Raw genomic sequence first — 57,671 nt, forward strand, 5'->3', positions numbered from 1 at the left:
GTTTTGAATCTCACACCATCTGCTGTCAGTCATCAAATAGCAAAACTAGAAGAAATGATTGGTCAAAGCTTATTTATAAGAGGCGCACGAGGAGTGACCTTAACGCCTTCAGGTGAACGTTATTATCAAGATGTCACCACTATCTTGCATAATTTGATGTTAGCGACTGAACAAGCATCAGATAAAAGCCCAAAAGATAGTTTATATATCCATTCATCACCTAGCTTTGGACTTCTGTGGTTATTGCCAAGATTAGAATCATTTAAAGAACAATATCCTCTCATTCAAGTGAATTTATCTTGCTCTTATGAAAACCTTCATTTTACGCGTGATAAAATTGATATTGATATTCGTCATGGTATTCCAAATTGGACAGGTGTCGAAATTAGAACTTTTCGAAGTGAAAAATTAGAAGTTCTTGCCTCCCCAAAACTACTTGAACGTAGTCCAGTATCTGAGCCTAAAGATCTACTAAAAAAAGAATTAATTTTGTCAAAGTCTACTCTCGTGACATGGCCTCAATGGTTTGCACACCAAGGGCTGAGTATTCCTGAATTTCCTTATACTTTTAGTTTTGATCGCTCATACATGTCGCTTGAAGCTGCAACTCATGGGCTTGGATTCGTTCTTGAAAGCAATTTACTTACCCAAAATTATCTAGATTCAGGAAAACTTGTCAAAGTCTTTCATGATGACTTATCCGTACCCATATCTGCACACCACTTAGTTTATCCACGTACCCATGAGAACATTCTCAAAGTGAACCATTTTTTAAACTGGATTGGTGACGAAATCATTAAAGATAAATAATGATCACTCAGAGCATAGTGCATCCATTTAAATCAAACTAAGACCTATTCGCTTATAATAAAAGGTCTTTCTACGATACCTTGCCACTCTTAAAAAATGATTTCTAGCATGGTTATTCATGCGAGCTATTATAAACCTGCAAAGCACGTTGAATCTAATCCAGTAAATTCGCTCCTTCGCTTAAAGTTAAATGTACGTTATAGACAGATGTTCAATAATTTTGTGTAGAGTTTTTTTCTACACATTAGTTGTAAAGGTAAGTATAAAAGCAATCCATAGGATGCAACATGATAGTAAGGCAACATGCTGTAAAAGTACGGATATTGCTAAATCCTGTGGTTATAAAAATAAATGTACTCAGCTCATCCAACTCATCTAAGCTGACATATCAACAACCCAAAGCCCTACAGTTGACTAATCCACCAATGGACATGTGGTTCTTCAATGCTTTGACTAATTTGTCTCTGACAAGTTTGACCATTAACAATCCATACAGGTCATTCAATATAGTAGTCAAATAAAATGTATTCTGTCCATGGGCTCAGTTTAAGATCATTATCAAGACATTTTAAAAGCCTCTAAATCTTAATCCTGAGCTGTTAATCAGAGCTTTTCCTGCTCCTGAGCATTCATATAAAAAATTCAATCAAACCAAGCAAATTATTTTAGCAAATCATATCAGCACTTTATTTTAGGGCTTATATAGCTTTATTTTTAAAATTTTATATAGAGTAAGTGAGACAAAATCAAAGCAAAAAAAAGACCCTTAAAAATTTAAGGGTCTTTTAAATATTTGGCGGAAGCGGTGAGATTCGAACTCACGGAGGACTCACACCCTCGTCGGTTTTCAAGACCGGTGCATTAAACCGCTCTGCCACGCTTCCAATGGCGGCTATCATATAAATAAAATTGCGACTTGGCAAATCTTTTTCAGTATTTCTTCAATCAAGTGTACAAAATAAAGTCAATTTTTACTGATTTGATGAATATTCAAGCTACTCATAACGAATTGAATTGATATACCAACGTTTTTTCCCTAAAGGTGTTACGACTTCAACATCATCATCCACTTGTTTTGAAAGCAAAGCTCTTGCCATCGGTGAGTCAATTGATACATGTTGTGGATGATGATCATAAATCTCATCTACCCCGACAATACGTATGGTTTTCTGTTCACCATCATCATTTTCAATTTCAACCCATGCCCCAAAATACACTTTGCCTGCTTGCTTTGGAGAAAAATCGATAATACGTAATTCTTCTAGCCGCTTACCCAAATAACGTACTCGACGATCAATTTTTCGAAGTAGCTGTTTATTATACTGGTAATCAGCATTCTCAGAACGGTCACCTAGACTTGCAGCCCATGTTACTTTCTTAGTAATTTCAGGTCGTTCTTCTCGCCAAAGATGTTGTAACTCAGCAACCAACAGATCATGCCCTGAACGGGTAATTAAATTTGATTTCATGATTTAAAACCATTCACAATATATATGCACTTGATACTTATTTTTGAAAAAATGTTTTTATAGTCTACAACCAATACAGTAAAAATGTCAGATTAAAAATCTTGCATTTTAAGGTTTAAAAAAGGGATAAAATCCTTTTTTTCCTATTTAAATTCGCACATAAAATTCAACAGAAAAACGTTTTAAAAGTGGTAAATCTTAACTTAGCTTTGGAACATTTCCTTACAGTTTTTGACAAGCTATTTCAGCTTTAAAATCCACGTAATTATTAAAAAAATATTCCTTTAAAAATCATAATCTTAAATATTTAAAATTGATCATTTTTCATACAAAGTTTGACAGATCTAAAAACCGCCTATATTATGCGCACATGTTTTATGAGTTTATTTTTTTAATTTTGTAGTTTTTCTGCAAAATCTTTCTATCCCACATGTCATTTTTTGAATGACGTTCATGACTGCCCACCCTTATTGAATTTACCAACTATAAAAAGTTTTTAGGTGTTTTTGTGCTTATAACTTTTTAGGGCAATAAATTACTTGTAGCGGAGACAACATGCACAGTAGTTCAACCTCTGGGTCGAGGCTTAGCCTTAACTCATTTTTTCGTGCGCTGCCAATCAAAACATTAGTTTTAACCACTGCATTAATTCCTTTTAGCATTAATGCGAGTAAGAACAATCAATACAATGCTGTAGTTAATTCGAGTAAATTAACTGTAGTTGCAGTTTCCAATCCAAGCATCGTGTTTAAGGATGGAGACTATAAGCATGGCTTCGGCTATGACTTAGCCCATAACTATGCTGAAAGTTTAAATGTTAAACTTGAGTTTAAAACGGTTTCAGACAATGCAACAGCATTGAAAATGGTTGCTCAAGGTAAAGCTAATTTTGCGATTACCACTGCAAATATGCAGACAATTGAAGCAGAACGTTTAACCTCATTTTCAGCAAGCTGTGGTGATTTCAACAGTTTAAAAAGTAATGGTTTAAACCCAGAATTGAATTGGGTATTTAAACAAGCTGAAGACCCATTAACAGCAACAGCAAGTGGTTTCATTTGCCAAAGCAAACAAAATGGTTCAACTCAGCAACTTGCCTCATTTTATAATCGTAATGTTGTCAAGAAGGACGATTGGAACGTGATCCAACGTGACCTAAGTTCTCGTCTACCGATTTATAAAGCCAGCTTTAAGCGCTCTGCGCAGCAATATGGCTTAGATTGGCACCTACTTGCTGCAATTGGTTATCAAGAATCATATTTAAAACCAGACTCTGTTTCTCCCACAGGTGTCCGTGGTTTGATGATGTTGACCAATACTACAGCCAAAGAAATGGGTGTAAGTAATCGTAGTGACCCCGCTCAGAGTATCCAAGGCGGCGCAAGATATTTTGATATGATGTTGAGTCGTTATTCTTATATTCGTAATCCAGATCGTCATTGGTATGCGTTGGTTGCATACAATATGGGTCCTGGTGCGGTTGAAGGTATTCAAAAGCGTATCAAAGCACAAGGTAAAGATCCTAATGACTGGATGAATCTTTATAATTATTTGACACGTAATCAAGCAAGTAATGGTCGTTATAAGCAAGCAGTACAGTATGTCACACGTATTCGGGCTTATTTAGAACACATTAAAACCACACCTCGATTATTAGAAATTTAATCTGTATATTAAATAGATTGGATTTGTAAAAAACAGGCAATAAAAAAGCTTACTCTTGGGTAAGCTTTTTTATTTTAAAAGGATTAAGCAGTTTGCTCTAATACTTTCTTAAATAAATCTTTTTGCTCTTGGCTTGGCTTCGCTGTTTGTAAAGCCATCAATTGAGACATATCACCTTGAACTTTGATTTTGCCTGTCATAAATGCTTGCATAGCAGCAGCCATATCAAATTCTAAGAATACTTTACGAAGCGTTTCAGCATCCATGTTCAATGTTGTTTTCGCATTTGCAGAACTACCTTTGACGATTTTTCCGCCGTCTAAAGCAAGCTCAGTGTTGCCATCTGCATCTGCAACAACCAAATTAATTGCTAAACCTGAAAGTGCTGGTGGTAAGTTTAAATCACCTGCTTCAGCAGTTAATTTTTCAACATTTGCAAACCAATCATCAGTTAAAAATGCAGGCATGTTCATTCCTCAAATTATTTATTCAATTTATTGTGTTATCTATCCAGACAACATCAGGTTGAAGCAGTTTTGCTTGCCCAATGTTATAGCATGATAATTTCAATTTGGGCTAAAGTTTTTTGTACGGACTGTTCATGTTTTATCGGTTTTATCGTTTTATTTTTTTAAATCAGGCACTCATCTCAATATGAATGCCCGATTCGTTCATTTAATTGGCAAAAAAGATCAATCTGCTGCAAAACTAAGATTTACAACATCTAAACGTTTTTTCATTTCTTCCGTATCACATTTCATATCGAATTCACGTTCTTCATCCAATTTTTCGAAATCAAATAAATCACGGTCAGCCAATTGAGATGGTGAAACATTCTGCAATGCACCAAAAATGCTGTGCAAACGTTTTGGATATTGTTTATCCCAACCACGTAGCATGTCGTTTAACATGGCACGTTGTAAGTTTTCCTGAGAACCACATAAGTTACATGGAATAATCGGGAATTTACGAATTTCAGCATATTTGATGATGTCTTTTTCTTCGACATAAGCCAAAGGACGAATCAAAATGTTCTTTTTATCCGAAGACAGTAATTTTGGTGGCATCGCTTTTAAGCTACCACCATGGAATAGATTCAAGAAGAACGTTGCAATGATATCATCGCGATGATGACCCAATGCCACTTTGGTCGCACCAATCTCTTGCGCAAAACCGTAGAGTGAACCACGGCGTAAACGTGAACACACTGCACAATAGGTTTTACCTTCTGGGGTCAAACGCTTGGTGATGCTATAGGTGTCTTTTTCCAAAATATAATAAGGAATATTGTTTTCTTCCAAATATTTCGGTAACACATCTTCAGGAAAACCAGGTTGCTTTTGATCCAAGTTCACTGCGACAACATCAAAGTTGATCGGTGCAATACGTTTAAATTGCAACAAAATATCAAGCAAGGTGTAACTGTCTTTCCCACCAGAAACACAGACCATTACCTTATCGCCTTCCTCAATCATTTTAAAGTCACGAATTGCATGGCCGACTTGACGACGAAGTTTTTTCAAAAGACGATAATAAGCTGAACTTGTTGGAAGCTCTGGTTTAAAATTAAATCCTTGTTCGGACTCAACTGGCGAGTACATAGACGAGATAAACCCATTAAAAAATACTGGGCAATTTTATCTGATTTGAACGTCAACCGCATCTAAAGATTTTTTTATTTTGCATCTATTTTTATCTGTTCATCTTCCTGTCGTATTTCCACATTTAAAATAGACGGCTCAGTTCATTTTTTAGCCGAAGTGCTTATCTTTTGGACTTTTCCACAGTTTTCCACAAAACCTGTGGATAAAATTGTGGATTGTTTGGGGCTTGACAAAGTTTTCTCACGCAATGATGGGCATTCTCTTTAGATTGATCATTTTTTAACCACTAAATTTTATGTATATTTTTCAAATGCTTAATATAGTCAATAAATATATTTTAAAAAAAATATAAAATTTTTTTTGATTAATATGCCAACAAATAGCACTTGCTTTTTTGCAATTGTATTGTTAAAACTCAATTCATTGTTTTTCTTGTTCAATAATTTGTTAAACTCCCAAAAATTGGGGAAATATTTTAATTACTACAAAATGAAAAAATTAATTACGGGTTCGTTAGTGTCAATTTTAGGATGTATGAGCTTCGCTTCATTTACATCGCAAAGTTTTGCAGGCCAAATTTATTTCTACAAAGACCAAAATGGTACAACGCTACTCACCAATCGGAAGAACTCAGATCGCTCACTGCAAAAAGTCAAAGTGACTTATTATAAAGACAGTAATATTCACAGTTATAGCAACTGGGGAAGCACAGAATCCGCAGTACTGCCAAGTTATAGTAAAAGTAAAAACTCATTTGACAGTATTATCCGTCAAGCTGCACAGACACATGGTGTTTCAGAAGGCTTAATCAAAGCAGTGATGCATACTGAGTCCGGTTTTAATACCAATGCACGTTCCCCTGTTGGTGCGCAAGGTTTAATGCAACTTATGCCTGCAACAGCACGTCGCTTCAATGTGTCAAACTCTTATGATCCACAGCAGAATATTTTTGGTGGTGCCAAATATCTCAGTTGGTTAATGAAACGATTTAATGGAAATACCAGTTTAGCTTTAGCTGCTTATAATGCTGGTGAGGGTAATGTGGATAAATACGGTGGTATTCCACCCTTCCGTGAAACCCAAGACTATGTCAAACGTGTGACCAGTCGTTTAAATAATCTATATGCTGGCGGGTTAAATTTAACTGCAAATAATATCGACACTTCAACGGGTGCTGGGCAAATCATTGCACAATCAAATCAACCTGAAACCGTACAACAAATCAGCAACAGTTCACCTATTCAACAGGTTAAATATAGTTCTCGACCGATTATTATTGCCTCTGATGGAACATACACGGATGCACCTGCGGGTTCTTATTCAACAGCGCATGCCAGTGCGACAGCACAAATCACTATTGGCAACTGATAAAATCAGACTTTATTTCCAAAATAGAGTTTGTTTATATCTTAAATAAGTATGTAATTTATGCAATTACATATTTTCAACAAATTGCTAAAAAAATAATGTTTTCTCTAATACCGAGAATCTTTTTTTATCTTGTCTATTTTTTTTTATAAATTTCTTATCCACTATCCATTTCATTTTATTTTCTCATTTTTTATCAGATCGATTTTTATCATTATTCTTGAATTTTAGTCATCTAAACCTCATATTGAATTTCATGATTTATTTTAATACATCATATTATTTATTATTTATAAGAGGATTCTCTCCATGATGCGGATTGGTTTGTTTTTGCTAACCAACCTCGCGGTACTGGTTGTAGCTGGCATTATCCTATCATTATTAGGTGTTGGTAGTTACCACGGCGCTGGCGGTCTTAAATTAGGCAACCTGATGGTCATCTGTTTAGTGTTTGGTATGGTAGGTTCTTTAATCTCCCTCTTTATGTCCAAATGGATGGCGTTAAAAACCACAGGTACTGAATTAATTGACCCGAATGCTCCTCGTAACCAAGCCGAAGTTTGGTTATTACAAGAGGTTGCTCAACTTTCACAACGTGCTGGTATTCAAATGCCAGATGTTGGTATTTTCCCATCTTATCAGTCGAATGCGTTTGCCACAGGTTGGAATAAAAACGATGCGCTTGTATCGGTTTCATCAGGTTTACTGGAACGCATGAACAAAGATGAATTGCGTGCCGTACTTGCGCATGAGATTGGTCACGTTGCCAATGGCGACATGGTCACTTTATCCCTTATTCAAGGTGTAGTGAACGCCTTTGTAATGTTCTTTGCCCGTGTGGTTGGTGATTTTATTGACCGAAACGTCTTTGGCCGTCAAGACGGTGAAGCACCAGGACTTGCTTATTTTGCAATTACCATCGTGCTTGATATCGTTTTCGGTATATTGGCTTCGGCAATCGTGATGTGGTTCTCTCGCTATCGTGAATACCGTGCAGATGAAGCTGGTGCTCAACTTGCAGGTAAAGAAGCCATGATTTCCGCTTTATTGCGTCTACAGGCTGAATCTGAAATGCCAGATCAAATGCCGAAAGAAATGAAAGCTTTTGCTATCGCAGAAGGTAAAGAGCAAGGTTTCAGTTTGGCAGCTTTATTCCAAACTCACCCAAGCATCGAGCAACGTGTTGCCGCTTTACGTCAACTTAATTTACCTTAATCTATACGCTATCGCTAAATTGTAGTGATCGATAGAAAAACAGAGCCTCCAATATGGAGGCTCTGTTTATTTACATCATATTTTAATTTTGCTTGTCCGCTATTTACCGCACAATTTCTATCTACCTATCTTTCTTTAAATACCAATAACTATAACAACTGAAGGAATTAATCTAATTGGATGCAACGAATTAAACTACCATTCGGATCAACTACACAAAACATATCAATTTCTCCGAGATACTGAATTTCAGTTATTTTTGCTTCTGGGAATTGTGCCCAATCTAAGCCTTGCCAATAATGAAACAAATCTGGTAGGACATGGGTCCTTAAGCAAGCACTAAACCATGATTCTTTTGGATTCAGATTGGGGTGGTGAAAAAACTCAACAAGCAAACTGTCTTTGCTTAAGATCATCCATTGTGCAGACTGATAATCACACTGAAAGCCTAAAAATGCATAAAATTTACGAGTATGATCAAAATCAATAGCAGGAAGGTTTGCTGAAATATAATCTTGCATGATCACCTCTGTATTTTAATATCTACATTTTCAAATCAGTTCACTGTTGGAATTTAAGCACGATAGCTTTGATACCAATCCCATATCATATTTACGCCAAACCACATTGCAAGTCCAATCAGGATCAAAACAATCAAGCCTAAAATATCGGGAATATGAATCCAAATCCAAGCAATAACAGGGTTACGCCAAAATGCAGATTGCTGTTGCTTTTGTTCCAGCTTCTCGTGTAAAAATGGGTGAACTACATGATCGTCGCTATAAATCTGATATTCTTCTTGAATATGGTCATGTACAACATCTAAAGCTCTACGACTGGGCCGAATAAAAATATCGAATAAGGTTCCAGCGATGGGTATACATCCCACAACCCCATCAATCACAGCCAATTTTAACACGCCATTGAGTTTTGCTTGAGGCACACCAATCTGTTTAGCTTTATAAACTGCATAACAAGTCAATACAAAGCCTGCAATATCACCAGCGATGGGTATGGTACTGAGTGCAGCATCAGCCCCCACCCCTTGTTTGGTAAATGGAATGCGCACCACCGAATCCATCATATTGGCAAATTTAGCCAAATCTCGTTCAAGTTTAATGACTTCTTGAGTAGATAATTTTTTTTCTGTACCCATAAAGATTTCAATTTTTTTGACATGATTAAGTTAAATTGATCATACCCAATAAATTCAGTATGTTGTGTATAAGTTTAATATTTACAGCAGCAAAATTTTATCTGCGCAATAAAAAACTGAGCACTGTTTTAAAGTACTCAGCTTTTTTCAGAGATACAACCAGATTAATCTAAGAACTTAACCACTGTCCCCGGTTGAACCTTGCGGCCTAAATCATTGGCATCCCAATTGGTCAAACGAATACAACCATGAGAAGCGGTCTTTGAAATTAATGAGGGATTCGGCGTACCATGAATACCAAATGTCGGTTTACTTAAAGCAATCCACATATTGCCAACAGGGCCATTGGGGCCAGGCGGTAATGCCAGCTTTTGACGGTTACTCCCTTGAACAAAGTTTTTCGGGTTATAACCATAGACAGGGTTTGCGGCAACTTTAATGACCTTATGCGTCCCTTTTGGGGATGGTGTACCAGAACCACCAATTGTGGCAGGAAAAGATGCAATCATCTGATTGGCACTATTATACAAATAAAGTTGTCGAGCAGGTTTATGCGCAATAATTAGGGCCACACCCTCAGGCAAATCATTGCGTACGATCGGTACATTGATGGTTTCGCCTACTTTTTTAAAGTTAGCTTTTGGATTGAGTTGTTTAAGAAAGTCTTCATCAATATGAAACTTTTCACCTAACATTTCACTCACACGGGTGTAATACAGACCCGGCATTTTTGCTTGTTGCGCATAATTTCGCGGAATTGCTTTTGCATAAGGCCCTTTAATATCCTCTGCCGTAATTTGATAAGTTCCAAATGCTGCAGTTTTTTGATTTTTTAACAAACTGTCCCACGTCTGTTTATCCAGTTCACCACTAATTGGTAAACTTTTAATCTGTTGATATGCGGCAAGTGCTTTTAAAAAGTTCTTGCCACTTTTACCGTCGATTGGCCCAGGTGAAGCATGTAAATTATTGAGCATCACTTGCGCACGTGCATAAACGGGGAATTGTCCTCTACCAATATTTTCAGACCAATTGGCGGTATTGATACTATTGACTGACCAATCTTGTTTTAAGTCCGCTTTTATCGCTTCTTGACTTTTATCAGCTTTAACATTTTGTTTGGCAAAAATTTGACTTTGAATATTTAAACCCACAAGACACATGATGCAAATCAGGTTTGGCAGAAACTTGCCCATATAAAGCTCTCTATTAACTCAATATTATAATTGATGTACTTATCTAATAAACTATTGTATTACATATACATAGTATACTGATCTCAGACAATAAAAGCGACGTCACACACACCTTGAGTGGATCATTTATATTCTCAAGGCTTTAAACACAATTGTATAAGGTCAATAGCGTGTTTATTCATAAAATGAAAATTATGTATGTTCGAAGTTTATCTTTGTATGACTTTATTATCATTTTTTAAGAAAAATATGCAATAGTACATTTTGACTATTTCATCATTTAAAAACTGTAATTTTAAAATAAATTCAAAATAAGCAATTGAAAATCATTGCCATGTTATACAGTTATAGATTTTCTGCTAAGCATGAGCACCCAATCATGACACCTACATGACCAATCCGAACAAAATATAAGCTTTAGATTTGTTTTTAATCATTTAATTTGAATTATTGATTAGAAATAGCTGTTATCATTTTAAAGTGTTATAGATTATCATCTCATTTATTTGTCAGTAAGAATTGCCTTGAATACGATCACTTTGCTTCAGCCAGATGACTGGCATGCCCACCTGCGTGATGGTCTTGCCTTAAAACGTACAGTTCCAGATCTAGCCAAACAATTTGCCCGTGCGATTTGTATGCCGAACCTCGTTCCACCTGTGAAAACTGTAGATGAAGCGAATGCTTATCGTGAGCGTATTATGGCACATGTACCAGAGGGGATTGATTTTGACCCACGCATGGTGCTGTATTTTACCGACCATACTTCTCCAGATGAAGTTCGCAAAATCAAAGAATCCCAATTTGTCAATGCAATTAAACTCTATCCTGCGGGCGCAACAACTAACTCGGATAATGGTGTCAGTGACATTCGCAAGGTCTATGCAGTCATTGAACAACTTGAAGAACATCAAGTGCCATTACTATTACATGGTGAAGTCACCCATCAACATGTGGATATTTTTGACCGTGAAAAACGCTTTTTAGACGAAGTACTTTCACCGCTACTTAAACAATTTCCGAAATTAAAATTGGTGTTAGAACATATTACCACCAGTGAAGCTGCACATTTTGTGCTTGAACAAGATCGTAATGTTGCTGCGACGATCACACCACAACATTTACTGTTCAATCGTAATGATATGTTGGTCGGTGGTATAAAACCGCACTTTTATTGTTTACCGATTTTAAAGCGTCAAACCCATCAACAAACTTTACTTGAAGTTGCTACAAGCGGCAGCCCTAAGTTTTTCTTAGGTACTGACAGTGCGCCGCATTCTAAAAATGCCAAAGAAAATGCATGTGGTTGTGCAGGTTGCTATAGTGCACCTACAGCAATTGAGCTTTATGCTCAGGCTTTTGATCAAGTCAACAAAATTGAACGTCTAGAAGGTTTTGCCAGTATGTTTGGTGCAGACTTCTATGGTTTGCCTCGCAACACAAATAAGATTACCCTTGTGAAAGAAGATCAGGTAATCCCTGAAAGTTTAGATTATTTGGATGGTGAACACATTATTCCACTTTATGCTGGAAAAACCATCCAATGGAGAAAGGTGTGACAACTGAAACATTACCTGTGATTGGACAACGCTTTCGTGGTTTTTTACCCGTTGTGGTTGACGTTGAAACAGCAGGTTTTAATGCAGATACCGATGCATTGCTTGAAATCGCATGCATCCCAATTGTGTATGATGCTGAAGGAAAATTTGTTCCAGGTGAAGCACATCATGCTCATATCAATCCTTTTGAAGGCGCAAATTTAGATCGTCGCTCTTTGGATTTTATTGGTGTAGATCCATTTAATCCAATGCGTATGGCAATGGCTGAAGATGAGAAAACAGCATTAAAACGTATTTTCAAAGCCGTCAATGAAGTACGTCGTCAGCAACATTGTACCCATGCTGTCTTAGTCGGACACAATGCCCACTTTGATTTGGGCTTTCTAAGAGCAGCAATTGCACGAACTGGCACGAAAAATCAGAACCCTTTTCATAGTTTTTCTGTATTTGATACTGTGACTTTAAGTGCGGTGATGTTTGGTCAAACTGTTTTAGCTAAATCATGTATTCAAGCTGGAATTGAGTTCGATGGTAAAGAGGCACACTCGGCCTTGTACGATACTCAAAAGACGGCTGAACTGTTTTGTTATATTTTGAACAAACTCGCACCTCACTTACTTGACAATTTGGTGGCGGATCAATAAGATATCGCCATCTTCTAAACGACCCTATCGTCTAGAGGCCTAGGACATCGCCCTTTCACGGCGGTAACCGGGGTTCGAATCCCCGTAGGGTCGCCATCTAATTATTCTTATAATTTCTTTCTCTTTTTTTGATCCTCTTGATTCAGTTATTTTATTTCATCCCTCTTCTTTAGACTTTAGAAGTTGATGGGTTATTTTATTTTGTCAATTTTGGCATTTTAATTTAAAATATCTCTTTAAAGTTCAATGACATCAAATATGCAATCACCTGATCAATCGAATCAGCACACTGTCGCTGATGGGCAAACTATTGTCTTAAAAAGATCCATGACCAAACGCCACCTGATCATGTTGTCATTAGGTGGTGCGATTGGTACCGGCTTATTTTTGAGTTCAGGTGAAGTGATAGCACAAGCTGGGCCGATTGGAGCAGTGATAGCCTATATTATTGGGGGTTTAATTGCCTATATGGTCATGCTGTGCTTAGGTGAGCTTGCCGTTAATCAACCTGTGACTGGGTCTTTTGGTGCTTTTGCAGCTAAAAATATTGGACCAGGCACAGGCTACATGGTGTCGTGGATGTACTGGCTTGGCTGGTCTGCTACCTTGGGGACTGAATTTACAGCAGCAGCCATGCTGATGCAGGAATGGTTTCCAACAACCTCAATCTGGTTATGGACCTTGGTCTTTATTGGGGCAGTCCTAATTTCCAACCTAACCTCAACACGCTTTTTTGCAGAGTCAGAGTTTTGGCTGTCTTTTGTTAAAGTCGCAACGGTACTGGTATTTATCTTACTCGGTCTAACCGCAATATTTGGATTAATCCCCTTTCATGGTCATGAAACTGCACCGTTATTCAGTAATCTAACCGCACATGGTTGGTTACCCAATGGTTTATTTCCTATTTTCGCCACCATGCTGATTGTAAATTTTGCCTTTAATGGTACCGAGATGATAGGGATTGCAGCGGGTGAAACTGAAAATCCTGAAAAAAATGTACCTAAAGCAATTCATGCTGCTGTTTGGCGTTTAATGATTTTCTTTGTCGGTACCATCATTGTCATCAGTTCATTATTACCCTATCAAGATGCTGGCTTAACAGCGCATGGTGAAGGGATCAGCAATAGCCCCTTTGTTTCTGTATTTAACTTGATTGGGATTCCTTACGCAGAAGACATCATGCGTTTTGTGATCATCACAGCGTTATTATCCACTGCTAATTCAGGCCTATATGCAGCATCTCGTATGATGTGGGCACTTTCAATTCAAAAACAATTACCTCGAATTTTTTCCAAATTAACCAAATCAGGTACGCCCGTTGTTGCAATATTTGTGACCATGATTGGTGGTTTACCCGGCTTACTGTCAGAACAATTTGGTGCAGATGTCATCTTTAAAAATTTACTCGGGGTGGCTGCATTTACCATGGTTATCGTGTGGATGAGTATTTGTTGGAGTCAGTTTAATTTCCGACGTAAATGGCTTGCTAGCGGTAAAACATTGGCCGATTTAAAATTTAAAACCCCGTGGTATCCTGTCGTGCCGATTCTTGGCTTTATTACCTGTACTGCAACTGGCTTAAGTATGGCGGCAGACCCTGAAATGCTTTCTGGCTTTATTGGCTGCTTAGTGTTTATGGCAGCGTGTTACGCAACTTATTACTGGCTTTATCATCAGAAAAACTAACCATTAGGATAGATAACTGATCAACCCGTATCCGTATGGATTTTTCTGCTATCAAGTCATTAATCATAAATGAAGCTTATGTTTTCCTAGTAACTTTTGAAACTGTTGGTTATCAATTCACTATTGGTACTTTTGAATCATAGATGGTGATCCTAATGTGGGTGACAGAGATGTCGCCCGTTGTGTGCAAGAATGCGGGGGTACCAGAACCTCCCCCTCGCCCAACATAAGCAAAAACAAAGCACTGTTTTGTTTGCAGCGCAAGGTTTGGCAATTCCTAAGAAAAGTCAGGTATCGCCTACGCAAAGGTATTTAAACTTTGAATATAAGGTGTGGTAGTTTAAGGTTTTTTACAATCAAACAATTTGTTTTCTACATTATTGATTTAATTTAAGATATTAATTAAGAGAAATTATATTCTTGTGGCTAAGTTTTTTGACAGGTTGAATGTATTTTAGGCTTTTAATCTGCAACATAATTTTTAAGTGATCCATATATAAATAATGCAGTTTTTTATTTGATCTGGATTCTTCTAAAAACAAAAATAGCTTTATGGTTAAATTAAAAACAAATACCTAATGATTCGCTTATAGATTCATCAGTTAGACGTTTTTTCGCTAAATCCATTTTGACAAAAAAGTCTTTTATCCTTAATATACGCATCACCTCATCACGACCCTATCGTCTAGAGGCCTAGGACATCGCCCTTTCACGGCGGTAACCGGGGTTCGAATCCCCGTAGGGTCGCCATATTTGAGATTGTTTTTATATAAAACTTTCTCGTAAGAAAAGCCTGAGCAATGCGACTCAGGCTTTTTTATATCTATCGTATTTTAAAGCATTTAAAAACTACCGCTCTCTCATATTTAAAAGATTGTTTTTCAGCAATAATCTGGATTTTTAATTTAAAATAACCAGCATAGAGTTATATATAAATAATTGATTTAAAAAACTATTTATTAAAAAAATAAACTCACTACGATTTATAGTATTGCTTATTGAGCATTAGCAGCACTCAATCATTGCACTATTTATGAATTGGGCTAAAATAGCGCGCTTCTTGTTTTATTTCCATCTGAAGCTTATGCAGTCATCACCAAATCAAAATGATGCTCAGGTATCATCTAATTCTTCACCACTCAAACGAGCAATGAGTACTCGTCACTTGGTGATGATTTCGCTTGGTGGTGCAATCGGTACTGGGCTTTTTTTAGGTTCTGGTGAGGTGATCTCACAAACAGGTCCTATTGGTGCCATTATCTCTTATATCCTCGGTGGGGTAATTGCCTATATGGTGATGCTGTGCTTAGGTGAACTTGCTGTTCATATGCCTGAGTCAGGTTCATTTGGTACTTATGCGCAACGATATATTGGTCCAGGTACTGGATACACGGTCACATGGTTATATTGGCTGACATGGTCAGCAACTTTAGGGACTGAGTTCACTGCTGCAGCTTTGCTGATGCAAGAATGGTTTCCACATATCTCCATGTGGCTATGGACGCTGATTTTTGCAGCAATCGTGTTTGGCTTAAATATGAGCTCAACCAAATGGTTTGCCGAATCTGAGTTCTGGCTCTCTTTGGTTAAAGTCATCACGGTAATTGCTTTTATTCTTTTTGGTCTGTTGGCAATTTTTGGTATTTTAAATTATCAGGGACATACTTCAGCACCGTTATTTAGTAATTTAACGGATGAAGGCTGGTTCCCACAAGGCCTATTCCCAATCTTCACCACCATGTTAATCGTTAACTTTGCCTTCTCGGGTACAGAGTTAATTGGTGTTGCTGCAGGTGAAACTGAAGATCCCGCGAAAAATGTGCCTAAAGCAATCAATACTGCTATTTGGCGTTTATTGATTTTCTTTGTAGGTACCATCATTGTCATTAGTGCATTGCTTCCCCACCAAATGGCAGGATTACATGCTGAAGGTGTCAGTAGCAGCCCATTTGTTACCGTATTTGATCATATTGGTATTCCATACGCAGAAGACATTATTCGTTTTGTGATCATTACTGCGTTGTTGTCTGCTGCAAACTCAGGGTTATTTGCTGCATCACGTATGATGTGGTCGCTCTCGGCCAAGAAACAGCTTCCAGCATTATTTTCTAGGGTCAATGCACGCGGTATTCCATATATAGCGGTGATTGTCACCATGTTTGGCGCACTACCTGGCTTACTTTCAGAGCAATTTGCGCCTGAAACTATTTTTAAAAACTTGTTGGGTGTGGCTGCTTTTACCATGGTTGTGGTATGGATGAGTATTTGTCTCAGCCAATTTAATTTTAGACGTCAATGGTACAAACAAGGTCATACCAAAGCTGAGTTGGGCTTTGCTGCACCATTGTTTCCAATTGTGCCGATCTTAGGTTTTATCTTCTGTTTAATTACCTGTATCAGTATGGTGTTTGATCCTGAAATGGTGGTTGGCTTTATTTGTTGTTTAATCTTTATTGCAATTTGCTATATCAGCTACGCATTCTTATATAAAGATCAATCACAATCCTAAACAAGACCTATCAGATCATTTCTAAACAAAAAGTGTAGCCATGGGCTACACTTTTTGTACATTCAAAGATAGTCAAAATCAGTTTAAACTCGTAATTTAATAATTAAACATAACAATCTATAAAAAACCCAATGAAGATTATTTTTATTCATGGCATGAACCAGCAGAATTATAATGCTGCAAGTTTAAAACAACATTGGGTTGATATTTTTCAGCAAGGAATTGATGAACTTAAGTTGCCTATTGCAACAGCGCAATTAGATATTCGTTTAGCTTTTTATGGCGATTTAATCACTAAACACCAATTAAGCAATCGCTTTGACTTAGAAAGCTTTCTACCTAAATCATGGGTAAACTTTCACTTTCATAAACATACAACACCACCACCTAGTACAATTTTAAATGCCTCTCCCGCAATTCCAATATTGCCCTACTTCATGCCTGATCACGACTTAAAATTATCTAAACGCTTGTATTTGGCTTCGCAATTGTTAAAAGATAAAGCACTCAAAGAGTTCTCTTTAATTTTAAATAATTTTCCAAAACTCCATGAAAGTCTGATTCATAAATTCCTCATCGAAACTTATTTATACCTCGCCAATCCTCAGTTTATGGATGAAGTCCATCAACGGATACTTGCCAACTTAGAACCCAATCAACCGTATATTATCGTTGCGCATTCGTTAGGGACTGTGATTGCCTATAATCTTTTACAACAACTGCAAGTAAACTACGAGATACAACGCTTTATTACTTTAGGCTCACCACTCGCCTTTAAAGTGATTCAGTCTAAACTGACTCCACCTATCAAAAGACCAAGGTGTCTAAATGGTGATTGGCAAAATTTCTATTCCCTAGATGATTTCTTAACCGCTTTTCCGTTGATCAATGCTCCTTTTGACTTTCAACCGGCAATTATAAATACCGCTATTTCAACTTTTATTCATACTCCCCATCAAATCGCAGGCTATTTACAACATCCAGCAGTGGTTCAAAATATTTTAGAAGCTATGCTGTATTGCAAGCCTCAATAATGGTATTAATTTTAACCACATTGGTCATATTGTTTTGTTTTTATCCATATAAACGTAATTTCAGTTTTTATTGTAGAAAAAAGTTTGACACGTTCCAGTATTCGCCCTAATATACGCCCACCTCTGAAACGACCCTATCGTCTAGAGGCCTAGGACATCGCCCTTTCACGGCGGTAACCGGGGTTCGAATCCCCGTAGGGTCGCCATTAATTTAGTGGTTTTGTTTCAAGAGTCAGCCTCAATTTATTGACCCTATCGTCTAGAGGCCTAGGACATCGCCCTTTCACGGCGGTAACCGGGGTTCGAATCCCCGTAGGGTCGCCACATTCAAGAAAGTATCTATATACCTCTTCTTATAAGAAACCTGAGCATCATGATTCAGGTTTTTTTATGTCTACTATATTTCCAATCAATTCAAACCAGCAACCGAGTCAACCGTTTTCAGTTTCTTTGAATTAAAAATTGCACTTGGCGCAATCACTGTTTCTTGCAATGGAATATGCTGTCCATATCGTTGGTGCATGAGCGCTTTAACACTTCGATCTGTGAGATCAAAACTTTGTAATTTTTCCAAGGGTGCCAGTTCTAGCCCTAAAGCGTATTGATAAGCTTTCCATACAATTTCTGAACAATAAATTGCATCATCATTCCACTCAAAATAAACATCATAGGGCTTATTTAAATAAGTCTCAGCTTGTTTGATTAACTTGTGTTGTTGCTCTGCTGTCAACTCAGTTTGATAACGTTTTACAATATAAGCTTTATTTACACCTCGATTGATCCATTGCCGCAGAGGTGTATATTTCACAGGTTGAATGGCTTCTAAAACCCAAGCTTGCTCGTGTTTAATCACGATCATTCCCATATGACTATATGGTGAATGTGTGGCTTTTTGAATTACCAGACTTTGTGCTGATTTAGAAGTATGAAATATAATATCCCCTGTCTGATATTGTGTTGCATATACAGAGGTAGAACAAAATAACAAGGCCAACAGGAATAACTTGAATTGTTTTTTTAACATCTTTTCAAATCTTAATTTTGATCTTCTTTATCTTGGGTTTAATCTAACAGAGTAATAAAGAATTGCCTAAACTTTGCAATAAAAAAGGAGCAAAATAAACTTTCATTTTGCTCTTTCACTTTTCAATTCAAATAAAAAATATCAGCTGTTTGTGATTTTGCTTTTGACTTAATATGTCATCAAAACCCGATCATTCATCATTTAAAGCACATTCAAAACTACTTGGGGTTTGACCACATCGAACCTTTTTCAAAATTTTCATCATTGTTGGGTCATAGAAGCCTTCTTTTGTCATCTGAATACGGGCTTCACGCATAATCTTAATATAGCCCGGTTTATCCGCTTCACGAATATCAAACCAATATTTATCTGGAACTTCTCGCTCCAGTTTATCAACAAATTGAAATGCTGGGCTGAGCTGTTTAGAAATCATTTCCCGTGCAATTGGCCCCATACCTGCAGGGAACTTATTCCGATGCATAATTAACGTGCCTGTCACCTGTATCAAAGGAAAGCGAATAATGCCACCGACTACATTACCATTTTTATCAGTCATGCCCTTTTTCAATTCTAAAGGCTTAAATAACAAAGCAGGCCCCGCCATAATATCGACTTCTTTATTATTAAACTTTCCACCCACTGTTAATAGGTCAACAGAAACAGGTTGTGCACCGACATTTTGCACCAACTTCTTTTGAGTGCCGTCAAAGTTCATGACCGCTACTTTTTTTCCTGCTGCTTTCGATAAGGTATCAATACGGCGATCATTGACCATGATATATGCCGCACCTAACGGAACAATCCCTACGACTTCATAATCCCTATTCACCATTTTTGCATCGTACTCTGGGCGTGCAAGCAACTGGATCACTGTAGTTAATTGCTTATAGTTTTGCACTGCCCCAATGGCATCAATACTCCCCACAAAAGGGTTAAACTGACGCGCACGAATGTTACTGATTCCAGCTCCATCACAACGTTTACTTCGAAAATCCTCAGTTAATACACGTTCATCGGTATAAACCCTTAAATTAATATCAGTTGAAGCAGTTTTCTTTAATTTTGGATAATTTAAATCAATACGCATCGATAATTTGGTTGGACGGGTAATTTTCATATCTACCCCAAACTCTTTGGCAATTTGGGTAATACGTGGCAATTCACTGATATAACTGGTCGCTTGTTCAAAAGCTTCACTATTGGCACCATCTGGAGAAAATACACACAGCGTGACTGTTTTAGGAATCTGTTGCCAAACTTTTGGATCATTCATTAAGGTTTTAATTTTATTTTTTGAATGTGCAGACAATTCAAGGTCCAATTTTGGAGTTGCTGGAGCTGCATAAGTAATAAATGGTAAAGTGCTCGTCAATGCAAGCATTGAGATAACAAACCGTCGTGACAAAGGATTAAACTTTTTTTTGAGCTTACTGTGCATGATCTTTTCCTGTTTATTTTCGTGGTTATCCATAATCATCACTCACGTGAATTTTTTTATCAGCGTAATTGAAGTGCTTTGATTTGCAATTGACTGAGCAAAATCCTACATTTGTCAGAATAGACACTTTGAAGTTAAAATATGAAATATCGATATTTTAATTGTTTGATATCAAACGATTAGAATATATCTTAAAATCGCCCATTTATCGCAAACTCTGGCGAATAAAAGTAATCGAAATAGAACAATCATATTGCCATTCTTTTTAAAACCGTTTTTTATGATTACTTAATTTTTTATCAATAATATTTTCGGCTCATCAAATCTGTTGCTGGTCAAACTCAATATACATCTTCAAGGAAATGCCAAGCATTGCTTCCCGATTCAACGCTATTGATACTTCATCGCTTTATCGTGACAAATCTCAATTTATGATGCCGTTTATCAATTCATTGTATACTGGCAATAGTTTAGTTTTAGCATTCAAAATATGGATCAAAATTCACAACTGCGTAAATCTTTAAGACAACAACGACAAAAGCTGACCCGTAATCAACAAGCAATGATCGAACGGCAATGCTTTAAACAGATGCTACGCCACCACCATTTTTTGAATGCGCAGAAAATTGGATTATATTTAGACGCTTTTGGTGAAATTCAAACCAAATTACTTATCGAATATTGCTGTGCAATTGGAAAAACCGTGTATTTGCCCATGATCTGTAACATGAATAAAAAACTGGTTTGGGTCAAAATATCAAATCGGCAGTTTCGCAATCGCCGCTTTTCTTTACATCGTCTTGGGATGTTGGAACCCATGGCAAGTCGTGCTAAGCATATTTCAATACTCGATCTAGTGGTCATGCCTTTATTGGCTTGTGATTTAAAAGGGAGCCGTATGGGCATGGGAGGAGGTTTCTATGATCGAACACTTGCATCCGCTATATACCGCCCACATCGACTCGGTTTAGCCCATAATTTCCAGTTACTCACCCATGAGCTTACAAGAAATTCATGGGATCAGTCCCTAGATAGCTTAATTACCCCAGCAAAAACCTATTATTTTCGGCGTTAAAGTGACCAATAAATGTAAATAGGTTTATTTGTTAATCAAATACTTGCGATTTTTTAAACTTTTTATTCGGCAAAGCCCTTGTAATTTTTGAAATACACATCACTATAAAAAACATGGCAACACCGTTGTCACTCATTAGGAGTGCCCATGTCTGAGATTATTATGAATCAAGAAAACTTAGAGCCACAGGTTCCAAGTGTATTACCGCTTTTAGCGTTGCGTGACGTGGTTGTGTACCCACATATGCAAATCGCGCTATTTGTGGGTCGTGAAAAATCGATCAATGCAGTTGATGTGGCTCGTAACAGTGACAATTTAGTATTTGTAGTTGCGCAAAAAGATTCGCTTACAGAAGAAATTGATCACGACAACTTATATCAATATGGTACCGTCGCGAAGATTGTACAAGTTGTGAATCATGAAAATGATGAAAACTGTATCAAGGTACTAATTGAAGGCTTACATCGTTCTAAGCTGGTTGAAATCATCGACAATGATGAATACTTATCGGCTGAACATGCATTAAGCCCAATGACGATATCTGTAGATAAAGATACTCAAGCAACACGTGTAGAAGAATTACGTGCACTGTTTTCACAGTATGCAGAAGCCAAATTGCGTAATGCACGTGAATTGATTGCAGCAGCAAATAAAATCGATGATTTATTACAATTGTTGTTCTTTGTTGCAACCCGTGTACCTTTAAATATCGATGTAAAACAAAAATTCCTAGAGCACGATGAGTTTGAAGCACACTTACAAGAGTTGATGACTTATTTACTGCAACAATCTGAAGAACAACAGATTGAGCAAACATTGCATGACTCTGTAAAACGCCAAATGGAAAAGAATCAACGCGAATACTTCCTCAATGAGAAGATGAAAGTCATTCAGCGTGAACTTTCCGATATGAATGGTGGTGCGGAAGATGATGTTGCTGAAATTGAAAAACGTTTAGCGGAAGCTGATTTACCTGAACATGTGCGTAAAAAAGCTGAAAATGAATTCCGCAAATTAAAAGCAATGCAACCAGCATCAAGTGAAGCTGCTGTTGTACGCAACTATATCGAGGCGATTTTAGATACGCCTTGGAATAAAGCGAGCAAAGTCAGCATTAACTTAGCTAAAGCTCAGGAAATTTTAGATACAGACCATTACGGTTTGGACGAAGTCAAAGAACGTATTGTTGAATACCTCGCTGTTCAATCACGCGTTAAAAAACTTCGTGGTCCAATCCTTTGTTTAGTTGGGCCTCCAGGTGTTGGTAAAACATCACTCGGAGAATCAATTGCCAAAGCAACTGGTCGTGAATTCGTTCGTATGGCACTCGGTGGTGTTCGTGACGAAGCAGAAATTCGTGGTCACCGTCGTACTTATATTGGTGCGATGCCGGGTAAAATTGTACAGTCGTTGACAAAAGTTGGTGTTAAGAACCCACTGTTCTTGCTCGATGAAGTTGACAAAATGGCACAGGATTATCGTGGTGATCCAGCTTCTGCCCTGCTTGAAGTACTTGATCCATCACAGAACAACAAGTTTAACGATCACTACTTAGATCTTGATCTTGACTTGTCCGAAGTGATGTTTATCTGTACTGCAAACAGTATGAATATTCCAGAGGCTTTATTAGACCGTATGGAAGTAATTCGTTTGCCAGGTTATACCGAAGACGAAAAAGTCAATATTGCAGATCGTTACCTTGTTCCAAAGGCAATCAAGAACAATGGCTTACGTGGCAAAGAATTGACAGTTCATGAGGAAGCGATCCGTGACATTGTCCGTCGTTATACCCGTGAAGCTGGTGTACGTAGTCTTGAACGTGAAGTTTCTAAGATTGCACGTAAAGTAGTAAAAGAGTCCGTCAGTAAGAAAGCGAAAAACTTACATATTGATGTCACTGCTGAAAACTTACCTGAATATTTAGGCGTGCATAAGTTTGATTACGGCATGGCTGAAGAAGAAGCTCAAGTAGGTCGTGTAAACGGTTTGGCATGGACTTCTGTTGGCGGTGAGTTACTCACCATTGAAGTAGCGGCAGTAAAAGGTAAAGGTAAATTTATTACTACGGGTTCACTCGGTGATGTAATGAAAGAATCCATTACTGCGGCAATGACTGTGGTTCGTACACGTGCTGATGAATTGGGTATCGAAGCTTCTCGTTTTGAAGAAACCGATGTACACGTTCATTTACCTGAAGGTGCAACACCGAAAGATGGACCATCAGCAGGTTTGGCTTTAACGACTGCTCTTGTTTCGGCATTCACTGGGATTGCAATTCGTCCTGATATTGCAATGACAGGTGAAACCAGTTTAGGTGGCCGAGCAATGCGTATTGGCGGCTTAAAAGAGAAACTTTTAGCAGCACATCGTGGTGGAGTTAAACTGGTATTTATACCACAAGAAAACGTACGTGACTTAGCTGAAATTCCTCAGAACGTGAAAGATGGTCTAGAAATTAAAGCGGTGAAAAGTATCGATGAGATTCTTCCACTTGCTTTAGTTGAGCATCCTACACCATTGGTCAAAGCACCCATCGTTAAAGCAGTGGATGAAGGCAAAAAAGCTGCACGTCATTAATCCAATGATCGAAAAAAAAGAACGCTTCGGCGTTCTTTTTTTTAATGACTCCCCGGATAGTGATCAAAAAATATACTTTCTTACAAAATACAGCTGATCTTAAGTTAAGTTTGTCATAAGCTAATCAGGATAAAGTCTAAAATAGAAGTTAAAGGCTCAATTGCCCTTAGGCTTATGAATACAGCCATGTATGGTCATAAAACAGATAACAGCAAAATAAAAGGACACTTTTATGTCAAATCCAGTGTGTTGGTTCGAAATTTATGTCAATGATATGGCGCGAGCTAAATTATTTTATCAAACTGTAATCGGCACGGAGCTTAGTTTATTAAGTGATCCCAGCAATTCATCAGTAGAAATGTGGGTATTTCCATCAGATATGAACCAATATGGCGCAACTGGCTCATTGGTTAAAATGGAGGGTATATCTGCTGGGGGTAACAGTACCATTATTTATTTTTCCAGTGAAGATTGTGCAATTGAAGAAGCCAGAGTAGAAGCTGCTGGTGGTCAAATTCATCAAACAAAAATGTCGATCGGACCTCATGGTCATATTGTTTTAGCAGTTGATACTGAAGGCAATATATTTGGTATTCACTCAATGAATTAATTGGGTGGGAGTACAAATAGAATGACCAATTTAAAATTGGCAACTTTGCTGGTTGAAAAATACGCTGTCATCCTCATATATAAATTATATAACTATGCGCGCTGTAAGTGTGGTTACTTAACGTCGATTTGGTCTCCAGACAGGTCAACGTTAAAACACAGTCCGACCCATTTTGGACTGTGTTTTTTTATGATTAAATTTGAGTATGCTGACAAAAGCCCATCAATGAAAAAGTATATTTTGTTAATGTACATACAATGCTGATTTATTTTCGATTGCGCTTCCATTGTTGATATTTTTGGCTAATCATCGTAGCCATTAAGTCATAGTTTTCCCATGTATCATCTACAGCATAAGTATCGATCAAACCTTGAGCATTGACTAATATCTCATCATAATCTTTTAAATACTGATGACTCTCATAATAAGCTTGGGTAAATTCAAAACCCTGTGGATTTAAATCTTCTTCCCAAAATTTTTCATCGCACATATTGATCAAAAAATCTCGCCCAGTTATTTGACGTGTACGGACTTGTTCTAATTCATCAACACTTTCTTCTTGGTGAAACTCACCTTCTAATTGATTATTGATAATCCATGCTAAATAAATTCCAATATGCGTCCCACCATTTTCATATGGAAAGCCTGCTTGCTCTGCCGATTCGCCATGCCAATCAATACGATCTATTGCCATTATTTATTTTTCCTTGTGATTATTTATTTAGATCTTTAAGCAGTATAAACACTTATTTTATATTTTTTAATCCAAAAACTATGCAGTTAGAGATAAAAAAGCCCTGAAATTAATTCAGGGCTTTTTTGTAAGCTGATAAGAGAAAAGGAGATCAACCTTGGAAATAACGTAAATCTAAACGGCCTTCATAAACGGTTGCAGTCGGGCCTGTCATCCAAACCACATCGCCTTCTTTCCATTCGATTTGTAATTTACCACCAGCTAACTCAATTTCTACATTATTGGCAAGTAAACCACGACGCATTCCAGAGACTGCGGCTGCACAAGCGCCTGTACCACATGCCATCGTTTCGCCCACACCACGTTCAAACACACGTAAGCGCGCATGCTTTTCATCAACAATTTGCATAAAGCCTGCGTTTACTCGTTGCGGAAAACGCGCATGCGCTTCCACTTGAGGACCAATTTTGGCAACATCTGCAGTTAAAACATCGGGAACGATTGTGACCGCATGTGGATTGCCCATATTGACCACATCAATAGTCAGCGATTCATTATCTTTCAATGCGATGTCATACAATGCATCTGCTTCTTCTGCAAGAAATGGAATCTCATTGGGTAAAAATTTTGGATAGCCCATGTTGACTCGTACCCAACCATTTTCACCCAATTCAGGTTCGACAATACCAGCACTGGTTTGAACCTTAAAACGCTTTTTATTGGTCAACTGACGTTCATAAACAAACCGAGCAAAACAACGTACGCCATTGCCGCATTGCTCTACTTCTGAACCATCTGCATTGAAAATACGATATTTAAAATCAACATTGGGAAAATCTGGTGCTTCAACAATTAACAGTTGATCAAAACCGATCCCGAAATGCCGATCAGCCAAACGGCGAATGGTCATTGCATCAAAAAATGCACGCTGGCTGATTAAATCAACCACCATAAAGTCATTGCCCAGACCATGCATTTTGGTAAATTCTAATAACATTTAAAATGGCTCCTTAAGGCAATAAGCTTTCATTTTCCCAAAGTGATTCAATCGTTTCTCTCTTACGAATCACATACGACTGGTCAGCATCGACCATGACTTCAGCAGCACGACCACGGCTGTTATAATTTGAACTCATGACAAAACCATACGCACCAGCACCTAAAACAGCAAGATTGTCATTTTCCTGAATGGCAAGTTCACGTTCTTTACCGAGGAAATCGCCTGTTTCACAAATGGCACCCACGATATCCCATGTTTTTGCTTCAAGATCTGTACGCGATACCACAGCTTGAATGTCCATCCACGCTTGGTAAAGCGAGGGACGAATCAAGTCATTCATTGCAGCATCAATAATTGCGAAATTACGATGATTGGTTGGTTTTAACAAATCAACTTTCGTCACCAATACCCCAGCATTTGCTGAAATACTGCGACCCGGTTCCATATAGACTTTTAAGCCTAATTTCTCTAAAGCTGGACGCATTGCGTTGGCATATTCTGCAACACTTGGCGGTGTTTCATCTTTATAGGTCACCCCTAAACCGCCACCAATATCGATGTGTTTCAGCTGGATGCCCAATTCTTTTAATTTTGCAATCATCATAATGACGCGGTCAAGCGCATCTACGAAAGGTTGTGTTTCAGTTAATTGCGAACCAATGTGACAATCAATTCCAATCACATCAAGGTTAGGTAAAGACGCTGCATATTGATAGGTTTCAAAAACTGAATCTGATGGAATACCAAATTTATTTTCTTTTAAACCTGTCGAAATATAAGGATGGGTTTTCGCATCTACATCGGGGTTTACCCGTAACGAAATCGGAGCTTTTGTACCTAAAGCTGCCGCAACTTTCTGAATTCGATCAAGCTCAGCATGAGATTCCACATTAAAGCACGCAATCCCCACTTCTAGGGCTTTTTGAATATCTGCTTCTTGTTTGCCTAAACCTGAGAATACGATTTTTGTAGCATCTCCACCTGCGGCAAGGACTCGCGCAAGCTCACCACCTGTGACAATATCAAAGCCTGAGCCTAATTTTGCCAATACATTCAATACCGCAAGATTTGAGTTTGACTTCACCGCAAAACAAATTTGATGATCGATAAAGCTAAATGCCTGATCCATATCCAAATAATGCTTTTCAAAAGTTGCCTTTGAATAAACATAAAGCGGTGTGCCATATTGCTGCGCGAGTTGATCTAAAGAACATTGCTCTGCATGCAATACCCCATGAATGCGGGAGAAACTCATGAATCTATCCTTTCAATGAAAGTGTAATTAGGTTTAGTTTGAAGTAGCTTGAGATGCGGGCACAGACTGATCTGCAACAGCTGTCTGATCTTGCACTTTTGCCTTGCTTTGGGCAGCTTTATTGGCATCTTTTGAATAGAGCAAATATTTGGCACGTTTGTCATAGTCTTGACTGTTTGCCAATTGCAAATTGCCTGATTGACCACAACCCACCAACACAGCACTTGCTAAAACTAAACCGATGCCACAAATTGCAAAACGCATTTGTTCACCTATTTCCAAAATTTTCGTCAGTATACCTTATACCTTGAATCTAAAATATAGACCAAAGCGGAAGCATTAAAGCTTAAAATGAGAATAAAAAAAACGCCAGTAAATTACTGACGTTTTCTTATCAATATCATTGAAATCGTTAATAACTATTTTTTCTTATAAAAACAGAAATAACCAATCGCAAGGATAATGAGCCAGATTGGACTGACCATCAATGATTTCATTGTATCTGGTTCTAATGCAAGAATACCAATCGTACCGACAAAGAAAATGATCACGATATAACAAGTAATCGGTCCACCTGGTAATTTAAACACTGATTTTGCATGAAGTTCTGGGCGTGTTTTGTAATACACCAAGTAACTCCACAAAATAATAATCCATACCAAGATAAACAAGATCGTGGACAGTGTGGTTGCTAAAGTAAATGCTTCGACAGTATTAGGAACGAAGTATTGTAATGCCGCACCACCCAATAGACATACACCAGAGAAATATAAAGCATTCGCTGGAACTGCGCGTTTATTTAACAGACCAAATGCTTTAGGACCTTGATCTTCACGAGAAAGACCAAATAGCATACGACTTGTTGAGAATACACCACTGTTCATTGAAGACATTACAGAAGAAAGAACCACCAAGTTCATAATGATTGCAGCCGCAGCAATTCCCGCTTGACTAAACAAGTTAACAAATGGGCTAACTTTAGGATCAATCATATTCCATGGTGTAACTGACATAACAATCACTAACGCCAATACATAGAAGAAAATAATACGGATTGGGATTGAGTTAACTGCTTTAGGTAAGTTCTTCTCTGGATCTTTGGTTTCTGCTGCGGTGGTACCAACAAGTTCAACACCGACAAAAGCAAATATGGCAATTTGGAAGCCTGCTAAGAAGCCTTCAAAACCTTTCGGGAACATTCCACCATGATCCCAAAGATGAGTAAATGACGCCACTTGACCTGTTGCTGCCGAGGTAAAGCCAGTAAAAATCATCCAGAAACCCACCAAAATTAACACCACAATGGCAATAATTTTGATCAGCGCAAACCAGAATTCCAATTCACCAAACAGTTTTACTGTGACTAGGTTCAATCCTAAAATAAAGAAGATTGCGGCAACACTAATCATGGCCCCTTCAGTCGGGGTAAAGGGCACCCCATTATTGAAGAACTGTAAGTAATAGATAATTGCAGATAAATCTGCGATACCAATAGTGATCCAGCACAGCCAATAAGTCCATCCGACAAAATAGCCTGCCCATGGTCCGATCAAATCTGTAGAAAAATCAATAAATGACTTGTATTGCAAGTTTGAAAGTAACAGTTCACCAAGCGCACGCATGACGAAAAAAACCATCAAACCAATGATCATGTAAATAAATAATATGGATGGTCCTGCAAGACTAATCGTCTTTCCTGAACCCATAAATAAGCCTGTACCAATCGCACCACCAATTGCAATTAATTGTAGATGACGATTCGATAAACTTCTTGCTAGTTCACCTGTTTCCGCAGAAGAACTGAGGTTTTCATTTGACATTGTTATATTCTTCTCTCAGATTTCGTTGTTTAAAAGTAGCTTAAAACAAAAAAAATAAAAAAGCCTTTTTCAATGAATACTTAAAATAACTAAGTTTTTTCATCTTTTAGCTTATTTAATAGTCAAATGACTATCCCTTACCTTTCTTATTTTTACCGTTCCTTCGATTTGCAGTTTACGTGCCAAAATAGTTTTTGGCGAGATGTTGCACAAAAAATTGTATTTCAATAGCGCTATTGGTACATTCAGCAGATCATTCAAAAGGTGAACGCACTCAAAATGGGCAAAGTTAAAACTGTTTATCGTTGTGAACAATGTGGTACAGACCATCCAAAATGGGCAGGTCAATGTTCCGACTGTGGTGAATGGAATTCTCTGACTGAAGTGCGAATAGAACCTGTCGTATCACATCGCGCCAAACCTATGGGCGGTGGATATGCAGGACAAGCAGCCAATGTCACTTTACTCAATCAGATTACAGTGTCTAATGAAACACGTTTAGCTACGGGTATTGGCGAATTTGATCGTGTGCTAGGTGGTGGTTTAGTCACAGGTTCTGTCGTCCTGATTGGGGGTGACCCCGGTATTGGTAAATCTACCATTCTTTTACAAACCGCAACCCATATGGCTGCTGCGAAGAATTCAGCGCTCTATGTCACTGGTGAAGAATCACTTTCACAAGTAGCTTTACGTGCCAATCGTCTTGACTTAGCTACCGATAAATTACAAGTCATGGCAGAAACCTGCGTAGAACGAATTTGTGATACCCTCGCACAATTACGTCCTGCTGTTGCCATCCTTGACTCAATCCAAACCTTATATACTGAAACCTTACAATCTGCTCCCGGCGGTGTTTCGCAAATTCGTGAGTCAGCTGCACTCTTGACTCGGTTTGCAAAAAATAGTGGTACAGCATTATTTCTTGTTGGTCACGTCACCAAAGAAGGTGCATTGGCGGGGCCTCGTGTGCTTGAACATATGGTCGATTGCGTACTGTATTTTGAAGGCCAATCTGACTCCCGCTACCGTATGATTCGTGCTGTCAAAAACCGCTTTGGTGCGGTCAACGAACTTGGTGTATTTGGCATGACCGATAAGGGCTTAAAAGAAGTCGCCAATCCGTCTGCCATCTTTTTAAGTCGTTATGATGAAGCGATTCCCGGTTCAGTGGTGATGATCAGTCGTGAAGGGACACGTCCGTTATTGGTTGAAGTTCAAGCACTGGTTGATGATGCGCATGGACAACCACGTCGGGTTGCACTGGGCTTAGAACAAAACCGTTTAAATATGTTGCTTGCAGTCATGCATCGTCATGGTGGTGTACAGACCTCTGGACAAGACGTTTATGTCAATGTCGTGGGTGGCTTGAAAATTACCGAAACAGGTTCTGATCTTGCGGTACTTTTGGCCTGTGCTTCAAGTTTACGCTCTAAAGCCTTACCACAACAATTGGCTGTATTTGGTGAAGTGGGGTTATCAGGTGAAATACGCCCAGTTCCTAATGGACAAGAGCGCTTAAAAGAAGCCATAAAACATGGTTTTAAATACATCATCGTACCTAGAGGCAATGCACCACAAAAGCCTATTGCAGGTGTACAAATCATTGCAGTAGCTCGACTCCATGAGGCGTTAACAGAGGCCATGCAATTGAGTGATGAGGTCTAATTATCACGTTATAAAATAAGATCAAGCCTTACAAGGAAGTAAGCTTGCGTTGATAGATAGTTTAAATAAAAATTTGTATCTTATCCCTTATTTAAATGAACCCTCACAAATCCAATAAAAAAATAAATATTTGACTAAAACTAAAACAATAGTTGGTTTAATCATTTTTATAACGGATTGAGCGTTCAATATGTATTCAAATAATTAAAAGATAAAAGCTATCTACTGGATGCTTTAAATTATCTTTTAAATCATGAGAATTTTTATCATAAATTGCCTCGCTAAATTTATATATCACAGGACAATTTCACCGATATGATAAAAGCCTTTTTAATTTGATTGTTTTAATTATTTCAATAGATTAGAAAATCTGTATTGAGCTTTAAAAGCCCAGCAATATATTCGTTATGTTTATGTGAATATATGTGTAAATAAATCTTAAAAACATTGAAATTCTCTTAAAAAGACTGCATAAAGAGAACTATGGAAAGCAATACAGTAATATGCTTGCACTCATATTCATCAACATATTTTTTAATATAGGTAGATTCAATGGAAGTTCGACAGCGCGGCTTGATCGCAGGTATTTTAATGGCAACTTTGGCTGTAGCACCTTTAGCTGAAGCAAAACGTGCAGGTGGTGGTAAAAGCCATGGCATGAGCCGTTCTTCGAGTTCAAGTCAGTCTTATTCTCAACCTCGACAAGTTACGCCTGCTCAACAACCAACGCCTGCTCAACCTGGTCAACAAAAATCAGGTTCTGGTGTAGGTAAAATGGTTGCTGCTGGTGTTGCAGGTGCAGCAGTAGGTGCGATTGCGGCAAATGCGATGGCTGATGATCATAATGGTAACGCACAAGCTCAGACCAATGATGCTGAATTAGCGAAACAACAAGCAGCTGCTCAACAAGAAGAGAAACAAAGTGGAATTCCAAGTTGGATTTGGTTAATCCTGATTGCTGGTGCTGCATTCTTCTTATTCCGTAAATTCGGTGCAAAAAAAAAATTAGCCAGCAATAATCCATATGCACCAAATAGCGCAGGTTCAACATCTACGCCATTTGGGCAAAACAATGCGACACGTAGTTCGAATGACTCTACCAATATTTTTGGTCAGTCGGTGAATGGTGGTACTGCAACACAAGCACCTTTTGGTGCAGCGTCAATGCAAAGCGGCAATCAACTTCCAGATGGAACGGAACCTGCTGCTTTCTTACGTGTTGCTCGTCAACGCTTTAACCATATTCAGTCAATGAACTCTGTGAGCAACATTGCTGAAATTCAGCGCTATTTAACAGCTGATCTTTATCAGTCAATGTACAGCGATATCATGGCAAACCAAGATCAAGATGTGGCTGAGTTTTCGAACTTAAATGCATTGGTATTGGATAGTGCAACAGAAAATGGACAATACGTGGTGAGTGTTCGTTTTACAGGAACAGTCAGCGAAGACTTAAATAGTCAACCTGTACCGTTCTCAGAAGTATGGCACTTTGTTAAACCAGCAGGGTCTACTCAAGATTGGTTAGTTGCTGGAATTCAACAAGAAAGTTAATTGAATAGCGTTTTATTGCAATAAAAACAGTGCTTCGGCACTGTTTTTTTGTTTTAAAAATATAGTATTTTCTATCGAATAGATTGAATCAAGACGGAAATAGTTTTGTTGAGATGCAGCCATTCGTTTAAAATCACTTTGTCTTTATAATCAAAGCTAATTAAAAAAATGGGATAAAACAAATGAATAAAATAATCTATAGTCTAATTCTCAGTTGTAGTGCATTTTCAAGCTTTAGCTTTGCCTGTGATCCGGCTTCTTTAGACTGGGAGAAATTCCATAAAACCTATGATTTAAATAAAAATGGTACCTTTGAGCTCAATGAGTTCTTAAAAGTCAAAGACTTTGATCCACTCCCATGGCCAGATGACCGACGCTTTAAAGGTCAAGATAAAAACATTAAGTTATTTAAATTCTTAGATAAAAATAAAGATACAAAGCTCTCAAATGAAGAAGTTGGCGCAATCCATAGCCTATTACCTAATCCCTGTGCCAATTGGCCTCACTAACACTAAATAGTCTTTTGAGCTAAGGAAAACCTTCATTTTCGAAATAAAAAAGCCCTGATTCATCAGGGCTAAATTTTTTGCGATACTTAACGTCGTGGTAAAGGGATAAACTGTGAATCAGCACTTTGAACTTTTCGTTCACCCACTTTAACAGTGAGATTGACAGTTTGTTCACCACGAATGACTTCAACTTGAATATCGGTATTTGGTGCTTGAAGTGCAACATAATTAATTAAATGTGAGGTTGAAGTAATATCTTCATTATTCACTTTAATAATACGATCACCGACTTTAATTCCCGCTTCCGCCGCAGGACCTTTTTTCAATACATCAGCAACTACAACACCAGGCTGACGTGGCTGCAATACATCCGCTTGGGTTGGTGGGACTAAACTAATACCCATCCATCCACGAATCACACGACCATCTTTCAAAATCGAATTTAAAATTTGTTGACAGATTTTCGCAGGAATGGCAAAGCCAATGCCCAATGAACCACCTGACTGAGAGAAAATTGCAGTATTGACGCCAATCAAATTCCCCGCCACATCAATCAATGCACCACCAGAGTTACCTGGATTAATTGCTGCATCTGTTTGAATAAAATCTTCATAAGTATTAATACCAAGATCAGAACGGCCTGTCGCAGAGATAATACCCTGAGTTACAGTTTGCCCTACACCAAATGGGTTTCCAATTGCCAGTACAACATCTCCTACCTCATTCCCACTCAATTTAAATGGTAATACAGGTAATTCTTTCAATTCTATTTTGATCACAGCCAAATCTGTATCAGGATCTGTGCCAATTACAGTTGCTTCAGCACGACGACCATCTTGCAAGGCAACAACAATTTGTTCTGCTTGAGCAATCACATGGTTATTTGTCAAAATATAACCATCTGGACGAACAATTACCCCTGAACCCAAACTATTTTCATTCTGGTTTTGATTTTGTTCAGGAATCTGATTTCCAAAAAATTCTCTAAACGCAGGATCATTGAGTAATGGATGATTTTGTTTTACTTTTTGAGTTGTAAAAATATTGACTACTGCTGGTGCGGCAACTTTGACCGCAGCACTATAGGACACCACACCGCCCGTTCGAGATGTATTGACCAAAGGTTCAACTTTCTCAGCTGGCATTTTCACACCATCAGCAGCAATAGGCGCTTTGGGCTGTTGAAGTTTTTGCCAAACCACAAAACAAATAATAACCAGTATCAGTAAAACCCAAGGGAGCCAAGTAAATGAACGCCGCACGTTTTTATTCCTCTAAGAATTTTTTAATTCGTTGATGCAAAAGCAATTTGTATATTGTAAAGCAATTCAATCAAGAAACATAAAAAACACAAAGAGTTTTGTTCAGCTTTAGTTACAATTTAAAATATGTTTTGATGTTCTTAACACACTTAATTTAATTAAAGGTTATTCATGGCTTTACTCAAAGATATCATCCAATGGTGTGATCAAACCTTAAAATCGCATGAATTTAAAGATTACGCGCCCAATGGATTACAAATCGAAGGACGATCTGAAGTAAAAAAAATCCTGTGTGCAGTCACGGCGTCACAGGATGCAATTGATGCAGCAATTGCACAACAAGCAGACCTTCTCTTGGTTCATCATGGCTACTTCTGGAAAGGCGAACCCTATCCAATCACAGGTATGCGTGGCAAACGAATCAAAGCATTAATCCAAAATGATATTTCACTTGTTGGATACCACCTCCCCTTAGATTCACATCCAACACTAGGGAATAATGCAATGATTGCCAAAATCCTTGGACTGGAAAATATTGAAGCTTTAGACCCAAGCGAACGCAATCCGATTGGTAATATCGGTTATTTAAAAGCTCCAATCTCACCAGAAGATTTTAAACACCTTCTTACTGAAAAATTAGGCTTCAATACCATACATTTAACCGCAGAAAAAACGCTGATCCAAAAAGTTGGATTTTGTACAGGCGGAGCACAGGATTTTATAGGCAAAGCGGCAGCAATGAATTGTGATGCCTATATTTCAGGTGAAGTGAGTGAGCGTACTTTTTATGAAGCAAAAGAATTAGATGTGCATTACTATGCATGTGGTCATCATGCAACTGAAAGGTACGGTGTTCAACAACTTGGTCAAGCGATCGCTGAACAATTCAAGATTGATTATCGCTATTTCGAACTCAACAATCCAATTTAAGTGTTATCCTAAAAATGTAGCTCATTTGTAGACAAATATTGGCTTGCCGATTAGACATTTTTTCATAAAAATGCGATGCATTTTTTACATTTTCTTTATACGTATTAAATCGAAATAAATTGTGTATTGTTATTTAACATCTTGCACAATTGTTGAAAGAATCCATTACAATAAAGCCACTTAATGTTAAAACCCAGCTAAATGCAAGGAATTTAAAACATGACAACCATTACTTTACCTGCTTTACCATACGGCTATGAAGATCTTGCGCCGCACATCAGTAAAGAAACTTTAGAATATCATCATGACAAGCACCACAATACCTATGTTGTAAACTTAAACAACTTAATCAAGGGTACTGATCTTGAAGGTAAAACTTTAGAAGAGATCATTGTGGCTGTAGCTGGCGATGCATCTAAAGCAGGTGTATTCAACAACGCTGCACAAGTTTGGAACCACACATTCTACTGGAACTGTATGGCTAAAAACGGTGGCGGTAAAGCTACTGGCGCTTTAGCTGCTAAAATTGATGAAGCTTTCGGTTCTTACGAAAAATTCGCTGAAGAATTCGCTGCTGCTGCAACAACTCAATTCGGTTCAGGTTGGGCTTGGTTAGTTGCTGATAAAGTGAATGGCGAGCTTTCTATTCTTAAAACTTCAAATGCAGATACTCCACTTGCACATGGCAAAGTAGCGGTACTTACAATTGACGTTTGGGAGCATGCATATTACATCGACTTCCGTAATGCTCGTCCTAAATACATTTCGACTTTCTTAGAAAGCCTTGTAAACTGGGACTATGCAAACGCGAAATATGCGGGCCAAGAAGCTGGTGTTGAAAAATAAGATCTAAGCATTTTATTTTTGGATAAAGGCCATTCTTTTTAGAATGGCCTTTTTATGTGATTCATTTTTTTCAATTCTAATATGATCAATCCTAGTTACACTGTAAAAGCAGATCCAATAAAAATCTTTTATAGTTATGCCATGCTTAGCGCCATTCAGATCCCCTGTTATCTCTATATTACCAATTCGGACGATATCAGCTTCACTTTCATTTTGGTGGTCCTGTTTTGGCTGTTTATCGTGTTGTTTGAACTTATTTCATTGTCTTTGCTGATCAAACATGGACGACCACAGATACGTTTTCATTCCGAGTTTTGTCAAATTCAAATGCATGCAATAAAAATCACCTTCGATTATGCACAAATTTCCGCTTTCAGCATGCGTAAAATACAGCAAGAACATAGAGGCTTTTCTTTTGGTATGTGTTACGAACTTGACTTAATGTTTATTGATCAAATTATGCAACAACATTTTTTGTGGAAAAAAGCCTATAGGGCTAAAAAGATAGTGATTTCATCAAACTTGCGTTTTAAAAATATTCAAATCTTAGAAATCGCGATTATTTTTAGCGCTTTAGTCCGAATGAAACCATCACAACGAATACAAACCCTTCTCCAACTGCAACAAAATTTAATCACTTATGATCATTTAATCTCGAATAAAGAACTAGAAAACTTTAAAAATAATCAATATATATACAAACTCTTTAAATTCGGACAATAAAAAAACATTTAAGCCTTTTTTCTTATCATTTCACTTGACCACTTTGGCTTTCATCCATAAAATGCGCATCAGATTCTCCAATAGCTCAGTCGGTAGAGCGACGGACTGTTAATCCGCAGGTCCCTGGTTCGAGCCCAGGTTGGAGAGCCATCTATTCTTCCATAGCTCAGTCGGTAGAGCGACGGACTGTTAATCCGCAGGTCCCTGGTTCGAGCCCAGGTGGAAGAGCCAGATTCTAAAAAGCCCACTCATCATGCAGTGGGCTTTTTTATATCTTTATTTTCTATAAAGAAAAGATGTAGGGTCAAATCATTTAATTATTCATACAAGTCATTGATTATAAATAAAGCTTATGTTTTTGTATCAAATTTTAGAAAATGTTAGTTATCAATTCATTTTTGTACTTTTGAATCCTAGATGGTTATCCTACCGCGGGGCGACAGGGATGTCGCCGTTGGGCGGAGGTACAGGACGTCCCCCTCGCCCATGAGCAAAAACAAAGCACTGCTTTGTTAGCAGCGCAAGGTTTGGCATCGCCTACGCAAAGGAATTTAAACTTTGAATGTAAGATGTGGTGTTGCAAGCTTTTTATAATTAACAATTTATTTTTTCCATAAAATTGATTTAATTAAAAATATTAATAGAAATTATATTCTTGAGTCTGAGTTTTTTTGACAGGTTGACTATAATTGATTTCACTCTCAATTTCAGAACGCTTAAAACAACTTTAATTTTTATTCAGATTTACTTTTATTCAGAATGATCAAATATTTAGCAAATAATGCTTTTTTATGATGGATTTAACAATTTTTCCTTGACCCATTCCCATTTCATCCCTAAAATGCGTTCCAGATTCTCCAATAGCTCAGTCGGTAGAGCGACGGACTGTTAATCCGCAGGTCCCTGGTTCGAGCCCAGGTTGGAGAGCCAGATTTTAAAAACCCACTCATGATTGAGTGGGTTTTTTCTTGTCTATATGATACCGATCGCTTATGTCTCTCGATTTACATCAAATTTTATTTTTATTGATTGGCAGTATCGCAACCATTGCTTTATTGCTTGCCTGCTTTGGTCAGTATTTATTTCGAAATAAACATTATTATGCAAAACGTGTGATCACCCCTTTTGAACAGAAAATGTTTTTCCGTTTAAATGAAGCCTTTCCACAACATCATGTACTTGCGCAAGTCGCGTTTAGCGCATTAATTGATTGCAATCAATTTAAATTGCGTTCCAAATTCAATCGTAAAGTGACCGATTTTGTTTTACTCGATAAACAGCTTGAAGTAATTGCTATTATTGAACTCGATGATCCCAGTCACCTTGGCAAAGAGCATATCGATGCACAACGTGACGAGATGTTAGAGCAAGCAGGTTATCAGGTATATCGCTATACAGATATTCCCAGTTGTCGTGATTTAAGAAAAGATATTGCTAATTAAACATGATCAGCCAAGCATTTTTAAAGCTTATACCCTTCAGCCATGTCTTATAAAATAATCGATGCAATACATAAGTAAACGATAACACCTGTTGCATCACAAATCGAAGTGACTAAAGGTGCCGAAGCACTTGCTGGATCCAGCTTTAAACGATTTAATATAAATGGCAGACTCATCCCTATTAAGCAGCCCATCAATACTATACCCATCATACTTAAAGCTAAAACCAAGGCGACCATTGCATCCCCTCTAAAGTAGCCAAGAATGGACACAGCAATTGCCATTGTTCCGCCCAAGCATAAACCGACCAAGCTTTCACGCCCAATCAGGTACATCCAATCTTTTAAATGTACATCACCCGTTGCCAATGCCCGCACCATTAACGTGGCCGACTGTGAACCGGCATTCCCACCACTCCCGACCAAAAGCGGCAAAAAGAATACCAGCACAATATTTTTTGCAATAATATCTTCAAAATGGGCAATCCCAAATCCAGACAATAAGCTGCCAAAAACTAAAATCACCAACCAAAATACCCGTTTCTTATATAGGTAATGAATCGGCGCTGTCTTAATACTCATTTTAGGAGAAGATGAGACTGCACTGGATTTTAAAAAATCTTCAGTGGCTTCTTCGGTGACAACATCCATCGCATCATCATAAGTGACAATACCTAAAAGACGCTGTTGCTCATCAACGATAGGCAGCGCAATAAAGTCATAATAATGCAACTTCTCTGCAATACTTTCTTGGTCTTCATTAACATCCCCTACAATCAAATCCGTACTCATAACTTCAGCAATGGTTTGTTCAGGCTCAGCAAGAATAATTTCACGTAAGGACACAACCCCAAGTAACGTACCTTGAGGATTGATCACATAAATCAAATAGACTGTTTCACGATTTGTAGCAATTGCTCTGATCTGCTTGATGGCTTGCGTCATGTTCAAATCAGGTGACAATGTCACATAATCTGAACTCATGATTGCACCAGCAGACTCTTCTGGATATCTGGCTAAATGTTGGATCTGCAGTTGTATTTCAGTGCTTAAATCAGCATAAACAGCTTGCTGTAATGCATAAGGCAAATACTTAAATAAATCTGTACGATCGTCCGAGTGCATCTCAGAAATGATATTGACCAGTATTTTTTTTGGTAAATGCTCAGAAATTTTAAGTTGTTGTTCGAGTGATAAAAACTCAAGAATGTACGCAGCATTGGGCAAATACTCCACCAATGTCAGCTGTTCATTTAAAGATAAGTCTGCCAAAATTTTTGCGATATCAGCGTCATTGATTTGTTCAAATTGTTTTTCGATGATATCAAATTGATGGTTTTGAATGGCTTTTTCTATTTCTGAAACGAGTGCCAAAGAAAATTGCATAGGATGATCCAAATTCCATCAAACTTTTGCCACATGTTGGACTGCAATCCCACGAAAATAAAGATGTTTTTTGTTGTGAAACATGTTTTAACGGTTCTGTATGATTTTAAGCTTGATCAATCCTCATCTAAGAACATTGATCAAGCTAAGGCCATCAATCGACACCATTACTCAGAGGGCGCTTTTGATTTAAAAATTGAGCGAACCAACACATACATAAATGGGATAAACAGTAAAACCAAAACTGTTCCAAAGATCACCCCACCTAACACACTTACACCAATTTCTTGACGGCTGGCAGCACCTGCACCAAATGCAACAACCAATGGAATAATCCCCGCACCAAAGGCTAATGATGTCATTAGAATTGGACGTAACCGCAGCCCTGCACCTTCTAATGCAGCTGCAATAGCTGTTTTACCTTTTTCCTGAGACAGAGCAGCAAACTCAACAATCAAAATCGCATTTTTACAAGACAAACCAATCGTGGTCAACAATGCAATTTGAAAATAAATGTCGTTTGGAAAACCTATCAATTTACTGAAAATAATATTGCCTCCAATCCCCAAAGGAATTGCCGCAATCACAGCAGTTGGAATCGACCAACTTTCATATAAAGCTGCTAGACAAAGAAAAATAAAGCCGATTGAAATCAAATAGAGTAACCATGCTTGGCTACTGGATTTTTGTTCTTCAAATGACAAGCCACTCCACGCAACATCTATTCCCTCTTGTTGACTAATCAAGGTCTGAATATCTTTCATGGCTTGACCTGAACTAGTATGCGCCGCAGCATTGGCTTCCATTTGCAAGGCGGTATAACCTTGGAAACGATTCACTACATCTGGCCCACCTTCCCAGCGCGTTGTTGCGAAATTGCTAAATGGCACCATCTGGTTCTGTGCATTACGCACCGTCCATACCTGTAGGTCTTCTGGCTTGGAACGAAATTCTGCATCGCCTTGCATCATTACTCGTTTAATTCGCCCACGATCAATAAAGTCATTTACATAAGAACCACCCCATGCTGCTGACAAGGTGTTGTTAATCGCGGTTTGACTCAGTCCATTTGCCAATGCCAATTTTTGATTAACATCAACTTTTAACTTAGATTTATCGGGATTGGACTTTTTATCCAGATTCTCAAAGGATCGGAACTGTTTGGCTTGCGCCTGCAATGTATTGAATTGTTGGTCTAAATATTTTCGACCTTGACCATTAATATCCTGAATCCAGAATTCTAAGCTATCACTATCTCCCAAACCATTTACAGAAGCAGGCAAACTCACTGTAATCCGAGCATTGCGATCTTGACTAAAATATTTTGTTGCACGTTCACGAATTGCTTGCGCAGAATTTTGTGTACCTGACCGATCATCCCAATGCTTTAAGGCTACAAAGCCTGTTCCTAAATTTTGTCCTGTACCTGAAAAATTACGCCCATAACGAATCAATACAATATCTACATTTTGTTTTTCATTTTCAAGGAAATATCTTCGAATATTTTCTCCAACCACCTGACTACTTGACATCGGTGCACCATCGGCTAAACGGAACTGTACACTCAACATACCCTGATCTTCACTTGGAATAAAACTAGTAGGTAAAGTCCGATAAATCAGTGAAAACACAGCAATCAAAGCCACAAAAATCGTCAAAACCACCCATTTCAAATTTAAGGTCTTTTGAATCAGTCGAATATAACGTTGTCTTAGATTTTCAAGTTTGCGATTAAACCAAGTGGCCCAACGCATGGGTTTGGGGTTCGGTTTTAAAATAATGGCACACAGTGCAGGGGTTAATATCAATGCAACCAACAGTGACAAGGCCATTGCCGCCACTAAGGTAATGGAGAATTGACGATAAATCACACCTGTTGAACCCGTAAAGAATGCCATCGGGATAAATACAGCCGTCAAGACCACTGTAATTCCAATCAAAGCCCCTGTCATTTCCTGCATAGACTCGATAGATGCCTGTTTTGCAGTTAGACCCTGCTCATGCATCAAACGCTCGACATTTTCCACCACAACAATCGCATCATCGACCAACAGACCAATTGCCAACACTAAGGCAAATAAAGTCAATGTGTTAATACTCATACCGAGCACATTGAGTACCGCAAAAGTACCTAAAATTACAATCGGAACAGTAATAGTAGGAACCAACGTTGCACGCCAGCTTTGTAGGAAAATAAACATGACCAGAACCACCAATACGATGGCTTCTAATAATGTTTTTACCACCTCTTTAATGGATTCTTGCACAAACGGCGTATTATCACGTGGATAAACAATCTTATAACCTTGTGGTAGTTTTTCAGAAATCTTTGCCAACTCGGCTTTGATTAATGCCGATGTTGCTAGTGCATTTGCACCTGAGGATAAAGAAATCCCCATACCTGATGAAGGATAACCATTGATGGTATTAAAAGATTGGTAGTTTTCTGCGCCCAATTCAATACGCGCCACATCTTTTAAATAGATATAGCCTCCATCGGTATTGGATTTGACTATAATATTCTTAAATTCGTCCACAGTTCTTAAACGTGAACCAGCAGTGACTTTTGCATTTAAATATTGGTCAGCAGTTACTGGTAAATCGCCGACACCACCAGCGGCAACCTGTGTATTCTGTGCCTCAATTGCTGTCCGAATATCACTGGGCATCAATTGATATTGTCGAAGCAAATTCGGATTGAGCCAAATTCGCATGGCATATTGTGAGCCAAATACATCAACTTCACCAATCCCTTCAATCCGTGATAATTCTTGTTCTATATGATCAGATAAATAGTCACCTAACTCGATATTGTTACTTTTACCCGTTTCATCATATAAACCCACCACCATAAATGTATCGCCAAGTGATTTATTTACCGTTACACCTTGACGCTGTACATCGTCAGGTAAACGGTTAAGTACGCCATTAATGCTATTTTGTACTTGTACTTGTGCGGTATCTGGGTCAGTTCCATTTTCAAAACTGATACTAATTCTGGCACGACCTGATGAGTCACTACTCGAACTAAAGTACAGTAGATGGTCGATCCCTTTAATTTGTTGTTCTAAAACCTGTGTAACACTCTCTTCAACCGTTTCAGCATCTGCGCCTGTATATGTTGTCGAAACAGTAATTCGTGGTGGAGCAATATCAGGGTATCGCTCTATAGGTAAATTTAAGACTGAAAATACGCCTAAAGCCATAACAATAATTGCGAGTACACAGGCAAAAATAGGACGTTGAATAAAAAATTTAGAGAGCATCAGAGTAGGTTCTGTGTCAAAGGATTGAGGTTAAAGCTGTTCGAACAATTAAATCTGCTTTATATGGATATTCTGTGACTTGAACTAAAAACTCAAGGAAAAATAACAGAAAAGCGAATGATAAGTTTAAATATGAAGAAACTGTGAAGAATTCATTTCTTCGGATCGTAAATCTACAAAAAAGATTTCATCATCTTGATGTCATCACAGTGTCAATTTAACCACATACACTACGCTCAGTTTACTTATAAGAATTTGAGAGAAATATGATTAAAAATACTGGGTTATTGGTAAGTATCATGGCCTTATTAACTGCTTGTAATGATGACGATAAAAATATAGATAACGTCACGCCCGAATACAAGGAACCAAAAATTATTATCGTTGGTCACCGAGGAGCCAGTGCTTTACGTCCTGAACATACCCTTGAAAGTTATCAAAAAGCCATTGATGATGGTGCTGATTTTATTGAACCAGATTTAGTATCGACTAAAGATGGGGTTTTGGTTGCACGTCATGAAAATGAAATTGGCGGTACAACCAATGTCAGTACATTCAGCCAATTTGCAGATAGTAAGAAAACAAAAATCATCGATGGGACATCGTTAACGGGATGGTTTACTGAAGACTTTACTTTAAATGAATTGAATCAACTTAAAGCACGTGAGCGTATCCCAGCGTTACGCCCGAACAATACCCAATACAATGACCAATTTAATATTCCCACCCTTGAGCAGATCATTGAACTGGCTGAAAAGAATTATAAAAAAACTGGTAAGGTGGTTGGGCTCTATATTGAAACCAAGCACCCAACATATTTTCAAAAACTAAATTTAGCCATGGAAGATCCATTGCTTAAAACTTTGGCAAAGTACCAATATAGCCGTGAAATTGCACCGATTTATCTACAGTCATTTGAAGTAAATAATTTAAAGTACTTTAAAGACCAATTGACAGCCCATAAAAGCTTAAAGCATGCCAAAATTATTCAGCTTTATGATGATAAGAAAATCAGTCCAGCAGATTATGTCGTACAAGGGATTAAAACCACCTATGGTGATATGGCCACAGCACAAGGTTTAAAAGAAGTTGCCAAATATGCTGATGGTGTTGGTCCATGGAAACCGTATATTTTTAATGATAGCTATACTGCACCTTCTTCTTTTGTTACAGATGCTCATGCTGTGAACTTAAAAGTCCATCCATATACTTTCCGTCCTGAAAATAATTTCCTTGCCAACAATTTAAAATGTAGTACTGGTGAAGCAGATGCAGCCAAGCGTTGTGAAGCTGGCGCGAATAAAGAATATGAGATGTATTTTAAAGCTGGTGTGGACGGTGTATTTACCGATGATCCTGCGCTGGGTCGTAAAGCTTTGGATGCGTACTTAAAAACCAATCCAAATGCAAAGTAACATCTGATTTATTCAAAAAATTAAGCAAACGATTCAAATGTTTGCTTAATTTTTTCTAAACTTAGTGCTTTTTGTTTAAAATTAATCCCCATTTAAGTTTAAAATAATACACTTTTTAAAAATTTAGCTGCTTTGATGTATGAGTGATTATTCTCCATTTAAGGGTACGACGGGTTTCAAACGCATTCTCAATGCAACTGGCTATTCTTTAGCAGGATTTAAAGCTGCATATCAAAATGAAGCTGCTTTCCGTCAGATTGTTTGGATTAATATTGTTTTAATTCCGATTACATTCTTCGTTGATGTCTCTTCTGTTGAACAAGCAGTGATGATTGCTGTGTGCTTATTGGCAATCATTGTAGAACTGTTTAATTCAGCATTAGAAGCTGTCGTTGATCGAGTTTCTTTAGAACGCCATCCACTGTCTAAAAATGCCAAAGATATGGGAAGTGCTGCGCAGTTTGTAGCTCAAGCAATTATTTTCTTTACTTGGGTGATTATTCTTTTTAGATAAATTATTGTTTTTAAATCAGTTAGAGAGAACATTAACATTCCACCGAGCGTAAAATGTCAATTTATAAAAGCCTAATTTCTCTTTGCTGTGTTAATCAAGTCAAAGCACTGTGATATTTTTAACTTGACGAAATTCCTTATCTCTTAAAATTATTTCTATAAATAATTCATTAAAGTGAAGGTTTTGGAATTGGTGTTTTCTTGTCTATTTTATCAGGCCGATTGAGATTCATTGAACAATTGGTATATCCCCATTTGGTCACTTTACAGCGTTCTAGCATAAATTTTTCAACACAAGAACCCTAATCATCATTATAAGAAATAATTTTAGCGCCACTCGGAACTGTATAACTTCTAGATGGTGGTCCCCATTTTTTCTTCTGTCTCGCCTACCCAAGACTGCATTAAATCATTTCTAGTTTCAAGTCGTTGCCCCATCATACTTAAACATCCAGTTAACACCAGGCTAATTACAATAATGAAAATTAATCTTTTCATTTTACTCCCCCCTCACAATTTTCGTATTGTATTTATATTTACCGAATAGTAGAAAAGGATAATAATAAATCTACAAAAAACAAGAATAAAGTAACTTGCATAAAAAATCCCCGCATAAAAGCGGGGATTTTTTATGATCTGAGATTGAAACGATATTACATCATACCGCCCATGCCACCCATGCCACCCATATCAGGCATAGCAGGTTTGTCTTCTGGGATATCAGTAATCATACATTCAGTTGTTAACATCAAACCAGCAACAGATGCAGCGTGCTCAAGTGCAGAACGCGTTACTTTAGCAGGGTCAAGGATACCCATTTCTAACATATCACCATATTGTGAAGTTGCAGCGTTGTAACCAAAGTTACCTTCACCGCTTTTCACTGCATTGATCACAACAGATGGCTCATCGCCAGCGTTAGACACGATTTGACGAAGTGGCGCTTCAATCGCACGACGAAGGATGTTCACACCTACAGTTTGGTCATCATTTGCACCAACAAGACCGTCAAGTACTTTAGCTGCACGTACCAACGCAACACCACCACCTGCAACAACACCTTCTTCAACCGCAGCACGCGTTGCATGAAGCGCATCATCTACACGGTCTTTCTTCTCTTTCATTTCAACTTCAGTTGCAGCACCAATTTTGATTACAGCAACACCGCCAGCGAGTTTAGCTACGCGCTCTTGAAGTTTTTCTTTATCGTATTCAGATGTTGATTCTTCGATTTGAGCACGAATTTGAGTTACACGTTCAGCAATTTGATTTGCATCACCAGCACCATCAACAATCACAGTATTTTCTTTAGAAATCGTGATTTTATGTGCAGTACCTAAATCTTGAAGCGTTGCTTGTTCTAAAGACATACCCACTTCTTCAGAAATCACAGTAGCACCTGTCAAGATCGCGATATCTTGAAGCATTGCTTTACGACGATCACCAAAACCAGGCGCTTTAACCGCACATACTTTGATGATACCGCGCATGTTGTTTACAACCAGTGTTGCAAGTGCTTCACCCTCAACATCTTCAGCGATGATGAGTAATGGTTTACCTGTTTTTGCAACAGCTTCTAAAACTGTAATCAATTCACGGATATTACCAATTTTCTTATCAACAAGAAGAATGAATGGATTTTCAAGTTCAGCAGTCAAAGTATCTTGTTTGTTTGCAAAGTACGGGCTGATATAACCACGGTCAAACTGCATACCTTCTACAACATCAAGCGCATCTTCAAAGCCTGAACCTTCTTCAACAGTAATCACGCCTTCTTTACCAACGCGTTCCATTGCTTGCGCAATCAACTTACCTACAGTTTCATCAGAGTTTGCCGAAATCGAACCGACTTGTTCAATTGCTTTGGTATCAGAAGCTGGTTTAGCAGTTGCTTTGATATTTTCAACAACAGCTCTAACCGCAAGGTCGATACCACGTTTCAAATCCATTGGGTTCATACCCGCAGTTACAGATTTGATCCCTTCATTTAAGATCGCTTGAGCAAGTACAGTTGCAGTTGTTGTACCATCACCTGCGATATCATTGGTTTTTGAAGAAACTTCACGAACCAATTGCGCGCCCATATTTTCGAATTTATCTTTTAAAGAAATTTCTTTAGCAACAGTTACACCATCTTTAGTGATGTGTGGTGCACCGAAAGAACGATCAATAACAACGTTACGCCCTTTAGGACCTAAAGTTACTTTTACTGCATCTGCAAGTACGTTTACACCGGCGATCATTTTTGAACGCGCTGAATCACCAAATTTTACGTCTTTAGCTGACATACTAAACTCCAGATATCTTTATAAATTTTAAATTTTGACCAATATGTTTTGGATGAAAACTCATTTGAACGGCAGAAGATTAACCTTCCAATACCGCTAAAATATCAGACTCTTTCATCACAAGAAGTTCTTCACCATCAACTTTAACTTTAGTACCTGCGTAAGCACCAAATAATACGTTATCGCCCACTTTCACGTCTAAAGCGCGTACGCCATTATCAGTGATTTTGCCATTACCTACAGCAAGGATTTCACCTTGAGCAGGTTGTTCAGCTGCTGAAGTACTTAAAATTAAACCACCTGCTGTTTTAGTTTCTTTTTCAACACGGCGAATAACAACGTTGTCATGTAAAGGACGAATCTTGCTCATTTCTAACTCCATAGACATTTTAAATGTCATTGATTACTCAGCGAAGATGACTTCTTATTCCTAGGTCATCGACAAAATATTTGTATGTCACATTTGTGGGGATGGAAATAAACGCTTCAAGGGGAAAATGAAAAAAAATTTATTTAATTTGTACGTTTTTTCTTCTTTTGTATCAAATCAGCTCTGATTCAGAATTTTTCAGCTCATTTTTCGCAATAAAATCTTGTAATTGCTCATCAAAAAAATAATGCTCAAACTCACCATTTTGATGAATCACATTAAAACTGTTTGGCATATTTTTATGTAAGCGTCGAGAAACTGCTGTACCCGCATGAACTTCATAAACCGGTTGCTTTAAATTTAGCGCAAAGGCTTGATTCAAATCATAGACCGCAACTAAATGTAAATGACCATGTAATAAAGCATACAGTTGATGTTGTCCCCATTCTTTAATGGCAAACTGCCCTAAAGCAGGACAATCTTTTAAGTGATGATCTTCATTTGAAGTATAAAAAGGTTGGTGACTAACAATTATTTTTAATTTATTTTTCGGTGCATTGACCAACAACTGATTTACATTTTGAATTTGCTCAAATGAGATATGCCCGCGTGTATGATAACGCCGACGAATACTGTTCATGCCAATTAAATAAAAATGCTCTGTAAATAAAGTGCGTTCTAAACTACCAAAGAACAGTTGATATAAGCCAAATGGTCTAAAGGCACGATTCCAGACATGATATAAAGGAATATCATGATTGCCAGGCACCACAAAATAAGGGATTTTTAGCGATTCTAAAAACTGTTTACATGCATAGAACTCTTTAAATTTAGCACGTTGAGTTAAATCACCGCTCACCACAACCACTTCTGGTTTATGCACAGCACAAAACTTTTGAATCGCTCGTATACACTCTGGACGCTCAGTACCAAAATGTAGATCAGACAGATGCAATAACATGCGGCACCATAATTTTTAAAGCATTTTTTTCTACGTGTAAGGTTAATGGGGTCGTCATTGAAACAATTTCTCCATCGACAGCAACGGTCAGTTTAGGCTTTTTTGAATAAACAATGACTTTTTGTGCACCAAAACTATACACATCGGAAGCGTTTTCCAATTTTCCACGAATGGTTTGAAACAAGGTTTTAAATAAAGTGGCTTTATCTCCTTTGGCGATCACCACACCGGCAATCTCACCCACCTCTGCACATTTTGAAATTTTTAAATTCAATTCTTTTAATTGCAGTTGATTATTACCAAAAAAAATCAGTGGTGTTTTTACAGGATACTTTTGTCCATCTACTTCGATCTCTAATTTGAGTTCTTTACGGTCACGAATCAGTACATCCAAACCAGAGGTGTAAGCATTTAAAGGAAAGCGTCCAAACTTACGATTATATTCTTCACGTTTTTTAATAAATAAAGGATATAAACCTAAACTGGCATTATTTAGATAAATTTGATCGTTGATACAGGCCACATGTGATGCACGCGGCTCCCCTGTGGCGATCACATTTGCTGCCTCCAAAATATTCAGGGGAATATGTAGAACACGCGCCACATAATTAAAAGTACCCAAAGGTAGTATTCCCATAGGAATTTTTTGATTTAACATTTGCGAGGCGACTGCATTCAACGTACCATCACCACCTGCAGCGACAATGACACCGCAATCTGAGTACTGTGCATGACGTTGAATGATTTTTTGCATCAGGGTTTTTATATCAGGCTCTGAACTGATATCAAAAACTTGAATTTCAAAACCATGTGAAGTCCAGATGGTCATGAGTTTTTCATAAATATCATCTTTCTGATTGGCATGAAAACCTGACTTTTCATTGTAAATCATTGAAAGAGGCTTGAGTTCTGTGTCCATAAGCTTGATTATTTTGAAGTATTTGCACTAATTTCGTCGATTTTCTAAACAAATAAAAGCACCTTTATGTAAAATTCGAATTATGTCCATTTATTAAATCAATAATTAATTTAGTAAATCTTATAATTTCAACTTATTGTAAACTATTATTATTTACAATTAAAATACCCTACATTCCGTTTTAAAATACTAATAAAAATCAAACAATAATCAATGTTAGACAATAAAAATCAAACACTTAGTAAAAACTCAAGCATTGGTATCTTTTAAGCCTTTAGTCTTATTTTTTTTATGAATATATGTTTTAATACCACCACTTTTTTTCATACTTAAATTTGAATGTAGTATCCCTTCATTCAGATTATTATTTGTACACAAAATTGTACATATTTTAGATAGGCCTCACCATGACCCAAGTGAACGCACCAGAATTCGTTCGTCATCCCAAGCTCATTGCATGGGTTGAAGAAATTGCTAAATTAACTAAACCTGCAAAAATTGAATGGTGTGACGGAAGCGAAGAAGAGAATCAACGTTACATCGACTTGATGATCGCTAACGGCACTATGCAAGCGTTGAACCAAGAAAAACATCCTGGTTCTTATTTAGCGAATTCTGATCCGTCTGACGTAGCGCGTGTTGAAGGTCGTACATACATCTGCTCTGAAAAACAAGAAGATGCTGGTGCGACAAACAACTGGGAAGCTCCTGCTGAGATGCGTACTCGCCTTAACGGTTTGTTTGATGGTGCAATGCAAGGACGTACAATGTACGTGGTTCCATTCTCTATGGGGCCATTAGGTTCTCACATTGCTCACATCGGTATCGAAATTACAGATTCTCCTTATGTTGCTGTAAGTATGCGTAAAATGGCTCGTATGGGTAAAGCTGTTTATGATGTACTGGGTACAGATGGCGATTATGTTCCTTGCGTACATACTGTTGGCGCTCCGTTGGCTGAAGGTCAAAAAGATGTTGCATGGCCTTGTAACCCTGAAAAATATATCGTGCATTATCCAGAAACTCGTGAGATCTGGTCTTACGGTTCAGGATACGGCGGTAACGCATTATTGGGTAAAAAATGCCTTGCTTTACGTATTGCTTCATCTATGGGTCGTCAACAAGGCTGGTTAGCTGAACACATGTTGATCCTTGGTGTGACCAATCCACAAGGTGAGAAACATTACATTGCAGCGGCATTCCCATCTGCATGTGGTAAAACCAACTTCGCGATGTTGATTCCACCAGCGGGTTATGAAGGTTGGAAAATTGAAACTGTAGGTGACGATATTGCTTGGATCAAGCCAGGTGAAGATGGTCGCTTATATGCAATCAACCCTGAAGCTGGTTTCTTTGGTGTAGCACCTGGTACAAACATCAAAACAAATCCAAACTGCATGGCGACACTTCACAAAGATGTCATCTATACAAACGTTGCTGTAACAAATGACGGTGACGTATGGTGGGAAGGTCTAACCAAAGAAGCGCCTGCTAATTTAACCAACTGGAAAGGCCAACCACATGTTGCTGGTGAAAAAGCAGCGCATCCAAATGCTCGCTTCACAGTTGCAGCGGGTCAATGCCCTTCTATTGATGCTGACTGGGAAAATCCAGCTGGCGTACCAATTTCTGCATTCATCTTCGGTGGTCGTCGCGCAGATACAGTACCTTTAATCTCAGAAGCTTTTGACTGGGTTGATGGTGTTTATAAAGCAGCAACAATGGGTTCTGAAACAACTGCAGCTGCAGTAGGTCAACAAGGTGTTGTACGCCGTGACCCATTTGCCATGCTTCCATTTGCTGGCTACAACATGGCTGACTATTTCTCTCATTGGTTAGAAATGGGCGAAGAAGTTGGTGCTAAAGCAAAAGCTGCGGGCAATAAACTTCCAGGTATTTATAACGTAAACTGGTTCCGTCGTGATGCTGAAGGCAACTTTGTTTGGCCTGGTTTTGGTCAAAACATGCGTGTGCTTGAGTGGATCATTGACCGTTGTGAAGGTCGTGCTGAAGCAGTAGAAACACCAATTGGTTTTGTTCCAACCTATGAGCAATTGAACTGGACAGGTTCTGACTTCACTAAAGACCAATTTAATCTTGTGACTTCTCAAGACAAAGATCAGTGGATCAAAGAAATTGAAAGCCACACTGAGTTATTTGATAAACTTGGTGAACGTTTACCAGCTGCACTTAAAACTCGTCAAAATGAGCTTTTAGAAGCTGTTAAGAAATCTGCTTAGTCCTCTGATTAAGTGATACAAAAAGACCGCCATATAGCGGTCTTTTTGTTATTAAAGTGATTCTTTTCACTTTATTGTTTAGATATTCATTACAATTATGTAATAAAAATATAAATGATTACTATTTCCATATACAAAATTCATATTTTCTCTATAATTCAAACATTCATTATTTTATTGATTTTTTTTAATCATGATTGAAAATATTATTTATTCGGCAAAAGTGATTAGAGCCAAATTTGTCTCAGATAGACGCTATCTCACTAAAAGATTTATTGCTAAATTGGGTTATACCCCGAACTTTGATCAGCCTAAAAGTTTCAATGAAAAAGTCACCGCCAGAATGATCTATGAAAGAGTACCCTTACATACAAAATTAGCGGATAAATTTGCAGTACGAGAAATCATTTCAGATAAAATTTGTTGTTCCCATTTCGTTCCACTGATTGGCGTATATAAATGCTTTGAGGAAATTGACTTTAATCAACTTCCCAACAAGTTTGTTTTAAAATGCAATCATGACAGTGGCAGTGCGATTGTCTGTAACGATAAAGCGCAATTTGATATCAAAAAAGCGCAGCACAAACTCAATCACCACCTTAAACAAAATATGTATTTTAGAAAACGAGAATGGCATTACAAAGATATTGTTCCTTTAATTTTGGCCGAACAACATATTGATTTATTTACTGATCAAAACAATAAGTTCACCATTACAACATGTCGTGTTCATTGTTTTGAAGGTCAGCCTCGATATCTCGAAGTCGATGTACAAGATAGCAAAGGTATAGATTATTCAAATATGTATGACACATCTTGGATTCTGCAACCCTTTACCGTTGATCTAAAAAACAATACGCCAAGCTGTTTAGCACGACCGCAAAAATTAAATAAAATGCTTCAATTGTCAGAAGATCTTTGTTTTAAATATGGTTATAGCCGAATTGATTTCTTATTATCTCAAGACGATGTTTTCTTCAGTGAGATTACCTTAACCCCCAATGCAGGTCGTATGGTCATCACCCCAAGTGAGTGGGATGAAAAATTAGGCGCTCTATGGCTAACTGACTAAACCGAGCAAAAAGGCCGACGAGTTCGGTCTTTTTTATGATTTAATCTAATCATTCAATGATCTAAAAATAAGCGTAATGACACCTATTAAAAACATCACCACAGCTCAACCTTATCTAACATTGTTACCTGACCATGAAGTCGTCTTCGCCCCTTCAAGTCTATTTCTAGCACAGCATTTACTTCCGCTTATTTCAATTGATTTATCCGCAATAAATACTGCATGGCAAGGAAAAATTCATTTGCTGAATGCTATTGAACCTTATGAAGGCTATATCGGAAGTGATACCACAGAATTTTCAGATACTTTTGCCAATGAAAATTGGTTCATTATGCAATTAAATCAACAAAATCAATATGAATGGTTAGCAAACAAAAGATATTTTGCTTTAGAAAATCCTGATTGCGAGGCTGATCTAAAAACCCATCACAAAGAAATGAATGAAGATTACTTGCAGCTTAAACAGCGCTTTGCCGAAACTGGAAAAATCATTTCAACTTCACGCATTGAATATCAAAATAATTCTCCAACAACCTTGCTTGACCAATTAGGCGGCGAATGTGGCGGTGGAAACTGGACTTATCCGATTGATCAACATTTTGATTTACGCTACATCAACGCAGACCGTGATGATGAAGAAGTTCATATTTCTGATCGCGATAGCAATCGTTATTATTTTATTGCAGCTGTTGCAGGTTGGGAATATTGTTCACATGGTGCAGATTCGATTTTATTGTATTACCAACCTGAAACCCGACGCGTTTTATATACCTTTGATTGGTCATAACACATCCTCAGCAAAGCAATATACTACCATTTTTGCTTAGGCAACATTTCTCTGTACGCGGCGTTCATGCAATTCAAGCAAATATTCATCCAGTACTTGAATTTCAGTTTCTGTAAATTTTAAATATAACTTGGTACGGCGCTTTAAAATATCCTGACTGGTGATCGCCCACTCATGATCAACCAAATAATCAACCTCTTGGGCATATAAACCATGTCTAAAATCTTGACCAAGTTCATGAACAGATGTCGAATGATTTAAAAATTTCCATGTATAGGTTCCATAGGCATGTGCCCAGCGGCTTGAAGTTTCATGATCAAGCCCTTTGATTTTATTTTGAATTTCTAAAACCAACCCATCAACAGAAATTAAATTCTCAGCACCTGGCAACAAGGATTTTCCAGTCCAAGGTTTTCCAGCTTTAGGGAAAAACTTCTGCAAATGCTCCATTGCAGATTCAGCCAAGCGTCTATAGGTGGTTAACTTCCCACCAAACACAGAAAGTAATGGTGCATCATTTTCATGATCTTGCGATAAAGCCAAAGTGTAATCACGGGTAATTGCGGCTGGATTATCAGACTCATCATCACACAACGGGCGTACCCCTGAGAATGTCTGAATAATATCGGCTTGAGTTAGTTGCACTTTAAAATGATCATTGGATACATCAAGCAGATAATCGATCTCTTGCTGACTAATTTCAACATTATTCGGATCTGCTAAATATTCACGGTCAGTTGTGCCAATCATGGTGTATTGATTGAGATAAGGAATTGCAAACACGATACGTTGATCATCATTTTGCATAATAAAGGCTTTATCACCGTCATAGATTTTCGGCACAATAATATGACTGCCTTGAATTAAACGAATCCCATATTGTGATTTTAACTGAAGCTCTTGCTTAATGAATTGTGCAACCCAAGGTCCTGCAGCATTGACCAAAGCCTTCGCTTGTATGTGATAAATACCCTGTTCATTTTCAAACTGAATAGTCCACAAGCCATGTTCTCGTTGTGCTGAAATACAGCGTGTTTGGGTCACCACAGTGGCATTTTTCTCACGTGCTTGCATTGCATTTAAAATCACTAAGCGTGAATCATCTACAGCACAATCTGAGTATTCAAAACCCCGTTTGAACGCTGTTTTTAGTGGGCTGGTATTAGGGTCAAACTCAACCAAATGTGAACCTGCAAGCTTCTCTCTTTTACCCAAATGATCATATAAAAACAGACCCGTACGAATCAGCCAAGCAGGACGTAAATGAGGCTGATGTGGCATGATAAAACGCATAGGGCGAATGATATGTGGTGCCTTTGCTAGTAAGACTTCTCGCTCCGCTAAAGCCTCTCGGACTAAACGAAATTCTTTATGTTCCAAATAACGCAGACCACCATGAATCAACTTGCTGCTTGCAGACGAAGTATGGCTGGCTAAATCATCTTTTTCACACAAGAACACAGATAAACCACGCCCAGCAGCATCATTGGCAATACCAACACCATTTATTCCACCACCAATTACAGCAATATCATAGTAAGCTTGTTGCTCATTGATTTGTGTCATAAACGCCACCACCTTTGATCATTTGCATATATTCACAATCATTTTTGAAAATATATTTTCATTTGTTTTCATTTAAGAAAATAATAGATAGTTTTTTAATCAATGTCTATCAAAAAATGATCAATTTCACGTTTATCATGTTTTCACTATGGGTTTAAAACTTAGCCTAAACCACAGTTAAAGCTACTTCTGCTGCATGAATTTGTTTTAAATAATTTTCAGTGGGGGTTTTATTGGTAAAAAGCCGATCTATTTCAGAAAGATGGCCTAAGCGCATCATTGCATGGCGACCGAACTTGCTCTCATCTGCTGCTAAAAATACCTGCCGAGCACCTAGAATAATTTCTTGCGAGACTGACACTTCTTGAAAATCGAAATCGAGCATCGTTCCATCTTCATCAATTCCACTGATACCAATCAAGGCATAATCAACTTTAAACTGCTTAAAAAATTCGGAGGTGGCTTGCCCAATCACGCCTCCATCAGGGCGCACTTTCCCACTGGCGATCAGCACTTCAAAATCATCGTTAATACTCAAAATTTTTGCCACATTTAAATTATTGGTAATCACTTTTAAACCGCGATGTTGCAATAAAGCATGGGCAATAGCTTCGGTCGTTGTACCAATATTGATAAACAAAGATGCATGATCTGGAATTGCTTTTGCAACAGCTGTTGCAATGCGCTGTTTTGCAGCTAAATTATGGCTGATCCGTTGACTATATGCTGTATTGGTAACGCTTGAGTCTACTGCAGCACCACCGTGATAACGACGTAATAGTCCGGCATCTGCCAATTGATTGATATCTCGCCGTACAGTTTGCGGGGTAACTGCAAAATGCTGTGCAATCTCATCAATACTGATGTAGCCCCGAGCCTTAACCAATGCTAATGTTTGCTGTTGTCGAATCATTAAGTCCATAGATGTGAAACCTTATTGTTTTATTTTCAAAAATGAACATTTAGCTACTATAAATAGCATGACTACTTACTGTACGACTAGATTAAATTCTTAAATTCATCCAACTCAGCTTACTAAATTGTTTATATTCCATACATTTAGACGCAAATAAATAGGCTTTAACTTTGAGATAAATTCTTATAATTTATAAAATATTTAAAATTAAATGCCTGTTTTAAAAAAATATTCATTTATTTATAGAATTTCTCATCTTGGAACAATAATGAGCTCTCAACACAGCTAAGACCAAAGTCTAATAAGGTCTGCTTTCATTCAAGCGTATAACGACCATTGTAATTATTTGTATCCCCTCGTCATACTTACTTAAATTCTCTCTGTTTGATTTTCTTCTTTGATTTTCATCCAAAATGAAAGTTAAACAGGCTGTATTTTGCATATTCTTTTGGAGAATTGCCTTGTCCAATTCATCTCCTCAAGCTGCCACTTCGCAACTTGATAGAAAAACTCGTTTCAAATCTATACTAGGTGGCTCAGCTGGTAATTTAGTCGAATGGTATGATTGGTATGTATATGCCGCATTTACCCTCTATTTTGCGCCTGTGTTCTTTCCTGAAGGTAATGAAACCGTCAAACTTCTCCAAGCTGCTGCAGTTTTCGCTTTAGGCTTTTTAATGCGTCCGATCGGTGCATGGATCATGGGCATTTATGCTGACCGTAAAGGTCGCAAAGCCGGCTTAACACTTTCTGTTTCATTGATGTGTATTGGCTCATTAATCATTGCTTGTGCGCCATCTTATGATTCAGTTGGGATGTTTGCTCCTGCACTGCTTTTATTTGCGCGTTTATTACAAGGTTTAAGTGTTGGTGGTGAGTATGGCTCAAGTGCCACCTATTTAACTGAAATGGCGGGTAAAAATCATCGTGGCTTTTTCTCAAGTTTCCAATATGTTACTCTGATCTCAGGTCAATTACTTGCACTCTGCGTACTGATTATCCTGCAACATAATCTTTCTGAAGAATCCTTACATGCTTGGGGATGGCGTGTTCCTTTCTTTATTGGTGCATTACTCGCAATTGTTGTGTTCTGGATTCGTCGTGGTCTCGTTGAAACAGAATCATCTAAACAAGCGCAACAACAAGCAAAAAATGGCGGTGAAACATCTGGTGCTTTGGCTTTATTCACCAAGTATCCTAAACAAGCATTTACAGTGATTATGCTAACTGCGGGCGGCACCTTAGCTTTCAATACATTTACGACTTATTTACAAAAATATTTAGTTAACACTTCTGGCTTTGAAAAAACCACCGCAACTGAAATTACCACAGCCGCAATCTTTATTTTTATGTTGATTCAGCCTGCAGTGGGTGCACTTTCTGACAAAATTGGTCGTAAACCGATTATGATCACTTTTGGTGTACTCGGTGTGTTATTTACCGTTCCTATTTTCAATAGTTTAGGCTCGACAACGGATCCTAAAACGGCTTTCTTCTTATGTATGAGTGGTATGGTCATTGTAACTGGATATACAGCCATTAATGCGGTTGTAAAAGCTGAATTATTTCCACCGCATATTCGTGCTTTAGGTGTAGCCTTACCTTATGCACTTGCCAACACTGTGTTTGGTGGT

48 protein-coding genes and 8 tRNA genes (2 of these 56 cut by a window edge) are annotated in these 57,671 nt (G+C 37.9%); 32 read left to right on the top strand and 24 right to left on the bottom strand.

Translation table 11 applies throughout. From position 1 onward, the window contains the following. Positions 1-810, top strand: the 3' portion of a protein-coding gene (locus WFN33_RS08955; protein WP_336952666.1) for a LysR substrate-binding domain-containing protein. Its footprint begins 102 nt before the window's first position; 810 of the gene's 912 nt are visible here — the last part of the coding sequence; the start codon falls outside the window, past its left edge; it ends in the stop codon at positions 808-810. 794 nt (positions 811-1,604) lie between these two features. On the opposite strand, the gene WFN33_RS08960 is transcribed toward WFN33_RS08955, so the two are convergent. Together WFN33_RS08960 and greB are read right to left on the bottom strand one after the other, a co-directional pair. Further along, positions 1,605-1,694, bottom strand: a tRNA-Ser gene (locus WFN33_RS08960). A gap of 111 nt (positions 1,695-1,805) precedes the next feature. Next, the gene (gene greB / locus WFN33_RS08965) at positions 1,806-2,279 is read right to left on the bottom strand and encodes a transcription elongation factor GreB (RefSeq protein ID WP_336952667.1); all 474 of its coding nucleotides are present in this window, start codon (positions 2,277-2,279) and stop codon (positions 1,806-1,808) included. 555 nt (positions 2,280-2,834) lie between these two features. On the opposite strand from greB, the gene WFN33_RS08970 reads away from it, so the two are divergent. After that, positions 2,835-3,944, top strand: coding sequence for a transglycosylase SLT domain-containing protein (locus WFN33_RS08970; RefSeq protein ID WP_336952668.1), 1,110 nt, complete (start codon positions 2,835-2,837; stop codon positions 3,942-3,944). Positions 3,945-4,027: 83 nt separating this feature from the next. On the opposite strand, the gene WFN33_RS08975 is transcribed toward WFN33_RS08970, so the two are convergent. Further along, a complete protein-coding gene (locus WFN33_RS08975; protein ID WP_004722377.1) occupies positions 4,028-4,411 on the bottom strand; it encodes an SCP2 sterol-binding domain-containing protein in 384 nt (127 codons plus the stop codon). 225 nt (positions 4,412-4,636) lie between these two features. Further along, positions 4,637-5,545 carry a tRNA 2-thiocytidine(32) synthetase TtcA gene (gene ttcA, locus WFN33_RS08980; protein WP_004722379.1) on the bottom strand — a complete coding sequence of 303 codons (909 nt, stop codon included), beginning with the start codon at positions 5,543-5,545 and terminating at the stop codon, positions 4,637-4,639. Between the two features lie 537 nt (positions 5,546-6,082). Here ttcA and WFN33_RS08985 point away from each other — a divergent pair. Continuing rightward, the gene (locus tag WFN33_RS08985) at positions 6,083-6,916 is read left to right on the top strand and encodes a lytic transglycosylase domain-containing protein (protein ID WP_419329034.1); all 834 of its coding nucleotides are present in this window, start codon (positions 6,083-6,085) and stop codon (positions 6,914-6,916) included. A gap of 309 nt (positions 6,917-7,225) precedes the next feature. Beyond that, positions 7,226-8,131 carry a protease HtpX gene (htpX, locus tag WFN33_RS08990; protein ID WP_336952671.1) on the top strand — a complete coding sequence of 302 codons (906 nt, stop codon included), beginning with the start codon at positions 7,226-7,228 and terminating at the stop codon, positions 8,129-8,131. A gap of 167 nt (positions 8,132-8,298) precedes the next feature. Here the strand turns inward: htpX and WFN33_RS08995 are convergent, their stop codons facing one another. The 3 genes from WFN33_RS08995 to WFN33_RS09005 form a co-directional block, all read right to left on the bottom strand. Next, a complete protein-coding gene (locus WFN33_RS08995) occupies positions 8,299-8,652 on the bottom strand; it encodes a bleomycin resistance protein (RefSeq protein ID WP_336952672.1) in 354 nt (117 codons plus the stop codon). A 53-nt stretch (positions 8,653-8,705) separates the two neighbouring features. Continuing rightward, on the bottom strand, positions 8,706-9,287 hold the full coding sequence (locus tag WFN33_RS09000) for a DUF4112 domain-containing protein (RefSeq protein ID WP_336952673.1): 582 nt from the start codon (positions 9,285-9,287) through the stop codon (positions 8,706-8,708). Between the two features lie 164 nt (positions 9,288-9,451). Further along, a complete protein-coding gene (locus WFN33_RS09005) occupies positions 9,452-10,483 on the bottom strand; it encodes a L,D-transpeptidase family protein (protein ID WP_336952675.1) in 1,032 nt (343 codons plus the stop codon). Between the two features lie 524 nt (positions 10,484-11,007). Here WFN33_RS09005 and pyrC point away from each other — a divergent pair. The 9 genes from pyrC (at position 11,008) to WFN33_RS09050 (ending at position 18,239) form a co-directional block, all read left to right on the top strand. Continuing rightward, positions 11,008-12,042, top strand: a complete 1,035-nt coding sequence (gene pyrC / locus WFN33_RS09010) for a dihydroorotase (RefSeq protein WP_336952676.1) — start codon at positions 11,008-11,010, stop codon at positions 12,040-12,042. Further along, positions 12,027-12,686: a ribonuclease T gene (gene rnt, locus WFN33_RS09015; protein ID WP_336952678.1), complete on the top strand. Its 660-nt coding sequence runs from the start codon at positions 12,027-12,029 to the stop codon at positions 12,684-12,686. The genes pyrC and rnt overlap by 16 nt, the downstream gene beginning before the upstream one ends. A 20-nt stretch (positions 12,687-12,706) precedes the next feature. Continuing rightward, positions 12,707-12,782, top strand: a tRNA-Glu gene (locus tag WFN33_RS09020). Positions 12,783-12,944: 162 nt separating this feature from the next. Continuing rightward, positions 12,945-14,372 (top strand): amino acid permease, encoded by a 1,428-nt coding sequence (locus WFN33_RS09025; RefSeq protein WP_336952679.1) that lies wholly within the window; start codon positions 12,945-12,947, stop codon positions 14,370-14,372. Positions 14,373-15,046: 674 nt separating this feature from the next. Beyond that, positions 15,047-15,122: transfer RNA gene (locus tag WFN33_RS09030), tRNA-Glu, on the top strand. Positions 15,123-15,456: 334 nt separating this feature from the next. Then, positions 15,457-16,881 carry an amino acid permease gene (locus WFN33_RS09035; protein ID WP_056514257.1) on the top strand — a complete coding sequence of 475 codons (1,425 nt, stop codon included), beginning with the start codon at positions 15,457-15,459 and terminating at the stop codon, positions 16,879-16,881. 131 nt (positions 16,882-17,012) lie between these two features. Beyond that, positions 17,013-17,915 carry a hypothetical protein gene (locus WFN33_RS09040; RefSeq protein ID WP_336952683.1) on the top strand — a complete coding sequence of 301 codons (903 nt, stop codon included), beginning with the start codon at positions 17,013-17,015 and terminating at the stop codon, positions 17,913-17,915. Positions 17,916-18,045: 130 nt separating this feature from the next. Further along, positions 18,046-18,121 (top strand) — tRNA-Glu (locus WFN33_RS09045). A gap of 42 nt (positions 18,122-18,163) precedes the next feature. Continuing rightward, positions 18,164-18,239 (top strand) — tRNA-Glu (locus WFN33_RS09050). An 85-nt stretch (positions 18,240-18,324) separates the two neighbouring features. On the opposite strand, the gene WFN33_RS09055 is transcribed toward WFN33_RS09050, so the two are convergent. Together WFN33_RS09055 and WFN33_RS09060 are read right to left on the bottom strand one after the other, a co-directional pair. Continuing rightward, a complete protein-coding gene (locus WFN33_RS09055) occupies positions 18,325-18,939 on the bottom strand; it encodes a YiiX family permuted papain-like enzyme (RefSeq protein WP_336952684.1) in 615 nt (204 codons plus the stop codon). Positions 18,940-19,129: 190 nt separating this feature from the next. Next, on the bottom strand, positions 19,130-20,320 hold the full coding sequence (locus WFN33_RS09060) for a putative solute-binding protein (RefSeq protein WP_442892790.1): 1,191 nt from the start codon (positions 20,318-20,320) through the stop codon (positions 19,130-19,132). Positions 20,321-20,867: 547 nt separating this feature from the next. Here WFN33_RS09060 and WFN33_RS09065 point away from each other — a divergent pair. The 3 genes from WFN33_RS09065 (at position 20,868) to WFN33_RS09075 (ending at position 24,639) form a co-directional block, all read left to right on the top strand. Further along, a complete protein-coding gene (locus tag WFN33_RS09065) occupies positions 20,868-21,452 on the top strand; it encodes a 5-formyltetrahydrofolate cyclo-ligase (protein WP_336952686.1) in 585 nt (194 codons plus the stop codon). A 147-nt stretch (positions 21,453-21,599) separates the two neighbouring features. Next, positions 21,600-24,029: an endopeptidase La gene (gene lon, locus WFN33_RS09070; RefSeq protein ID WP_336952688.1), complete on the top strand. Its 2,430-nt coding sequence runs from the start codon at positions 21,600-21,602 to the stop codon at positions 24,027-24,029. 232 nt (positions 24,030-24,261) lie between these two features. Continuing rightward, positions 24,262-24,639 (top strand): VOC family protein, encoded by a 378-nt coding sequence (locus WFN33_RS09075; RefSeq protein ID WP_336952690.1) that lies wholly within the window; start codon positions 24,262-24,264, stop codon positions 24,637-24,639. A 265-nt stretch (positions 24,640-24,904) separates the two neighbouring features. On the opposite strand, the gene WFN33_RS09080 is transcribed toward WFN33_RS09075, so the two are convergent. The 5 genes from WFN33_RS09080 to WFN33_RS09100 form a co-directional block, all read right to left on the bottom strand. Continuing rightward, positions 24,905-25,333, bottom strand: coding sequence for a DUF7832 domain-containing protein (locus WFN33_RS09080; RefSeq protein WP_336952692.1), 429 nt, complete (start codon positions 25,331-25,333; stop codon positions 24,905-24,907). A gap of 151 nt (positions 25,334-25,484) precedes the next feature. Continuing rightward, on the bottom strand, positions 25,485-26,330 hold the full coding sequence (gene dapF, locus WFN33_RS09085; protein ID WP_336952693.1) for a diaminopimelate epimerase: 846 nt from the start codon (positions 26,328-26,330) through the stop codon (positions 25,485-25,487). 13 nt (positions 26,331-26,343) lie between these two features. Continuing rightward, positions 26,344-27,588 carry a diaminopimelate decarboxylase gene (lysA, locus tag WFN33_RS09090; protein WP_336952695.1) on the bottom strand — a complete coding sequence of 415 codons (1,245 nt, stop codon included), beginning with the start codon at positions 27,586-27,588 and terminating at the stop codon, positions 26,344-26,346. Between the two features lie 33 nt (positions 27,589-27,621). Beyond that, complete coding sequence (locus tag WFN33_RS09095) at positions 27,622-27,852, bottom strand: hypothetical protein (protein ID WP_034617490.1); 231 nt, start codon at positions 27,850-27,852, stop codon at positions 27,622-27,624. Positions 27,853-28,007: 155 nt separating this feature from the next. Beyond that, positions 28,008-29,408, bottom strand: coding sequence for an amino acid permease (locus WFN33_RS09100; RefSeq protein WP_004819689.1), 1,401 nt, complete (start codon positions 29,406-29,408; stop codon positions 28,008-28,010). Between the two features lie 279 nt (positions 29,409-29,687). Between WFN33_RS09100 and radA the strand changes: the two genes are divergently transcribed. From radA to WFN33_RS09115, 3 genes are all read left to right on the top strand, one after another. Beyond that, complete coding sequence (gene radA / locus WFN33_RS09105; protein WP_004722416.1) at positions 29,688-31,073, top strand: DNA repair protein RadA; 1,386 nt, start codon at positions 29,688-29,690, stop codon at positions 31,071-31,073. Positions 31,074-31,625: 552 nt separating this feature from the next. Further along, entirely contained in the window at positions 31,626-32,627 is a 1,002-nt protein-coding gene (locus WFN33_RS09110; RefSeq protein ID WP_336952699.1) for a Tim44 domain-containing protein, read from the top strand. Between the two features lie 182 nt (positions 32,628-32,809). Continuing rightward, positions 32,810-33,136, top strand: coding sequence for an EF-hand domain-containing protein (locus WFN33_RS09115; protein ID WP_336952701.1), 327 nt, complete (start codon positions 32,810-32,812; stop codon positions 33,134-33,136). 86 nt (positions 33,137-33,222) lie between these two features. Here the strand turns inward: WFN33_RS09115 and WFN33_RS09120 are convergent, their stop codons facing one another. Then, the gene (locus tag WFN33_RS09120; RefSeq protein ID WP_336952703.1) at positions 33,223-34,398 is read right to left on the bottom strand and encodes a S1C family serine protease; all 1,176 of its coding nucleotides are present in this window, start codon (positions 34,396-34,398) and stop codon (positions 33,223-33,225) included. Positions 34,399-34,569: 171 nt separating this feature from the next. Between WFN33_RS09120 and WFN33_RS09125 the strand changes: the two genes are divergently transcribed. The 7 genes from WFN33_RS09125 (at position 34,570) to WFN33_RS09155 (ending at position 38,339) form a co-directional block, all read left to right on the top strand. Then, the gene (locus tag WFN33_RS09125; RefSeq protein ID WP_336952705.1) at positions 34,570-35,328 is read left to right on the top strand and encodes a Nif3-like dinuclear metal center hexameric protein; all 759 of its coding nucleotides are present in this window, start codon (positions 34,570-34,572) and stop codon (positions 35,326-35,328) included. 219 nt (positions 35,329-35,547) lie between these two features. Continuing rightward, a complete protein-coding gene (locus tag WFN33_RS09130; protein WP_336952707.1) occupies positions 35,548-36,174 on the top strand; it encodes a superoxide dismutase in 627 nt (208 codons plus the stop codon). Positions 36,175-36,255: 81 nt separating this feature from the next. Beyond that, positions 36,256-36,897, top strand: coding sequence for a hypothetical protein (locus WFN33_RS09135; protein ID WP_336952709.1), 642 nt, complete (start codon positions 36,256-36,258; stop codon positions 36,895-36,897). A 74-nt stretch (positions 36,898-36,971) separates the two neighbouring features. Then, positions 36,972-37,047: transfer RNA gene (locus WFN33_RS09140), tRNA-Asn, on the top strand. A gap of 5 nt (positions 37,048-37,052) precedes the next feature. Further along, positions 37,053-37,128 (top strand) — tRNA-Asn (locus WFN33_RS09145). Between the two features lie 623 nt (positions 37,129-37,751). Next, a tRNA-Asn gene (locus WFN33_RS09150) sits at positions 37,752-37,827 on the top strand. A gap of 62 nt (positions 37,828-37,889) precedes the next feature. After that, a complete protein-coding gene (locus WFN33_RS09155; protein ID WP_336952711.1) occupies positions 37,890-38,339 on the top strand; it encodes a DUF2726 domain-containing protein in 450 nt (149 codons plus the stop codon). A gap of 47 nt (positions 38,340-38,386) precedes the next feature. On the opposite strand, the gene mgtE is transcribed toward WFN33_RS09155, so the two are convergent. Both mgtE and WFN33_RS09165 read right to left on the bottom strand, forming a co-directional pair. Continuing rightward, positions 38,387-39,724 carry a magnesium transporter gene (gene mgtE, locus WFN33_RS09160; RefSeq protein ID WP_336952713.1) on the bottom strand — a complete coding sequence of 446 codons (1,338 nt, stop codon included), beginning with the start codon at positions 39,722-39,724 and terminating at the stop codon, positions 38,387-38,389. A gap of 167 nt (positions 39,725-39,891) precedes the next feature. Beyond that, entirely contained in the window at positions 39,892-42,990 is a 3,099-nt protein-coding gene (locus WFN33_RS09165) for a multidrug efflux RND transporter permease subunit (protein WP_336952714.1), read from the bottom strand. Positions 42,991-43,256: 266 nt separating this feature from the next. Here WFN33_RS09165 and WFN33_RS09170 point away from each other — a divergent pair, with 266 nt between their 5' ends. Both WFN33_RS09170 and WFN33_RS09175 read left to right on the top strand, forming a co-directional pair. Further along, a complete protein-coding gene (locus WFN33_RS09170) occupies positions 43,257-44,405 on the top strand; it encodes a glycerophosphodiester phosphodiesterase (RefSeq protein ID WP_336952716.1) in 1,149 nt (382 codons plus the stop codon). 139 nt (positions 44,406-44,544) lie between these two features. Next, positions 44,545-44,919 carry a diacylglycerol kinase gene (locus tag WFN33_RS09175; protein WP_004819673.1) on the top strand — a complete coding sequence of 125 codons (375 nt, stop codon included), beginning with the start codon at positions 44,545-44,547 and terminating at the stop codon, positions 44,917-44,919. 353 nt (positions 44,920-45,272) lie between these two features. Here the strand turns inward: WFN33_RS09175 and WFN33_RS09180 are convergent, their stop codons facing one another. The 5 genes from WFN33_RS09180 to WFN33_RS09200 form a co-directional block, all read right to left on the bottom strand. Further along, positions 45,273-45,416 carry a lipoprotein gene (locus tag WFN33_RS09180; protein WP_336952717.1) on the bottom strand — a complete coding sequence of 48 codons (144 nt, stop codon included), beginning with the start codon at positions 45,414-45,416 and terminating at the stop codon, positions 45,273-45,275. Between the two features lie 155 nt (positions 45,417-45,571). Then, complete coding sequence (gene groL / locus WFN33_RS09185; protein WP_004819670.1) at positions 45,572-47,206, bottom strand: chaperonin GroEL; 1,635 nt, start codon at positions 47,204-47,206, stop codon at positions 45,572-45,574. Positions 47,207-47,285: 79 nt separating this feature from the next. After that, the gene (locus tag WFN33_RS09190) at positions 47,286-47,576 is read right to left on the bottom strand and encodes a co-chaperone GroES (protein ID WP_004722444.1); all 291 of its coding nucleotides are present in this window, start codon (positions 47,574-47,576) and stop codon (positions 47,286-47,288) included. A 172-nt stretch (positions 47,577-47,748) separates the two neighbouring features. Beyond that, entirely contained in the window at positions 47,749-48,537 is a 789-nt protein-coding gene (locus tag WFN33_RS09195; RefSeq protein WP_336952719.1) for a metallophosphoesterase family protein, read from the bottom strand. Further along, entirely contained in the window at positions 48,518-49,456 is a 939-nt protein-coding gene (locus WFN33_RS09200) for a diacylglycerol/lipid kinase family protein (RefSeq protein ID WP_336952720.1), read from the bottom strand. Before WFN33_RS09200 ends, WFN33_RS09195 begins: the two co-directional genes overlap by 20 nt. Before the next feature lie 407 nt (positions 49,457-49,863). On the opposite strand from WFN33_RS09200, the gene WFN33_RS09205 reads away from it, so the two are divergent. The 3 genes from WFN33_RS09205 to WFN33_RS09215 all read left to right on the top strand — a co-directional run bounded on the left by WFN33_RS09205 (position 49,864) and on the right by WFN33_RS09215 (position 53,555). Continuing rightward, the gene (locus WFN33_RS09205) at positions 49,864-51,696 is read left to right on the top strand and encodes a phosphoenolpyruvate carboxykinase (GTP) (protein ID WP_336952722.1); all 1,833 of its coding nucleotides are present in this window, start codon (positions 49,864-49,866) and stop codon (positions 51,694-51,696) included. Between the two features lie 193 nt (positions 51,697-51,889). Further along, entirely contained in the window at positions 51,890-52,768 is an 879-nt protein-coding gene (locus WFN33_RS09210; RefSeq protein ID WP_336952724.1) for an ATP-grasp fold amidoligase family protein, read from the top strand. Between the two features lie 76 nt (positions 52,769-52,844). Then, on the top strand, positions 52,845-53,555 hold the full coding sequence (locus tag WFN33_RS09215; protein WP_336952726.1) for a hypothetical protein: 711 nt from the start codon (positions 52,845-52,847) through the stop codon (positions 53,553-53,555). A gap of 36 nt (positions 53,556-53,591) precedes the next feature. Here the strand turns inward: WFN33_RS09215 and glpD are convergent, their stop codons facing one another. Both glpD and WFN33_RS09225 read right to left on the bottom strand, forming a co-directional pair. Then, positions 53,592-55,121: a glycerol-3-phosphate dehydrogenase gene (gene glpD / locus WFN33_RS09220; protein ID WP_336952727.1), complete on the bottom strand. Its 1,530-nt coding sequence runs from the start codon at positions 55,119-55,121 to the stop codon at positions 53,592-53,594. A gap of 166 nt (positions 55,122-55,287) precedes the next feature. After that, entirely contained in the window at positions 55,288-56,043 is a 756-nt protein-coding gene (locus WFN33_RS09225; RefSeq protein WP_336952728.1) for a DeoR/GlpR family DNA-binding transcription regulator, read from the bottom strand. A gap of 455 nt (positions 56,044-56,498) precedes the next feature. Here WFN33_RS09225 and WFN33_RS09230 point away from each other — a divergent pair, with 455 nt between their 5' ends. Beyond that, positions 56,499-57,671, top strand: the 5' portion of a protein-coding gene (locus WFN33_RS09230) for an MFS transporter (protein WP_336952729.1). It continues 147 nt past the right edge of the window; the window shows 1,173 of its 1,320 coding nt (coding positions 1-1,173); its start codon is at positions 56,499-56,501; its stop codon lies off the right edge, out of view.

This window comes from Acinetobacter sp. AS167, from assembly GCF_037152175.1.
Taxonomy (GTDB): Bacteria; Pseudomonadota; Gammaproteobacteria; order Pseudomonadales; family Moraxellaceae; genus Acinetobacter.

Excerpts from the sequence above, each read along its gene's own strand:
- greB (WP_336952667.1), bottom strand. The coding sequence starts at position 2,279 with ATGAAATCAAATTTAATTACCCGTTCAGGGCATGATCTGTTGGTTGCT.
- WFN33_RS08970 (WP_336952668.1), top strand. The coding sequence starts at position 2,835 with ATGCACAGTAGTTCAACCTCTGGGTCGAGGCTTAGCCTTAACTCATTT.
- WFN33_RS08975 (WP_004722377.1), bottom strand. The coding sequence starts at position 4,411 with ATGCCTGCATTTTTAACTGATGATTGGTTTGCAAATGTTGAAAAATTA.
- ttcA (WP_004722379.1), bottom strand. The coding sequence starts at position 5,545 with ATGTACTCGCCAGTTGAGTCCGAACAAGGATTTAATTTTAAACCAGAG.
- WFN33_RS08985 (WP_419329034.1), top strand. The coding sequence starts at position 6,083 with ATGAGCTTCGCTTCATTTACATCGCAAAGTTTTGCAGGCCAAATTTAT.
- htpX (WP_336952671.1), top strand. The coding sequence starts at position 7,226 with ATGATGCGGATTGGTTTGTTTTTGCTAACCAACCTCGCGGTACTGGTT.
- WFN33_RS08995 (WP_336952672.1), bottom strand. The coding sequence starts at position 8,652 with ATGCAAGATTATATTTCAGCAAACCTTCCTGCTATTGATTTTGATCAT.
- WFN33_RS09000 (WP_336952673.1), bottom strand. The coding sequence starts at position 9,287 with ATGGGTACAGAAAAAAAATTATCTACTCAAGAAGTCATTAAACTTGAA.
- WFN33_RS09005 (WP_336952675.1), bottom strand. The coding sequence starts at position 10,483 with ATGGGCAAGTTTCTGCCAAACCTGATTTGCATCATGTGTCTTGTGGGT.
- rnt (WP_336952678.1), top strand. The coding sequence starts at position 12,027 with ATGGAGAAAGGTGTGACAACTGAAACATTACCTGTGATTGGACAACGC.
- WFN33_RS09025 (WP_336952679.1), top strand. The coding sequence starts at position 12,945 with ATGCAATCACCTGATCAATCGAATCAGCACACTGTCGCTGATGGGCAA.
- WFN33_RS09035 (WP_056514257.1), top strand. The coding sequence starts at position 15,457 with ATGCAGTCATCACCAAATCAAAATGATGCTCAGGTATCATCTAATTCT.
- WFN33_RS09040 (WP_336952683.1), top strand. The coding sequence starts at position 17,013 with ATGAAGATTATTTTTATTCATGGCATGAACCAGCAGAATTATAATGCT.
- WFN33_RS09055 (WP_336952684.1), bottom strand. The coding sequence starts at position 18,939 with ATGTTAAAAAAACAATTCAAGTTATTCCTGTTGGCCTTGTTATTTTGT.
- WFN33_RS09060 (WP_442892790.1), bottom strand. The coding sequence starts at position 20,320 with ATGCTTGCATTGACGAGCACTTTACCATTTATTACTTATGCAGCTCCA.
- WFN33_RS09065 (WP_336952686.1), top strand. The coding sequence starts at position 20,868 with ATGGATCAAAATTCACAACTGCGTAAATCTTTAAGACAACAACGACAA.
- lon (WP_336952688.1), top strand. The coding sequence starts at position 21,600 with ATGTCTGAGATTATTATGAATCAAGAAAACTTAGAGCCACAGGTTCCA.
- WFN33_RS09075 (WP_336952690.1), top strand. The coding sequence starts at position 24,262 with ATGTCAAATCCAGTGTGTTGGTTCGAAATTTATGTCAATGATATGGCG.
- WFN33_RS09080 (WP_336952692.1), bottom strand. The coding sequence starts at position 25,333 with ATGGCAATAGATCGTATTGATTGGCATGGCGAATCGGCAGAGCAAGCA.
- dapF (WP_336952693.1), bottom strand. The coding sequence starts at position 26,330 with ATGTTATTAGAATTTACCAAAATGCATGGTCTGGGCAATGACTTTATG.
- lysA (WP_336952695.1), bottom strand. The coding sequence starts at position 27,588 with ATGAGTTTCTCCCGCATTCATGGGGTATTGCATGCAGAGCAATGTTCT.
- WFN33_RS09095 (WP_034617490.1), bottom strand. The coding sequence starts at position 27,852 with ATGCGTTTTGCAATTTGTGGCATCGGTTTAGTTTTAGCAAGTGCTGTG.
- WFN33_RS09100 (WP_004819689.1), bottom strand. The coding sequence starts at position 29,408 with ATGTCAAATGAAAACCTCAGTTCTTCTGCGGAAACAGGTGAACTAGCA.
- radA (WP_004722416.1), top strand. The coding sequence starts at position 29,688 with ATGGGCAAAGTTAAAACTGTTTATCGTTGTGAACAATGTGGTACAGAC.
- WFN33_RS09110 (WP_336952699.1), top strand. The coding sequence starts at position 31,626 with ATGGAAGTTCGACAGCGCGGCTTGATCGCAGGTATTTTAATGGCAACT.
- WFN33_RS09115 (WP_336952701.1), top strand. The coding sequence starts at position 32,810 with ATGAATAAAATAATCTATAGTCTAATTCTCAGTTGTAGTGCATTTTCA.
- WFN33_RS09125 (WP_336952705.1), top strand. The coding sequence starts at position 34,570 with ATGGCTTTACTCAAAGATATCATCCAATGGTGTGATCAAACCTTAAAA.
- WFN33_RS09130 (WP_336952707.1), top strand. The coding sequence starts at position 35,548 with ATGACAACCATTACTTTACCTGCTTTACCATACGGCTATGAAGATCTT.
- WFN33_RS09135 (WP_336952709.1), top strand. The coding sequence starts at position 36,256 with ATGATCAATCCTAGTTACACTGTAAAAGCAGATCCAATAAAAATCTTT.
- WFN33_RS09155 (WP_336952711.1), top strand. The coding sequence starts at position 37,890 with ATGTCTCTCGATTTACATCAAATTTTATTTTTATTGATTGGCAGTATC.
- mgtE (WP_336952713.1), bottom strand. The coding sequence starts at position 39,724 with ATGCAATTTTCTTTGGCACTCGTTTCAGAAATAGAAAAAGCCATTCAA.
- WFN33_RS09165 (WP_336952714.1), bottom strand. The coding sequence starts at position 42,990 with ATGCTCTCTAAATTTTTTATTCAACGTCCTATTTTTGCCTGTGTACTC.
- WFN33_RS09170 (WP_336952716.1), top strand. The coding sequence starts at position 43,257 with ATGATTAAAAATACTGGGTTATTGGTAAGTATCATGGCCTTATTAACT.
- WFN33_RS09175 (WP_004819673.1), top strand. The coding sequence starts at position 44,545 with ATGAGTGATTATTCTCCATTTAAGGGTACGACGGGTTTCAAACGCATT.
- WFN33_RS09180 (WP_336952717.1), bottom strand. The coding sequence starts at position 45,416 with ATGAAAAGATTAATTTTCATTATTGTAATTAGCCTGGTGTTAACTGGA.
- groL (WP_004819670.1), bottom strand. The coding sequence starts at position 47,206 with ATGTCAGCTAAAGACGTAAAATTTGGTGATTCAGCGCGTTCAAAAATG.
- WFN33_RS09190 (WP_004722444.1), bottom strand. The coding sequence starts at position 47,576 with ATGAGCAAGATTCGTCCTTTACATGACAACGTTGTTATTCGCCGTGTT.
- WFN33_RS09195 (WP_336952719.1), bottom strand. The coding sequence starts at position 48,537 with ATGTTATTGCATCTGTCTGATCTACATTTTGGTACTGAGCGTCCAGAG.
- WFN33_RS09200 (WP_336952720.1), bottom strand. The coding sequence starts at position 49,456 with ATGGACACAGAACTCAAGCCTCTTTCAATGATTTACAATGAAAAGTCA.
- WFN33_RS09205 (WP_336952722.1), top strand. The coding sequence starts at position 49,864 with ATGACCCAAGTGAACGCACCAGAATTCGTTCGTCATCCCAAGCTCATT.
- WFN33_RS09210 (WP_336952724.1), top strand. The coding sequence starts at position 51,890 with ATGATTGAAAATATTATTTATTCGGCAAAAGTGATTAGAGCCAAATTT.
- WFN33_RS09215 (WP_336952726.1), top strand. The coding sequence starts at position 52,845 with ATGACACCTATTAAAAACATCACCACAGCTCAACCTTATCTAACATTG.
- glpD (WP_336952727.1), bottom strand. The coding sequence starts at position 55,121 with ATGACACAAATCAATGAGCAACAAGCTTACTATGATATTGCTGTAATT.
- WFN33_RS09225 (WP_336952728.1), bottom strand. The coding sequence starts at position 56,043 with ATGGACTTAATGATTCGACAACAGCAAACATTAGCATTGGTTAAGGCT.